This is a genomic window from Paenibacillus sp. Y301 (assembly GCF_059445505.1).
In genome coordinates, this window is the sequence record NZ_JCAIUL010000012.1 from 1 (window position 1) to 57,671 (window position 57,671).

At 40.8% G+C, this 57,671-nt stretch carries 52 protein-coding genes, 11 tRNA genes, 1 rRNA gene and 1 riboswitch (1 of these 65 running past the window's edge); of the genes, 56 read left to right on the forward strand and 8 right to left on the reverse strand.

The window, feature by feature from the left end:
- Positions 1-7: 7 nt before the first annotated feature.
- The 12 genes from rrf (at position 8) to AC1D69_RS18785 (ending at position 1,207) form a co-directional block, all read left to right on the forward strand.
- A 5S ribosomal RNA gene (gene rrf, locus AC1D69_RS18730) occupies positions 8-124 on the forward strand.
- 60 nt (positions 125-184) lie between these two features.
- Positions 185-260, forward strand: a tRNA-Asn gene (locus AC1D69_RS18735).
- 5 nt (positions 261-265) lie between these two features.
- A tRNA-Glu gene (locus tag AC1D69_RS18740) sits at positions 266-340 on the forward strand.
- A 24-nt stretch (positions 341-364) separates the two neighbouring features.
- Positions 365-440, forward strand: a tRNA-Val gene (locus AC1D69_RS18745).
- Between the two features lie 27 nt (positions 441-467).
- Positions 468-544, forward strand: a tRNA-Met gene (locus AC1D69_RS18750).
- Positions 545-574: 30 nt separating this feature from the next.
- Positions 575-652 (forward strand) — tRNA-Asp (locus tag AC1D69_RS18755).
- 17 nt (positions 653-669) lie between these two features.
- Positions 670-745 (forward strand) — tRNA-Lys (locus AC1D69_RS18760).
- Between the two features lie 16 nt (positions 746-761).
- Positions 762-846, forward strand: a tRNA-Leu gene (locus tag AC1D69_RS18765).
- 8 nt (positions 847-854) lie between these two features.
- Positions 855-929, forward strand: a tRNA-Gly gene (locus AC1D69_RS18770).
- 18 nt (positions 930-947) lie between these two features.
- Positions 948-1,024, forward strand: a tRNA-Arg gene (locus AC1D69_RS18775).
- 24 nt (positions 1,025-1,048) lie between these two features.
- Positions 1,049-1,128 (forward strand) — tRNA-Leu (locus AC1D69_RS18780).
- A gap of 5 nt (positions 1,129-1,133) precedes the next feature.
- Positions 1,134-1,207: transfer RNA gene (locus AC1D69_RS18785), tRNA-Pro, on the forward strand.
- A gap of 413 nt (positions 1,208-1,620) precedes the next feature.
- Here AC1D69_RS18785 and AC1D69_RS18790 read toward each other — a convergent pair.
- A complete protein-coding gene (locus tag AC1D69_RS18790; RefSeq protein ID WP_495457674.1) occupies positions 1,621-1,800 on the reverse strand; it encodes a hypothetical protein in 180 nt (59 codons plus the stop codon).
- Between the two features lie 111 nt (positions 1,801-1,911).
- Positions 1,912-2,085: riboswitch (cyclic di-AMP (ydaO/yuaA leader) on the reverse strand.
- Between the two features lie 295 nt (positions 2,086-2,380).
- Between AC1D69_RS18790 and AC1D69_RS18795 the strand changes: the two genes are divergently transcribed.
- A complete protein-coding gene (locus AC1D69_RS18795; protein WP_495457675.1) occupies positions 2,381-3,076 on the forward strand; it encodes a BofC C-terminal domain-containing protein in 696 nt (231 codons plus the stop codon).
- 84 nt (positions 3,077-3,160) lie between these two features.
- Here the strand turns inward: AC1D69_RS18795 and AC1D69_RS18800 are convergent, their stop codons facing one another.
- On the reverse strand, positions 3,161-4,222 hold the full coding sequence (locus tag AC1D69_RS18800; protein ID WP_495457676.1) for a branched-chain amino acid aminotransferase: 1,062 nt from the start codon (positions 4,220-4,222) through the stop codon (positions 3,161-3,163).
- A gap of 125 nt (positions 4,223-4,347) precedes the next feature.
- Here AC1D69_RS18800 and AC1D69_RS18805 point away from each other — a divergent pair, with 125 nt between their 5' ends.
- The 8 genes from AC1D69_RS18805 (at position 4,348) to yajC (ending at position 12,223) form a co-directional block, all read left to right on the forward strand.
- Entirely contained in the window at positions 4,348-5,229 is an 882-nt protein-coding gene (locus AC1D69_RS18805; protein ID WP_495457677.1) for a LysR family transcriptional regulator, read from the forward strand.
- 148 nt (positions 5,230-5,377) lie between these two features.
- Complete coding sequence (gene ruvC / locus AC1D69_RS18810) at positions 5,378-5,881, forward strand: crossover junction endodeoxyribonuclease RuvC (protein WP_495457678.1); 504 nt, start codon at positions 5,378-5,380, stop codon at positions 5,879-5,881.
- Positions 5,878-6,498, forward strand: a complete 621-nt coding sequence (gene ruvA / locus AC1D69_RS18815) for a Holliday junction branch migration protein RuvA (RefSeq protein ID WP_495457679.1) — start codon at positions 5,878-5,880, stop codon at positions 6,496-6,498. Before ruvC ends, ruvA begins: the two co-directional genes overlap by 4 nt.
- A 19-nt stretch (positions 6,499-6,517) precedes the next feature.
- Positions 6,518-7,525 carry a Holliday junction branch migration DNA helicase RuvB gene (gene ruvB, locus AC1D69_RS18820; protein WP_495457680.1) on the forward strand — a complete coding sequence of 336 codons (1,008 nt, stop codon included), beginning with the start codon at positions 6,518-6,520 and terminating at the stop codon, positions 7,523-7,525.
- A 27-nt stretch (positions 7,526-7,552) separates the two neighbouring features.
- Entirely contained in the window at positions 7,553-9,664 is a 2,112-nt protein-coding gene (locus AC1D69_RS18825; protein ID WP_495457681.1) for a SpoIID/LytB domain-containing protein, read from the forward strand.
- A gap of 6 nt (positions 9,665-9,670) precedes the next feature.
- Positions 9,671-10,699, forward strand: a complete 1,029-nt coding sequence (gene queA, locus AC1D69_RS18830; protein WP_495457682.1) for a tRNA preQ1(34) S-adenosylmethionine ribosyltransferase-isomerase QueA — start codon at positions 9,671-9,673, stop codon at positions 10,697-10,699.
- Positions 10,700-10,773: 74 nt separating this feature from the next.
- Positions 10,774-11,913, forward strand: a complete 1,140-nt coding sequence (gene tgt, locus AC1D69_RS18835) for a tRNA guanosine(34) transglycosylase Tgt (protein ID WP_495457683.1) — start codon at positions 10,774-10,776, stop codon at positions 11,911-11,913.
- Between the two features lie 31 nt (positions 11,914-11,944).
- The gene (yajC, locus tag AC1D69_RS18840) at positions 11,945-12,223 is read left to right on the forward strand and encodes a preprotein translocase subunit YajC (protein WP_495457684.1); all 279 of its coding nucleotides are present in this window, start codon (positions 11,945-11,947) and stop codon (positions 12,221-12,223) included.
- A 112-nt stretch (positions 12,224-12,335) separates the two neighbouring features.
- Here the strand turns inward: yajC and AC1D69_RS18845 are convergent, their stop codons facing one another.
- A complete protein-coding gene (locus tag AC1D69_RS18845; protein ID WP_495457685.1) occupies positions 12,336-13,190 on the reverse strand; it encodes a phosphatase PAP2 family protein in 855 nt (284 codons plus the stop codon).
- A 74-nt stretch (positions 13,191-13,264) separates the two neighbouring features.
- Positions 13,265-13,660, reverse strand: coding sequence for a TIGR04086 family membrane protein (locus AC1D69_RS18850; protein WP_495457686.1), 396 nt, complete (start codon positions 13,658-13,660; stop codon positions 13,265-13,267).
- Between the two features lie 202 nt (positions 13,661-13,862).
- Here AC1D69_RS18850 and AC1D69_RS18855 point away from each other — a divergent pair, with 202 nt between their 5' ends.
- A complete protein-coding gene (locus AC1D69_RS18855; protein WP_495457687.1) occupies positions 13,863-14,612 on the forward strand; it encodes a DUF421 domain-containing protein in 750 nt (249 codons plus the stop codon).
- Here the strand turns inward: AC1D69_RS18855 and spoVB are convergent.
- Positions 14,605-16,260 carry a stage V sporulation protein B gene (gene spoVB, locus AC1D69_RS18860; RefSeq protein WP_495457688.1) on the reverse strand — a complete coding sequence of 552 codons (1,656 nt, stop codon included), beginning with the start codon at positions 16,258-16,260 and terminating at the stop codon, positions 14,605-14,607. The two genes, AC1D69_RS18855 and spoVB, sit on opposite strands and share 8 nt — an antisense overlap.
- A 141-nt stretch (positions 16,261-16,401) precedes the next feature.
- Here spoVB and AC1D69_RS18865 point away from each other — a divergent pair, with 141 nt between their 5' ends.
- The 6 genes from AC1D69_RS18865 to AC1D69_RS18890 all read left to right on the forward strand — a co-directional run bounded on the left by AC1D69_RS18865 (position 16,402) and on the right by AC1D69_RS18890 (position 23,137).
- On the forward strand, positions 16,402-16,659 hold the full coding sequence (locus AC1D69_RS18865) for a post-transcriptional regulator (protein WP_495457689.1): 258 nt from the start codon (positions 16,402-16,404) through the stop codon (positions 16,657-16,659).
- 148 nt (positions 16,660-16,807) lie between these two features.
- Positions 16,808-18,061: a protein translocase subunit SecD gene (gene secD, locus AC1D69_RS18870; protein ID WP_495457690.1), complete on the forward strand. Its 1,254-nt coding sequence runs from the start codon at positions 16,808-16,810 to the stop codon at positions 18,059-18,061.
- Positions 18,051-18,947, forward strand: coding sequence for a protein translocase subunit SecF (gene secF, locus AC1D69_RS18875; protein ID WP_495457691.1), 897 nt, complete (start codon positions 18,051-18,053; stop codon positions 18,945-18,947). Before secD ends, secF begins: the two co-directional genes overlap by 11 nt.
- Before the next feature lie 173 nt (positions 18,948-19,120).
- Positions 19,121-20,068, forward strand: a complete 948-nt coding sequence (locus AC1D69_RS18880) for a cation diffusion facilitator family transporter (RefSeq protein ID WP_495457692.1) — start codon at positions 19,121-19,123, stop codon at positions 20,066-20,068.
- Positions 20,069-20,116: 48 nt separating this feature from the next.
- Positions 20,117-22,516, forward strand: a complete 2,400-nt coding sequence (recJ, locus tag AC1D69_RS18885; protein ID WP_495457693.1) for a single-stranded-DNA-specific exonuclease RecJ — start codon at positions 20,117-20,119, stop codon at positions 22,514-22,516.
- A gap of 102 nt (positions 22,517-22,618) precedes the next feature.
- Entirely contained in the window at positions 22,619-23,137 is a 519-nt protein-coding gene (locus AC1D69_RS18890; protein WP_495457694.1) for an adenine phosphoribosyltransferase, read from the forward strand.
- 101 nt (positions 23,138-23,238) lie between these two features.
- Here the strand turns inward: AC1D69_RS18890 and uraA are convergent, their stop codons facing one another.
- A complete protein-coding gene (gene uraA / locus AC1D69_RS18895; protein WP_495457780.1) occupies positions 23,239-24,549 on the reverse strand; it encodes a uracil permease in 1,311 nt (436 codons plus the stop codon).
- A 284-nt stretch (positions 24,550-24,833) separates the two neighbouring features.
- Here uraA and AC1D69_RS18900 point away from each other — a divergent pair, with 284 nt between their 5' ends.
- From AC1D69_RS18900 to AC1D69_RS18960, 13 genes are all read left to right on the forward strand, one after another.
- Positions 24,834-27,014: a RelA/SpoT family protein gene (locus AC1D69_RS18900; protein ID WP_495457695.1), complete on the forward strand. Its 2,181-nt coding sequence runs from the start codon at positions 24,834-24,836 to the stop codon at positions 27,012-27,014.
- A 36-nt stretch (positions 27,015-27,050) separates the two neighbouring features.
- Positions 27,051-27,500: a D-aminoacyl-tRNA deacylase gene (gene dtd / locus AC1D69_RS18905; protein ID WP_495457696.1), complete on the forward strand. Its 450-nt coding sequence runs from the start codon at positions 27,051-27,053 to the stop codon at positions 27,498-27,500.
- Between the two features lie 71 nt (positions 27,501-27,571).
- A complete protein-coding gene (locus AC1D69_RS18910) occupies positions 27,572-27,736 on the forward strand; it encodes a hypothetical protein (RefSeq protein ID WP_495457697.1) in 165 nt (54 codons plus the stop codon).
- Between the two features lie 173 nt (positions 27,737-27,909).
- Entirely contained in the window at positions 27,910-28,416 is a 507-nt protein-coding gene (locus AC1D69_RS18915) for a type 1 glutamine amidotransferase domain-containing protein (protein WP_495457698.1), read from the forward strand.
- 45 nt (positions 28,417-28,461) lie between these two features.
- Positions 28,462-28,887, forward strand: coding sequence for a hypothetical protein (locus tag AC1D69_RS18920; protein ID WP_495457699.1), 426 nt, complete (start codon positions 28,462-28,464; stop codon positions 28,885-28,887).
- Between the two features lie 563 nt (positions 28,888-29,450).
- Positions 29,451-30,695 carry a histidine--tRNA ligase gene (gene hisS / locus AC1D69_RS18925; RefSeq protein WP_495457700.1) on the forward strand — a complete coding sequence of 415 codons (1,245 nt, stop codon included), beginning with the start codon at positions 29,451-29,453 and terminating at the stop codon, positions 30,693-30,695.
- Between the two features lie 31 nt (positions 30,696-30,726).
- The gene (aspS, locus tag AC1D69_RS18930; RefSeq protein ID WP_495457701.1) at positions 30,727-32,508 is read left to right on the forward strand and encodes an aspartate--tRNA ligase; all 1,782 of its coding nucleotides are present in this window, start codon (positions 30,727-30,729) and stop codon (positions 32,506-32,508) included.
- 15 nt (positions 32,509-32,523) lie between these two features.
- Complete coding sequence (locus tag AC1D69_RS18935) at positions 32,524-33,279, forward strand: tRNA threonylcarbamoyladenosine dehydratase (protein WP_495457702.1); 756 nt, start codon at positions 32,524-32,526, stop codon at positions 33,277-33,279.
- 130 nt (positions 33,280-33,409) lie between these two features.
- Positions 33,410-34,708 carry an NCS2 family permease gene (locus AC1D69_RS18940; protein ID WP_495457703.1) on the forward strand — a complete coding sequence of 433 codons (1,299 nt, stop codon included), beginning with the start codon at positions 33,410-33,412 and terminating at the stop codon, positions 34,706-34,708.
- A 101-nt stretch (positions 34,709-34,809) separates the two neighbouring features.
- Positions 34,810-35,124 (forward strand): hypothetical protein, encoded by a 315-nt coding sequence (locus AC1D69_RS18945; protein WP_495457704.1) that lies wholly within the window; start codon positions 34,810-34,812, stop codon positions 35,122-35,124.
- Positions 35,125-35,126: 2 nt separating this feature from the next.
- Complete coding sequence (locus tag AC1D69_RS18950) at positions 35,127-37,307, forward strand: HelD family protein (protein WP_495457705.1); 2,181 nt, start codon at positions 35,127-35,129, stop codon at positions 37,305-37,307.
- A gap of 404 nt (positions 37,308-37,711) precedes the next feature.
- Positions 37,712-37,984 (forward strand): CD3324 family protein, encoded by a 273-nt coding sequence (locus tag AC1D69_RS18955; protein WP_495457706.1) that lies wholly within the window; start codon positions 37,712-37,714, stop codon positions 37,982-37,984.
- Between the two features lie 197 nt (positions 37,985-38,181).
- Positions 38,182-39,486 (forward strand): replication-associated recombination protein A, encoded by a 1,305-nt coding sequence (locus tag AC1D69_RS18960; RefSeq protein ID WP_495457707.1) that lies wholly within the window; start codon positions 38,182-38,184, stop codon positions 39,484-39,486.
- A gap of 80 nt (positions 39,487-39,566) precedes the next feature.
- Here AC1D69_RS18960 and mnmA read toward each other — a convergent pair whose 3' ends face one another.
- Positions 39,567-40,703, reverse strand: a complete 1,137-nt coding sequence (gene mnmA, locus AC1D69_RS18965) for a tRNA 2-thiouridine(34) synthase MnmA (protein WP_495457708.1) — start codon at positions 40,701-40,703, stop codon at positions 39,567-39,569.
- Between the two features lie 290 nt (positions 40,704-40,993).
- Here mnmA and cymR point away from each other — a divergent pair, with 290 nt between their 5' ends.
- From cymR to AC1D69_RS19040, 15 genes are all read left to right on the forward strand, one after another.
- Positions 40,994-41,413, forward strand: a complete 420-nt coding sequence (gene cymR / locus AC1D69_RS18970) for a cysteine metabolism transcriptional regulator CymR (protein ID WP_495457709.1) — start codon at positions 40,994-40,996, stop codon at positions 41,411-41,413.
- Positions 41,414-41,481: 68 nt separating this feature from the next.
- A complete protein-coding gene (locus AC1D69_RS18975; RefSeq protein WP_495457710.1) occupies positions 41,482-42,639 on the forward strand; it encodes a cysteine desulfurase family protein in 1,158 nt (385 codons plus the stop codon).
- A gap of 127 nt (positions 42,640-42,766) precedes the next feature.
- Positions 42,767-43,291 carry a PRC-barrel domain-containing protein gene (locus AC1D69_RS18980; RefSeq protein ID WP_495457711.1) on the forward strand — a complete coding sequence of 175 codons (525 nt, stop codon included), beginning with the start codon at positions 42,767-42,769 and terminating at the stop codon, positions 43,289-43,291.
- A gap of 4 nt (positions 43,292-43,295) precedes the next feature.
- Positions 43,296-43,505, forward strand: a complete 210-nt coding sequence (locus AC1D69_RS18985; protein WP_495457712.1) for a YrzR-like zinc ribbon domain — start codon at positions 43,296-43,298, stop codon at positions 43,503-43,505.
- 176 nt (positions 43,506-43,681) lie between these two features.
- Complete coding sequence (locus AC1D69_RS18990) at positions 43,682-44,740, forward strand: AI-2E family transporter (RefSeq protein ID WP_495457781.1); 1,059 nt, start codon at positions 43,682-43,684, stop codon at positions 44,738-44,740.
- 375 nt (positions 44,741-45,115) lie between these two features.
- The gene (gene alaS / locus AC1D69_RS18995; RefSeq protein ID WP_495457713.1) at positions 45,116-47,749 is read left to right on the forward strand and encodes an alanine--tRNA ligase; all 2,634 of its coding nucleotides are present in this window, start codon (positions 45,116-45,118) and stop codon (positions 47,747-47,749) included.
- Between the two features lie 142 nt (positions 47,750-47,891).
- A complete protein-coding gene (locus AC1D69_RS19000) occupies positions 47,892-48,152 on the forward strand; it encodes an IreB family regulatory phosphoprotein (protein ID WP_068659186.1) in 261 nt (86 codons plus the stop codon).
- A gap of 9 nt (positions 48,153-48,161) precedes the next feature.
- Positions 48,162-48,578, forward strand: a complete 417-nt coding sequence (ruvX, locus tag AC1D69_RS19005; protein ID WP_495457714.1) for a Holliday junction resolvase RuvX — start codon at positions 48,162-48,164, stop codon at positions 48,576-48,578.
- 11 nt (positions 48,579-48,589) lie between these two features.
- Positions 48,590-48,904, forward strand: coding sequence for a DUF1292 domain-containing protein (locus AC1D69_RS19010; RefSeq protein WP_495457715.1), 315 nt, complete (start codon positions 48,590-48,592; stop codon positions 48,902-48,904).
- Positions 48,897-49,208, forward strand: a complete 312-nt coding sequence (locus AC1D69_RS19015; protein ID WP_495457716.1) for a DUF1292 domain-containing protein — start codon at positions 48,897-48,899, stop codon at positions 49,206-49,208. Before AC1D69_RS19010 ends, AC1D69_RS19015 begins: the two co-directional genes overlap by 8 nt.
- Before the next feature lie 105 nt (positions 49,209-49,313).
- The gene (gene mltG / locus AC1D69_RS19020; protein WP_495457717.1) at positions 49,314-50,363 is read left to right on the forward strand and encodes an endolytic transglycosylase MltG; all 1,050 of its coding nucleotides are present in this window, start codon (positions 49,314-49,316) and stop codon (positions 50,361-50,363) included.
- Between the two features lie 12 nt (positions 50,364-50,375).
- Complete coding sequence (locus AC1D69_RS19025; RefSeq protein WP_495457718.1) at positions 50,376-51,308, forward strand: peptidase U32 family protein; 933 nt, start codon at positions 50,376-50,378, stop codon at positions 51,306-51,308.
- A 28-nt stretch (positions 51,309-51,336) separates the two neighbouring features.
- Complete coding sequence (locus tag AC1D69_RS19030; protein WP_495457719.1) at positions 51,337-52,668, forward strand: peptidase U32 family protein; 1,332 nt, start codon at positions 51,337-51,339, stop codon at positions 52,666-52,668.
- A gap of 194 nt (positions 52,669-52,862) precedes the next feature.
- Positions 52,863-55,034, forward strand: coding sequence for a methyl-accepting chemotaxis protein (locus AC1D69_RS19035; protein ID WP_495457720.1), 2,172 nt, complete (start codon positions 52,863-52,865; stop codon positions 55,032-55,034).
- Positions 55,035-55,194: 160 nt separating this feature from the next.
- Complete coding sequence (locus AC1D69_RS19040) at positions 55,195-57,000, forward strand: peptidoglycan D,D-transpeptidase FtsI family protein (protein ID WP_495457721.1); 1,806 nt, start codon at positions 55,195-55,197, stop codon at positions 56,998-57,000.
- On the opposite strand, the gene AC1D69_RS19045 is transcribed toward AC1D69_RS19040, so the two are convergent.
- Positions 56,940-57,671, reverse strand: the 3' portion of a protein-coding gene (locus AC1D69_RS19045) for an AI-2E family transporter (RefSeq protein ID WP_495457722.1). The gene runs 435 nt beyond the window's last position; the window shows 732 of its 1,167 coding nt (coding positions 436-1,167); its start codon lies off the right edge, out of view — the gene reads right to left on this strand; its stop codon occupies positions 56,940-56,942. The genes AC1D69_RS19040 and AC1D69_RS19045 overlap by 61 nt on opposite strands.

The following is a 57,671-nucleotide window of genomic DNA, read 5'->3' on the forward strand; positions in this document are numbered from 1 at the left end:
AATCCCGTTTGGTGGCGATAGCGGAGGGGTTCCACACGTACCCATCCCGAACACGACCGTTAAGTCCTCCAGCGCCGATGGTACTTGGACCGCAGGGTCCTGGGAGAGTAGGACGCCGCCAAGCAGATACTCTGCAAGATATGTTTACATACTTATGGTAATCATGTTTTATAGTCGTTTATATTCCCTGATAGCTCAGTTGGTAGAGCACTCGACTGTTAATCGAGTTGTCACAGGTTCGAGTCCTGTTCGGGGAGCCATATAAGGCCCGTTGGTCAAGCGGTTAAGACACCTCCCTTTCACGGAGGTAACAGGGGTTCGATTCCCCTACGGGTCACCAATTATATTGTATTCTATCCTTTATGGAGGCTTAGCTCAGCTGGGAGAGCATCTGCCTTACAAGCAGAGGGTCGGGGGTTCGATCCCCTCAGCCTCCACCATTTAACTCAATATGCTTGTTACAATGACGCGGGGTGGAGCAGCCCGGTAGCTCGTCGGGCTCATAACCCGAAGGCCGCAGGTTCAAATCCTGCCCCCGCAACCAATTTTATTCCTTAGAGGAATATATTTATGTGGAACCGTGGTGTAGTTGGCCTAACATGCCTGCCTGTCACGCAGGAGATCGCGGGTTCGAATCCCGTCGGTTCCGCCATTTATCTTTACAGTTGTGAGCCATTAGCTCAGTTGGTAGAGCACCTGACTTTTAATCAGGGTGTCGAAGGTTCGAATCCTTCATGGCTCACCATTTTTTTTACAAGCGTGCGCGTGTGGCGGAATTGGCAGACGCACTAGACTTAGGATCTAGCGTTTCACGACGTGGGGGTTCAAGTCCCTCCACGCGCACCATATGTTTTGCGGACGTGGCTCAGCGGTAGAGCATCGCCTTGCCAAGGCGAGGGTCGCGGGTTCGATTCCCGTCGTCCGCTCCATTTTTATCACAAATATTTGCGCCCTTAGCTCAGCTGGATAGAGCGTTTGACTACGAATCAAAAGGCCAGGAGTTCGAATCTCTTAGGGCGCACCATTTTTATTAAGAAATACATAACACGCCGGTGTGGCGGAACTGGCAGACGCGCACGACTCAAAATCGTGAGGGAAACCGTGGGGGTTCGAGTCCCTTCACCGGCATATAACGGGACGTAGCTCAGCTTGGTAGAGCACCTGGTTTGGGTCCAGGGGGTCGCATGTTCAAATCGTGTCGTCCCGATCAAATGAAAGACCATCGAATTACTTCGGTGGTCTTTTTGCTATGTAAGGTAATGACTGCAACTTACCTATGCATCAGCTTTCTAAGAGTCTAAGTTCGACATGATGGGTAAGTTTTGTCCTCTCGATAAAGGAGAGCAGCTCGGGCTTGTTTTCACATACAGCGGAATGTTCCAACCATAGTTGATATTTCATTTTGTGCAATACAGATAGATGGAAAGGGTAGGTCTCCCGAGATCTTAAGACATACCCACCTGTAGGAGTATTCTTCCAGGGATCTTTAAATACGGTGGCGATCGGAAATCTGAGCCGTGTCTACCAGTCTTGTTGCTGTTGTTTTTCACGAATACTCGTGTCTACCTCTCGTATGGTGCTTGAGTCTGTACAGTCCTTATATGAAGAGAGATTACTGAATTAGTGGGGCACGTCAACTTTATTATCGCCAAATGCATAACCCATAATATATCTGGATCCATTTTCTTCATACCAGAGTGCACCAAAGCATAATGACTGTAGACTAAGAGGTTCAAGCAATTTCTGATGTGTTCCAAAATAATAATACGTACTGTATACAGTGCTTCCACTGTGGCTCATCCCTTAAAATAGTTTTGCACAACACAAAAAGCCGCAGACAGAGGAGGACCTCTGCTGCGGTTTGCGATTACAGGCTTAAATAAACCTAACGCAAAGACGTTGCGGATCAAGGATCTCTCTCTGTGCGTTTACGAGGTTAGCTGTCGGATTCGGACGGTGAGAGTCGCCCTACCCTTACCCTATGAGACTGTGAACAGTCCCTTTGGATTCACACCCCAGGTAGGTCCTTTCAAACCTAGTGGTTTCCCCATTTCCTGCCAAGCGGAAATTCAACGTGTGTTCACCCAAATGATACTATTGATTGCTTCTTCTTGTGAAAAACAAAAGAGCCCTTTTAAGCTAAAGAGAATCCAAATGTGGTCGGTTAACGACAATAACTAGAGTAAATATGTATGACCGTTTATAAGGTATCTTTCTTCAAAAACCTCTATTTATTGTTTTTCGCATTGCATATCTTTAAAAATATCTCGTTTTCTAGAGAAATCAGGACGGGATAAAGACTTCGAAGGTCTGTTGGCTGTATAAACGAAGTCCTCTTCGGTCACAATAAAGAAAAGTAAGCAGATAGAAGGGGATTAGCGTGAATGCTTCAAAACTAAAAAAACAGTTGAAAAGGAATTGGAAAAAGTGGAAGCGACGGACTGGAACAACGGCATTGTGTATTATTGTTGTTGGGATGGTCTGGTGGGGATTTCATCTCTCCGATAAAGTTCAATCTTTACTGAACTCGAAACCTCAGATTGCTGTCCAAACTTTAAAATATTTACAGAATAATTCGCTCGAGGATGAGTCCGAAGAAGACCGTTATTTTTTACAAAGATTAGAAGAATCAGATGAAATGCATAAGGTTACTTTTCGAAAAAATTATGTTTGTGGTCAAGAAGAACAGGTTCTTGGACAAATGCGCTCTGAACGCATTAGTCATCTACTTCAACATAATCCAGCATGGATAGGTCACCTCGATCGTAACGGGGATGTGTGGCTTATAGAGACGATCTCAGACTTATCACCTGTGTGTAAACAGAAAGCTTATATGAGTATGGATGCAAACGGTAATCTTACATTATATGAAGGCCCTCCTCATAAAGAAAAAGTGTTAAAAACATTCTTTCAGCTTGATATTAATTCCATGGAATCAACACTTCCTAATGGGGTTCTAAAAGAACTATATGATGGTATCCGAATACAGGATATTGATGAGTATAACAGTGTCATTTCAACTTTTAGTGACTATGCACGCGAGCATAGCGAGAATGTGATGAAGAGGACAGATTAAGAATAGAAGAGATATAAAAAACAACTCCCTCAGTATGTTAGAGGGAGTTGTTTTGATATTCCAATTGTTGCTAATAAATTAAGATTAGACTTGAACCGTCCATTGAAGTGTATCTTCAATCAATCCTGTTTGGATGCCTGTAATTGTATCATAAAGCTTCTGAGATAGTTCTCCGATATGCCCTTGATTAATAACCATTTGATTATTATTCCAATACAATTCACCAACAGGAGATATAACGGCAGCTGTTCCAGTTCCAAATACCTCTTCTAAAGTATTGTTCTTGGATGCTTCGTACACTTCTTCCATGGAGAGCTGACGTTCCTCCATAGGCACACCCCAGTTGCGTAGCAATTCCATAATTGAATCACGCGTTACACCCGCTAGAATACTACCGTTCAATTTAGGTGTAATGACTTTCCCGTCAATTTTGAAGAAAATATTCATGCTTCCTACTTCTTCAATATACTTCTTCTCAATGGCATCTAGCCACAGAACTTGCGAATAACCTGCTTCTTTGGCTTCCGTCTGTGCTTTGATGCTAGCCGCGTAATTACCAGCAGCTTTAGCCATCCCCAGACCTCCACGAACTGCACGTGTGTAGGAGCTCTCTACGTTGATTTTAACAGGCTCTAGTCCTTCACTATAGTAAGCGCCAACAGGTGACAGAATGACCATGAGTTTATAGGTGTGGGATGCACGTACGCCTAGACAAGGTTCAGTCGCGATAATAAAGGGGCGAATATATAATGAGGTCCCTTTTCCAGTTGGAATCCAATCTTTATCTACATTAATTAAGGTTTGAATGGCATGGATCAGGAATTCACCATCGACCTCAGGAATTTCAAGACGTCTATTGGATTGGTTGAAACGTTCCATATTTTTCTCAGGTCTAAACAAGAGAATTTGCTTATTCTTTGTTAAGAATGCTTTCATACCCTCAAAAACAGCTTGACCGTAATGAAATACCATAGCGGCAGGGTCTAATTCAATAGGGGCATAAGGAACGATACGAGGTTCATGCCAACCTTGCTCTAAGTTGTAGTCTAGTATAAACATGTGATCTGTGAAATGCTGACCGAACTCCAGATGGCTTTCATCCGGTTTTACTTTGTGGGTGGTTCTTTGTTGAATTTGAATGTCCATATTCTAACTCCTCCTGAGTCTCATTGAAATATTCTTTCTTAATTATAATGATAAAAAAAACAATTGGTCAATCCAATTATATCTATTAAGATAATAGTTAGTATCTATAAGTGGGAGGCGATTCTGTGGAATTTAGACTTTTGGAGTATTTTCTTGCTGTTTGTGACGAGTTACATTTCACAAGAGCAGCAGTACGTTTAGGTATTAGTCAGCCTACGTTGAGTCAACAGATTCGTCTACTTGAAGAAAGGGTAGGTACACCGTTATTCAGAAGAATCGGGAAAAGGAATCATATGACAGAGGCAGGAAGTATTCTACGGAATCATGCGATACGAGTCTTCTATGAGCTAGAACAGGCACAAATAAAAATAAAAGAGATCAAAGGATTGCAACGAGGCAAGTTGAGAATTGGATGTTCAGGTAACCATTTACTCACTACGTCCATCGTTTCTTTCCATGAGAAATATCCGGGTATATCCTTATCTGTGATAGAGTTAGCGACGGAAGAAACAAAGCAGGGTTTGTTAAATAACGAGCTAGATATCGGTGTTGTATTTCTTCCATTGGAAGATATTCATCTAATAAGTCAGCCTTTATATACGGAAGAGCTTAGTTTAGTTATTTCTACTGAGCACTCATTAGCGCAGGAGTGTAGTGTATCATTCATGCGTTTGCAGAACCTATCCCTAGTATTATTTCCAGAGAAGTTCCTGGTAAGGCAGATGATAGATGCATATGGTAGAGAGGTAGGAATTACGTTTAGTCCTATTCTCGAACTGTCAACAATGGAGTCTATGTTACAGATGGTCCAACTTAATATAGGGGCAACTATTTTACCCAAATCTTATATAAATGTGAATCATATACCAGATCATCGCATTAAAATCATTCCAATTATTGAACCTACTCCCCAAAAAGTGGTGGGAATTGTGTATAGAAATGAAGCTATTAGGACGTTGGCGATGGATGCTTTTATCAGCGAATTATTATATCATTTCCGATCTTAAGGGAAAAAATACTCGCTCTAGAGGTTTATTAAGAATCTATGGTATGTCACGGTGGTATTTCTAGCAGTCATAGACTTAACTGATAGTTTTTCATATAATAAGAAGAACGAATACATATGTTCGCTTTATGATGAGGGAGAGATTGACTTTGCGGATTTTAGGAATTGACCCGGGTATTGCCATTGTCGGATTTGGTTTTGTAGACAAGGAGGGAAGTAAAATCACGCCGGTTCAATACGGATGTATTCAGACAGAAGCTCATACGCCAGAAGAAGACCGTTTGTTACATGTGTACGAAGGTATGATACAGTTGATAGATAAATATAAACCAGATACCGTTGCATTCGAAAAGCTATTTTTTAATCGAAATGTAACGACAGCAATGACCGTCAGTCAGGCACGTGGGGTCATGATTCTAGCAGCAGTACAAAGAGGATTACCCATCGGTGAGTATACACCATTACAGGTGAAGCAGGCTGTTGTCGGATATGGTAAGGCGGAAAAGAAGCAGGTTCAGGAGATGGTGCGTATTTATTTGCGCTTAAAAGAAGTTCCTAAACCCGATGACGTTGCGGATGCTTTAGCTGTAGCTATATGCCATGCACATTCGTATACATTAAATTCGAAGTTAAATGAGGTATTGCGAAAATGATAGATTTCTTAACTGGCCCTGTCGTCCATTTGGAGAATGATTATGTTGTGTTAGATGTTCGGGGTGTTGGTTACCGTGTATTTTGCCCTAATCCATATGCTTTTGCCAAACTTGAAGGTGAAGTTACAATTTATATCCATCACCATGTACGTGAAGATGCGATGTTATTATTTGGTTTCCCAACACGTGAGGAGCAGAAGTTGTTCCGTAAGTTAATTGAGGTATCTGGTATAGGCCCCAAGGTGGCGCTTGGTATATTAAGTGGTGGAAATCCGGATCTTGTTGTTTCAGCAATCTATCAGGAGAATATTGCGTTCTTAACCAAACTTCCTGGCATCGGAAAGAAGACTGCGCAGAGAATGATCCTAGACTTGAAGGACAAGTTAGATGGTCTAGGCCTTGGTGCAACGGTTATATCTGGAGGATTATTCACTGTTCCTGAACCACAAGCGGGAGATGGATCTTCGTGGTCTGAGGCTAGAGAAGGATTGAAGGCGCTAGGTTATACGGAAACAGAGCTAGACAGTGTATGGTTAAAAATTAAAAATGATGTCTCCTATGAAGACACGATAGACGTCTTAATGAAGCGGGCGCTCAAACTGCTCTATGCGGGCTAAGGAAGAGGAGCGATAAGTAATGGAAGACCGTATTATATCAGCAAACTTGATGATGGAAGATCAGGCGGTGGAGCTCAGTCTTCGCCCACGATATTTGGCAGAATATATTGGTCAGAATCAAGTGAAGGAAAATCTAAAGATTTATATTGAAGCGGCCAAAATGCGTAATGAAGCCCTTGATCATGTGCTTCTATATGGTCCGCCAGGACTTGGTAAAACGACATTGGCCAATATCATCGCTAATGAATTAGGTGTCAATCTACGTACTACGTCTGGACCTGCTATTGAACGTCCTGGAGACTTGGCTGCATTACTGACCAATCTTCAAGAAGGTGATGTGCTATTTATTGATGAAATTCACCGTCTACACCGAACCGTTGAGGAAGTTATGTATCCAGCGATGGAGGATTTCGCGCTCGATATTATGATCGGGAAGGGGCCAAGTGCCCGATCCGTCCGATTGGATTTGCCTCCTTTTACATTAATCGGAGCTACAACACGTGCAGGCCTGTTATCAGCACCTCTACGGGATCGATTCGGTGTAGTCAGTCGGCTGGAATTCTATAGTGTGGACGAACTTAGCTTTATCGTATCCAGAGGAGCGGACATATTCGGTATTGAGATTGTGGGCGACGCAGCTGAAGAGATAGCTCTAAGAGCTAGGGGGACCCCTCGTATTGCTAACCGCTTACTGAAGCGAGTACGTGACTATGCACAGGTACGTGGAGATGGCATCATCACACGTGATATTGCGGATCAAGCACTGCACATGTTACAAGTTGACCCGAGAGGGCTAGATCAGATTGATTACAAAATACTTCATACGATGATTACTAGCTTCCGTGGAGGTCCGGTAGGACTTGATACGATTGCTGCAACGATAGGAGAAGAAAGTCAGACGATCGAGGATGTGTACGAACCCTATTTAATGCAGATTGGCTTCTTGCAACGAACACCACGTGGAAGAATAGTGTCGCCTACAGCCTATCAACACTTGGGATTGCCACAACCACCTCAACAGAAGTAAATAACCTATCTTAGAGAGGAGAATTTGATGATTCTCAATTTGAAAAGTAAGGCATTGAAGTGGTTAGGTAAAGGAATGTTAGTTATTGTTCTTAGTTCAGCTTGTCTAACCTCCCCACAAGGGGTAAGTGCGGACGGGCTCACACCGGATAACATAAGAGTTGCATTGTTTCTAGATTTAGGTACGACTTACAAATCAACAACTCCTACTGTAACCTTGCAATCTACTTCCTCATGGAATGCAGGTTTTAAGGGGACAGATGGGTATCAATCGCTGGTTACTTTAGAAGGTAATCAACAAGTGCGATTTAGCATGGATACTTTCCGTGTCAAAGTATTGGAGACAAAGGATTGGATAACAGCTGCGGCAGCAGCGAAGAAGTTGTCTTCAACGAGCGATAAGCCGTTGCTATTCAGTACTTCACTAGGTGACAGTACGGTATATCAGCTGTATTCGGGAACGTATGCAACAGAACAAGCGGGACATGAGGCTGTAGTTCGCGTAACTAAGACGGTAGCTTCTCAATTGAACGGTCAGGTACCTTCACTAAAGGGAAGTAAACATTGGTCTGCTGGAGTCTACAATTCTCAGGATCAAGCAGCAACACAACAAAAGGCCATTCAATCTGCTGGATTGGATGCTATGACCGTTATTCAGGGAATGCCTTCCGGTGAAGTTCAATATGCCGTGTGGGTTGGAGAAGCCGTAAGTGATCTTGAAATGTCAAACATTCAAAATAAAATGAGTCAACTTGTACCGTCAGTAACGGTATCAGAGGTTGACTCTTCTATTCCTGCACTTATATTACGTCAAGACGTAGGTATTAATCTTACTTCAATACAAACGGTTGATCATTATCAAATAAGCGGTGAGTCTGCTAAGTTGTGGATTCCAGACAATACACATGGAATGAAAGTTACGGAGAGATCGGCACGTAGCTATCGAGGTCATTGGGAAGTTAGTCTATATAATGGGCAGCTAGCATTGGTGAACGAAGTGCCGTTAGAACAGTATCTTTATTCCGTTGTTGGGGGAGAAGTACCCTCTTCATGGCCAAGTGAGGCATTGAAATCACAGGCTGTAGCTGCTCGAAGTTATGCTATCTTTCAGAGCAACAAATATAAGATAGCAGACGTAGTCGATACGACATTAAGCCAAGTATATAATGGGATAGGTTCGGAAGCGACGAGTATAACCCAAGCTGTTGATGACACTCAGGGAGAAATCCTAACACAAGATGGTAAAGTGGTTGAGACCATATTCTCATCTAATAGTGGGGGTGTAACGGCTGATTCTAGTGAAGTGTGGAATAGTAATAATAAAACTTTTGAAAGTGTCACAAGTGAAGGGGATATAACCGCACAAAAGAGTCTCAAGATGTGGTATCATGTCTTGTTAACTAATGGTGTTACAGGTTATGTTCGAGAGGATAATGTAAAAGAATTGCCAAGTACAACAGCTTCGGGGCTGGCTCAGTTAACGGTAACATCAAAGGATACGGATGTTCGGGTCATCCCTTTAGTTCAATCCAATGTTACAGCAGTTAGTAAACTTAATCCGGGAGATACAGCTGTAATTCTAGCAAAAGTTGCAGAATCAAACACGTATTCGTGGGTTAGAGGTCCTTATACCTCTGCTGAATTACTTAAGACGATGAAGGGGATAACAACCTTACAGTTACCTTCAAGCATAGATGCACTAGAAATAACGAAACGTGGACCATCCGGTCGCGTTATTGAACTCCAAGTCAATGGACAAGTCATGGACGTGAAATATCCAGATATGTTCAGATCTGCCCTTAACGGACTACCAAGTACATTGTTTGATATTGTATCAACAGGAAGTTATACTGTATTAGGTTCAGACGGTGTAACGGTAAAGGCATCTGCTTCTTCTAGTACTTCCGTTATTTCAGCTTCAGGGACTAGTAGTCTTAACAATGCGGGAACTGTCATCATGAATAGTGAATCAAAGGCAGAAGTATTGGAAGCAGGTCAGAAGTTTATATTTATTGGACAAGGAAATGGTCATGGTCTAGGGCTTTCTCAGTGGGGAGCAAAAGGCATGGCGGATGCAGGGAATGATTATCAGGATATTTTGAAACACTATTATCAAAATGTCACTATTACTAAGGAATGACGACACATGGATGTAGAATTATATAATTTTGATCTACCAGAAGAATTGATTGCACAGACGCCACTTTTTGATCGAAGTTCATCACGATTGCTTACGCTGAATAAAGAAGATGGTAAGACAGAACATCATACCTTTAAAGATATAACGGAATATCTTAAGCCAGGCGATACGCTGGTATTGAATGACACTCGCGTTATCCCTGCAAGACTATTTGGTGTAAAGGAAGATACGGGTGCTAAGGCCGAGGTTCTATTACTTAAGAATTTAGGTGAGGATCGCTGGGAAGCATTAGTTAAGCCAGGAAAAAAACTGAAACAAGGAAATACGATCGTTTTTAGTGAAGAACTTAAAGCGGTGATTGAGTCTGAAGGTGATATGGGAGGCAGAGTACTCAAGTTTACTTATCATGGAGTATTTCAAGAAATCCTAGATCGGATTGGACAAATGCCACTTCCTCCATATATTAAGGATAAGCTTGATGATCGTGAACGTTACCAAACGGTGTATGCGCGTCATGAAGGTTCAGCAGCTGCACCTACAGCAGGCCTTCATTTCACAGAGGAATTACTTGATGATATCCGTGCAAAGGGTGTGTCAGTAGCGTTTATTACACTGCATGTGGGATTAGGAACCTTCAGACCCATGTCAGTGGAACGAGTAGAAGACCACGTGATGCATGAGGAGTACTATTCTTTGTCTCAAGAAACGGCAGATCTACTCAACGATACTCGTCGTGATGGAGGTAGAATTATTGCTGTCGGAACAACTTCATGTCGAACGTTAGAGACAGTAGGGAAGCAATGTTCAGGTGGACCACTCAAGGAAAGTAGTGGCTGGACCAGTATTTTCATGTTTCCGGGTTATGAGTTTACGGTTGTGGATGCATTGATCACGAATTTCCATTTACCGAAATCCACCTTGGTCATGTTGGTTAGTGCATTGGCAGGGAGAGAACATATTCTTGATGCGTATAAAGAAGCCGTGAAGGAAAAGTATCGGTTCTTCAGCTTCGGCGATGCAATGTTTATTTATTAAAATAGGTAAAAAGTGAAAGTGAGTTTTACTTGAGTCTAGAAGAACGTTATATAAGGAAGGAATTCAAATACACTATGGCAGCAGCAATTACTTATGAACACATTAAAACATGTAAGCAATCAGGAGCTCGATTAGGGCGTGTTCATACGCCTCATGGAATTATTGAGACACCTACATTTATGCCTGTTGGAACACTAGCAACCGTGAAGACGATGAGTCCGGAAGAACTTAAGCAAATGGATGCTCAGATTATTCTAAGTAATACGTATCATTTGTTCCTACGTCCTGGACACGATATTATCCGTGAAGCGGGTGGTCTACACAAATTTATGAATTGGGATCGCCCAATCCTAACGGATAGCGGTGGTTTTCAAGTATTTAGTCTTAGTGAAATGCGTAAAATCACAGAAGAAGGCGTTCATTTCCGCTCTCATCTAAATGGTGATAAATTGTTCCTTTCACCAGAGGTAGCCATGGAAATTCAGAATGCACTTGGATCAGATATAATGATGGCGTTTGATGAATGTCCTCCTTATCCTGCAGAATATGATTATGTGAAGAAATCACTTGAACGCACGACTCGTTGGGCTGAACGTTGTCTTGAAAGTCATGCCCGCACGAAAGATCAAGGCCTATTTGCTATTGTGCAAGGTGGGATGCATGAAGATCTTCGGAAGCAAAGTGCACGTGATTTGACTTCCATGGATTTCCCGGGGTATGCTATTGGTGGACTCAGCGTAGGAGAGTCTAAGCAGATCATGTATGATGTGCTGGATTATACAGTTCCATTACTTCCTAGTAATAAACCCCGTTATTTAATGGGTGTGGGGTCTCCGGATGCGCTAATTGAAGGATCTATTCGTGGAGTAGATATGTTTGACTGCGTTCTCCCAACACGGATTGCTCGTAATGGGACAACAATGACAAGCGAAGGACGAGTTGTGATCCGCAACGCTAAGTATGCTCGTGATTACGGTCCACTAGATCCAGCATGTGATTGTTATACATGTAGGAATTACTCGAGAGCTTACCTGCGGCATTTGATTAAGGCAGACGAGACCTTTGGACTGAGACTGACTACATACCATAATCTGCATTTCTTGCTAGAGTTAATGCGCAAGGTTCGTCAGAGTATTATGGACGACAGACTGCTAGATTTTCGCGATGAGTTTTTTGAACAGTATGGGCTTTACGAGAATCTTAAAGGTTTCTAGAATGAAGCAATCTATTTGAGGGGGAAGTTACATGTCTGAAATGATTCAATTATTATGGCCTTTTGTTCTTATGTTTGCGATCTTTTACTTTTTGTTAATTCGTCCGCAACAAAAGAAACAAAAAACACGTGCATCCATGTTAAGTGCTCTTAAAAAGGGAGATAAGGTAGTAACCATTGGTGGTCTTCACGGTACAATCGTAGAAATTACTGATGATATTATCGTACTTCTTGTGAATGATGTTACAAAACTTACTTTTGACCGTAGCGCGATTAGCCAAGGTGTTCGCACAGACGTTGAAAGTAAATAAAGTACATTCTTAATCTAGAACTATATTGTGAAATCAAAGAAGAGGTTGTCCATATCGTCGTTAGACGAAATGGATAACCTCTTTTGCATGATACGGTGTAATGGTTGATTCATTATTTACTATTGTGAGGCACACGAATTTTATGAGGAGCTTTCTTATAAAGGGGTTTTTCCTCTTTTCTAAGAATTGATTTTGCCCAATAAATACCTAAACTGGATGAAATAATGCCGAGGAGTGAACCCGCAAACATGTCACTAACCCAATGTATACCAAGATAGAAAATGCTGAATATAATAATGATTCCACTTATCCCTGTGATGATTCTCCAACGACGATTACCTGAACGTGCACCCAATAGTAATATCGTCATAGAGATGGAAGTATGAAGGCTTGGGAAGCAATTGTTCAGACCGGATAGAGGTCTATAGGATTCCTCGAATGTAGGAAATACATCTAGCATATGAAAACGGACTCCTGCGGGTGGATAGGACCATACCTCATTTACGGGAAAAAACAGGTAAAAGGGAATTGCGACAGAGTAATTAATAATGATAGCGAAGCAAATGGCATATACAAATAACTTGTTACGATCTAAAAGGTAAACCCCAATGGAGGAAATTAGTAAGGATTGAAAAACAATAACATAGAAGAAGACGCATATTTGGGTGATGATTGGATTGTAGAAAAAGTCTTGTATATTTCTTACGATATGTCCCTCTATACCGAAGATCCAGGGGGTGAAATCAGCATAATATTTCATGTTGTGTTCAAAGCGTAGTTCATTTTTATTAATGAACAAGATCGCTGCAACCGACAAGATTAATACTATAAATTTACGTGAAGATAGAATGGTTGCAGCGAGCTCTTTGATGACTAGAAAAGGATTACGCATTGATCCTATCCATATAAGCAGTATAATCGTTACTGTTGAGGCTAAAGCAATGGTTCCCATGGATTGATATAACACAAAAACGGCCTCCTCTTTATAACATGACTTCATCTAGTGTACCATATTTATAAGGAAGAGACTATTTATGGGAATTACTTATTTTGCTTTAAATTTACCCCGAACATTCCTCCAATAGCACCAATAACAAAGGCAAGGCCAATCCAAAGAATATTTCCAAAATGAAGTGAGTTATCTAAGGCTAGAAAACTGATGAGTAGAATGATTAATGTGTAAAAGGCACCCGTTAATCCCCCGTGATACCATCCTTTTTTACCAGCACGTTTACCCGATACCATCCCTCCAACGATCGCGGAGAATATATGAATAATATAAGTATACGTGCCAAGATCGTGTTCCTGCATTTCACTTAACCATAAGAATAACGATAGAACGAATGAACCCATCATCATCCAAAAGAACGCATACCAAAGTCCAGCAAGTAATGGGCTGGTAATTCGAAATGAGATGAATTGACGAATAAATTGCATCTGAGAGACCCCCCTTTATAGTTGATTAGTTACTGTCATTGTATGATGGGGCTTGCCCCAGTAGTACAAGAAAGCACAGAGTTGATGGTGAAAGTGACTTTCCATTAATTAAAACGCAGATGATTGCATGAGCTTGCTATAAACAGGTGACAATAGAAATAAATAATAGTCTAATCTTGACAAGATTAAGGGGTGGATTTAATTGACGGGAGATATTTCAACATACATTTTAAGGACATTATTGATGTATGTTGTTATCTATTTCACGATTCGTATTATGGGTAAGCGCGAAATAGGAAAGCTTTCTCTGTTCGATCTAGTTATCTCTATCATGATTGCTGAAATTGCTGTATTTGTAGTGGAAGATATGAAACGTCCCATTATGGATGGAATCATTCCTATGGCTGTACTTGTGGTTCTGCAGGTCATCATTGCAAAAATAAGTCTGAAAAGTAGAAAACTTCGGTTATTGTTTGATGGTAAACCTTCCGTATTGATATCTAACGGTAGACTCCATCGAGATGAGATGAAGAAACAACGTTACAATCTGGATGATCTTATGCTACAGATCCGTCAAAAGGATATTGATAATATTGCTGACGTGGAGTTTGCTATTTTAGAGACAACGGGTCAACTTACAGTACTTCCTAAAGAATCGAATTCGGGTATGAATTTTTCCAATGCCAATGCCAAGAAATCGAAGAGAAGAAAGAAAGTTCTGATTCCAGCCGGAAAGATCACACATCAAGGAATACCTGTACCCCTAATTATGGATGGTAAAGTCCAAGATGATAATTTGGCATTGATCAAAAAGTCACGCTTTTGGTTGAAAAACCAAATTCAGGCTAAAGGTGCAGAAAATTTTGAAGATGTTTTTATGTGCAGTATTGATCATCAAAATCAAATTTACATCGATTTTAAGGAAAAAATAGCGGGTAAGCCGGTTAAGTAACCGTGCGAAACCATTTACCAATGAGTGGTGTTTTTTCTAAATCACGAATAGATACGAGTTTAATACTAAATATAATAATGATATAAATTAGGATTCCTACTATACCTGCAACGATGAACTGAAACCAAGGGTGATCATGGAATGGAAGGTGATTATACGCATATTGTGTGCCACCAGCCATGATGATCATAGCTACACCCATTTTGAAGAAGTCGAAGAGCTTATATTTAAAAGACAACATTCTAGCTACACTGAATCCATGTAACATGGTTACGATGATACTATTTGCAATAATAGCTATCACGGCTCCTAGAATTCCGAATTCAGGTTGGGAAGCTAAGTACCAGATTAGGAACAGCTTGATGGCAGAACCTATTAATGTATTACGAAGTGCTTTACCCGGATGATCTAGCGCCTGCAAGGCAACCTGTAGCGGGGCCTGTACGTAAATAAATAAGGCGAAAGGCGCCATCAGGTGCAACATGCTTGAAATATTCTGGTCGTTATATAAAAGCAAGCATAGCGGAGCAGCGAGGATAAACATAAGGACAGAGAAGGGTGCTCCGGTGACCAGTGCAAGCCGTATGGTCTGGTTGAGCCTTTTGTGTATCGTGATCATATCCTTGCGAGCGGCTGCCTCTGATAAAGAAGGAACAAGGGAGACAGCTAATGAAGCGGTTAGTGCGCTGGGAAGGAGTAGCAATGGAATGATCATTCCTTGTAATGCTCCATATTGTGCTGTTGCAATAGAAGTAGCAAAACCGGCTATGGCTAGACTTTGTGCTGTTATGATAGATTCAAACAGATAGGAGAATGATCCTACAAGCTTACCTGCAGTGACAGGAATAGTAATTTTTAATAAGCGATGAAGTACTCCTCTTGTGGGTATGTTAGCAGGTTCATGGGGGTTAACAGGTTCGGCAATATTCTCGGGTTCGGTCATATCCTCCTTTCTATTCTCCGCATGGTATTGCCATAACAATATAAGTAAACCAATAAATTCACCGGCCATCACACCAAGCATTGCACCAGCTGCACCGAACTCAATTCCTTTGGGTAAAAGGAGAAATGAGAACCAAAGGACACAAACAATTCTGACCACGGTCTCAACAATGGAGGATAGGGCAGATGGAATCATATTTTGTTTTCCTTGGAAGTAACCCCGATAGACTGAGGATATAGCTACAATCACTAGCATAGGACTCATACTAACGAATGTATGATAGACTCGGGGGTCTGTTAGAATATTATTTGTAATCCAAGGGGCAAATAAGATCGATAGCAGCATAAAGACAATACCGAGTCCAATCGTTAACCCAAGACTAACTCGTAAAACGGCACGTGAGTTTCTTGGATTATCTGCTGCATCAGCTTCAGATACCAGTTTGGAGATAGCAAGAGGGATGCCTCCCGTAATGATCGTTATTAGAACGATAAAAAAAGGATATGCAAGTTGGTAAATTCCAACCCCCTCAGCTCCTATAATTCGTGGTAAGATTATTCGGGGAATGAACCCGAGAATCCTATTGATGATTCCTGCTGCCAATAATATCAAGGTACCTTGTATAAATGTTTGTTTTATATGTCTACGTTTATTCAACTTTTCACTCCCTCTTCCAAGAATCAAGCTTAGCCGGTTATCCAGCATGACCACTATTATATGGATATGCTCAACCTGTCCATTCTCATGCTAAAGCTTTGTAATAGAATAAATATAAAAAGGAAATAGACCTCCAAGGTCGAATTACTTGTTAAGAGATATAGACATCATGAGAGAGGAGGGATACACGTGGGAGTAAAAGATTTAAGTAGTGTCCAGCTCGATGATGATATTCACATGATGTGCATGAGTAAAGCGGCAGAATTTAGACTTATCGGATATGAGCACGTGACCGGTAAAGATGTATGGGACTGTGTAAGTTCGAAATACGAGAAGGAAGGGATTCCTCCTCTCTATAAGTTAGTGAATGATATTCTATCTTTGAAAGTAACGAATTTTATGAATTTTATGACGATGGCTGCCTATCGAGGATCTTCTTTCGATTAAGAAAGGGTCCTTTTTGTCATATAGAGTTAAGGTAGAATGTGGTTCTTTTTCACAAAATGACACAAATTTATAATTTTGATAAATTGACTGCATTTTAACGCATGGCTATAATAGGAATATTGAGAACGAAAGGGGAACTAAGAACGGAATGAAAAGAATTATCAGTTTTTTCGTTACAGTAATCGTGTTGACTGCCGTTATGGCTGTGTCTACCCCAGGATTACTGGATAAGGTCCGATTGGGCCTTGACCTTAAGGGAGGATTTGAAATTCTCTATGAGGCTAAGCCACTAGTCGAGGGACAAGCTGTTACCAAAGAATCTTTGAACAGTACAGCAAAAAGTTTAGAAAAACGTGCTAACTTAATGGGAACTAGTGAACCCGAAGTGACAACTGAAGGAGCTAATCGAATTCGTCTGAAGATCGCAGGAGTAACAGACGAGGCTGAGGTTAGAAAGAAAATGAAAGAACCTGCGAATCTAACGTTTCGTAGTTCGCCCACTGGAGGCATTGAACCGACAGATTTTACTAAAATCGAGCTCTTAGGAAGCGATTTTAAAGAGAATGGCGCAGAAGTTGGCTTTGATAATCTAAATAATCCGGAAATTAGTATTACGGTGAAAGATAAGGCTAAATTTGCGGAAGTTACAAAACGCCTTATTAACAAAGAACTAGCTATTTTCTTGGATGAAAATTTGCTATCAGCTCCAACTGTAAGAGCTGAATTAACGGATGGGAAAGCTTCAATCAGTGGTAATTACACGATTGATGAAGCTAAGAATATTCGTGATACGATTAACTTAGGATCGTTGCCACTTAGCCTTACAGAGAAATACTCTCAAAGTGTTGGGGCGACACTCGGTAAACAATCACTAGATCAAACGATTGTAGCGGGACTTATAGCATCCGTATTAATTCTTATTTTCATGATTGGAATGTATCGTTTGCCTGGGTTACTAGCAAGCTTTGCTCTGATCTTGCATACATGGTTGCTAATCTTAGTATTCGTTCTAGCTGACTTCACATTAACTTTGCCGGGTATAGCAGCGTTTATATTGGGGATTGGTATGGCAGTAGATGCTAATATTATAACTAATGAACGGATTAGAGAAGAAATGCGGAATGGAAAAAGTGTTCTATCTTCTGTTAAAGCAGGGAATAAATCCTCTTTCCGTACGGTAATAGATTCTAATATTACAACAATCATTGTTGCAGGTGTTATGTTTGCTTACGGAACAGGTGCTGTAAAAGGCTTTGCATTAGTACTCATTGTTGAAATTGTATTGAGTATTGCAACGAACCTTTACTTCTCCCACTGGTTGCTTAGCCTATTGGTTAAGTCAGGCCTACTTAAAAAGCCGAAGCAATTTGGTGTAAAGGAGAGTGAAATTCGTGAGCTTTAAGAAAGAGATTGATTTCGTTCATATTAGTAAGTATTTCTATACAGCTTCCATCATTCTAACGATCGTAGGGATTATTTGTCTTTCTGTATTCGGGCTGAACTTCGGAGTTGACTTTCGTGCAGGTTCCAATGTAGATATATCCCTTTCGAAATCTCTAACACAGAGTCAAGTACTACCTATTCTCGAGAAACTTGGAATAGAAGACGGAACGAGTATTACTCCTGGGGATAAACGAATGAATATCCGATTCATCGAAGAGTTGAATGAAGAGCATGATAACCAACTTAAAGCTGAGATTCTAAAGCTGGATGGTACTGCATCTTTTGAGATCAATACGGTAGACACAGAGATGGCGAAGGAACTTGGAAGAAATGCCATTTACGCTGTGCTTCTATCTTGTATTGGGATCATTATTTATGTAAGTATCCGCTTTGAATGGCGGTTTGCGCTGGCAGCTATATTGGCGCTGATCCATGATGCATTTTTGGTTGTTACCGTGTTCTCCATCTTCCGTTTGGAAGTGGATTTGATCTTTATTACCGCCGTGTTAACGATTATCGGTTATTCAATTAATGATACCATTGTTATCTTCGACCGAATCCGTGAGAACTTGCGCTTCGCTAAGCTCAAAACCGAAAAAGATCTTAATGCATTAGTGAACAAGAGTGTGAATCAAATGCTTATGCGTTCACTCTATACTGCTCTTACGGTCTTTATTGCAGCGCTCTTCCTATACCTATTTGGAGGAGAATCGATTAAAATGTTCTCCTTGGCTATGGTTGTAGGATTGATATTTGGTGCTTACTCTTCCATCTTTATTGCTAGTCCTTTCTGGCTATTGCTTAAAAGTAAACAAAAGAATAAGAAACTCGGCAAAGCATCTTAAGCCTAAAAAATGTTGTTGAAATCATATTATGAAAGCCGCGGTCTATAACGACGCGGCTTTCATAATGACTAGGTATTAATGTGCATCGTTTCGTTAGATTTAAGTACGAGAAGATCGGCAAGGTATACATGGATACTAGTTATCGGAATTGAAGTTGCTAGAGGGGGGCCCATGTGACTATACAACGTTCAGCATCAACGGAAACCGTAACTTGGACAGGAATTGTTTGTGAATTTGGACTTGCTATCTTTAAGGGGATTGTTGGTTATTTCTCCGATAGTAAAGCTTTATTGGGAGATGCATTGTATTCTGCTACGGAAGCTTCTACATCACTAGCAAATAAACTTCCTTGGAAGCGAAAGGCTACAGTTGGAGGTAATCGCCAATCAGTTAGAATAGAACCTGTGCTAGCGATTATCTTTTCAGTATTAGTTCTCATGGGAGGACTAAAAATTGCTTCGGGTGCGATTCACAATCTTTCGAAGGATGATTTGAAATCACCGGGACAATTCTCAGTGATTGCCGTCTTTGTTTCTCTTGCGGTTAGAGAAGCCATTTTCCAATTTCAATACCGTACATCCAAAAAGAGAAATGAAGGAAAACAGGTAACCTATACTTCAAATCATCGGCTAGGAATATATTCGTCTTTTATCGTATTGCTTGGTGTATTCCTTTCGGTCGCAGGTAATATGTATGGGTGGCCAGGTTTACTATATATGGACTCTATTGCAGCTTTAATTGTATCTGTTCTAGTGCTGAGAAAAGGTTATCTTCTTATAGTAAATTCTGTATATGGTAGGATTGCTCATCAGGAAATAGAGGAAGAGAATTCCGCGAATTTTATCGATACCGTTCAGCGTGTCCATGGAATCATAACTGTAGACGATCTGAAGTCACATGAGCAGGGACATTACATTGTTATTTATGTGAAAGTGAGTGTTAATCCAACTATTACGGTATTGGAAGCACAAGATATAGCTGACTGTGCCAAAAAGCTTCTAATGAATCGGTTTCTCCATGTGAGTGACGTGAACATTCAAGTTGTTCCTTATGATCCTGGATATCCTTATAAATCTAATCATGATCTAACTAGTCGAGATGTACCAACGTTACTACAGTAAATACAAGAAATGATACATGAAGAAGGTAGGAAAGAAAGGTGAATATACGTGCTCCATTCGAAATATAAGTGGCAGCCACAGACATTCGATGCTAAAGAAAGCCAAGCGTTTGCTGACGTATTGTCTATTTCTCCGTTGCTCGCTTCCCTTCTTATCACAAGAGGAATTTGTACTGTTGAAGAAGCCGAAATGTTTATAAAAGGAAACATGAATGATATTCATGATCCTTACCTATTACATGGTATGGCAGAAGCAGTACCCAGAATTCATCATGCTGTGGATAATGACGAACATATATTGATATATGGGGATTACGATGCTGACGGAGTATCCAGTACGTCACTGATGATTCATCTGATGCGTCACATGGGTGCATCATACGATATTTATATCCCTCATCGTTCCAACGAAGGGTATGGTCTTCATAATCATGCGATAGATTGGGCACATCAACAGGGTGTCTCTCTAATCATTACGGTTGATACGGGCATAAGTGCTGTGGACCAGGTAGCCTATGCTAATTCCCTTGGGATTGATGTTATTGTTACGGATCATCACGAGCCTCCTGAGATTCTACCTAACGCGTATGCTCTGATTAATCCTAAACTATCTAACTGTACTTATCCTTATAAGGGTTTAGCGGGTGTAGGCGTTGCATATAAGCTATGTCAGGCTTTAATTGGCAACCCACCATTAGAATGGACAGAACTTGTTGCTATTGGTACTGTAGCTGATTTAATGCCTCTGACAGGTGAGAATCGTATTCTTGTTCGAACAGGTTTGGAATCGATGCGTAAGTCTTCTTTTCAAGGGATTCAAGCATTGCTTGAGGTATGTGGAATTGTTAAGGAAACAGTGACATCCACCAATATTGCCTTTGGTATGGCTCCTAGAATTAATGCAAGTGGACGATTAGATCATGCAGGTAGAGCTGTTTCTTTACTAACGACAGAAGATCCGTCCGAAGCGCTAGGTCTTGCCCATGAATTAGATAACTTGAATAAGCAGAGACAAAAGGTAGTTGAGGATATTCTTCAAGAGGCTCTTGCACAACTCGAAGAGAAGATACAATCGGTAGGCCTTCCCTCTGTTATTGTGTTAGCAGGAAAGGACTGGAACGTGGGTGTAGTCGGCATAGTAGCATCCAAAATCTTAGAACGTTATTATCGCCCTGTCATTATATTAGGTATAGATGGTGATAATGGAGTGTGTAAAGGTTCCGCTCGTTCCATCCCTGGACTTGATATGTATGCTGCTTTAACATCTTGCAAACATTTGATGGACCATTATGGGGGACATTCGGCAGCAGCTGGAATGAGCTTGTCTGTCGAACAGTTAGGTGATTTTGAAAGTGCTCTGAATCATTTTGCCAAAAACATTCTAAAGCCCGATGATCTCATTCCTATCGTAGTGGCTGATGGCGAATGGAAGGTATCAGATTTACCTATCTCTGTCATTGAAGAAATAGAGTTACTGCAACCTTTTGGAATGGCTAATCCTATTCCGCGCTTCATCATTAGGGATATTGAGCTACAAGAAACTCGTAAAATGGGTCGTGATCAGAAACATCTTCGACTTACGATGAAGCAAGCAAATGGAATGATGGAAGCTGTTGCATTCGGTCAAGGTGATCTAGCAGATGTATTGACTACGGGGACATCAATGGACGTTATAGGGGAATTATCAATTAATGAGTGGAATGGATCTCGAAAACTGCAATTTATGCTCCATGACTTAGCTATTTCAGAACCTCAAGTGTTTGATTTACGTGGGGTCAAAGATCCACAGGTAGAGATGAATCACTTTTTACGGATCATGAGTCCTCGTCTTCGTGGCCATTCTGCTCAAGTTGGTGTTCTATTTGATGAAAAAATGCGACAAGATGTAAGAAATGAATTGAACGAACTATCCTTTTGGGTATATGATAAGAACGGTGGAATGGTTTCTGCGAACTCCATAGCTGAACAAGAGGGTAAAGAAGACATAACGACCTTGTTTGTTCTGGATGCACCCCAATCGACACGACAGTTAGATGAGATAATGACCACATTTAAGTCATTAAGCAATATTTTCTTGCTACACGCGACGGATGTTCGAGAGAAACTTCAAGTTCCTGATCGAGAACTGTTTAAAAAGTTGTATATATTGTTGTCTCGTATTGGAACTGATCCAGTATTAGAGCGGGATGTATTATCCCAAATTAGTCGTCAGTCATCCACCTCTGTAAGAATGCTCTCCAAGATGATGGATGTGTTCGAGGAGTTATCCTTTATTGAACGAAGTAACGGTTATATTACGTTGGTGTCTAAACCTTCCAAAAGGGACTTAGATCATTCTTTTCACTTTCGGGATTTAGGAAATCTTGCAGAAATGGAGCACCATTTGCTCTATGCCAATACAGCACAATTAATGGATTGGATGAAAAGCCTTTTGAAGGGTGCCTCATAATATCCAAAGAAGTAACGCTCAAAACATGGTATATGCTTTCGAAGTGTGTTTTTACGAAGTATATCCAAGAAGTAACGCTCAAAACATTTAGGAGGAAATAACTTGAATTTGAAAGATTATATTCGTGTCATCCCTGATTTTCCAGAACCGGGAATTAGTTTTAAAGATATAACAACCCTACTTAAAGATGGTGCTATGTACAAAAAAGCTATTGATGAATTGAAAGAGCTTGTTGCACATCTTGAAATCGATCTAATTGCTGGGCCAGAGGCTCGTGGCTTCGTCGTAGGTGCTCCACTTGCCTATGCGTTAGGTGTTGGTTTTATTCCAATCCGTAAAAGTGGTAAGCTTCCTTATGAGACCATAGAGTTGGGCTATAATCTTGAATATGGTAAAGATAGTCTAGCTATGCATACAGATGCGATTGAAAAAGGTCAAAAAGTGTTAATCGCAGATGATTTATTAGCTACAGGTGGAACCATCTCTACTTCCGTAAACTTGGTTCGTCAGTTGGGTGGAGATGTCGTGGGTGCTGCTTTCCTAATCGAACTAGATCCACTTAAGGGACGCGACAAATTAACAGACGTAGAAGTGTTCTCACTTCTATCCTATGAAGACTAAGGGATAGGTTTCCCGGGAAATAGTCGAATAAACACATAAAACCCCCTCATCCTTTTCAGAAGGATGAGGGGGTTTTATGTGTGATATACAGGGTTAATACATTAGATGGTAGGCGGCTCTTCAACGGGAGAGTCCTCTTTCTCGTTAGATAATCCCAGTACTTCAATTAATTTGACAAGCAGGCTTAGGACGATCCCTACAATGGTTGCTAATGCCATTCCTTTGAGCTCAACGCCGAATATGTTTAGCGTCGCGCCACTTAGACCAGTAACCAATACAAGTGTAGCTAGAATCATATTGGATGCTTTTGAGAAATCAACCTTCTGTTCTACAAAAATACGGAGACCTGAAGCAGCAATAACACCGAATAAAAGAAGAGATACGCCGCCCATTACAGCATCTGGGATATTAGAAATAACAGAAGAGAAGGTTCCAGAGAAGGATAGAAGAATGGCGATAATAGCCGCTCCACCGATGACAAATACAGAGTAAACCTTCGTGAGCGCCATAACACCTATATTTTCGCCATAGGTAGTATTTGGAGTTGAACCGACAAATCCGGAGAAAATAGTGGAGATCCCATTACCTAGGAGTGAACGGTGTAGACCCGGTTCTTTATTTAGATCTTTGCCGACAATGCTACTTGTTACAAGTAGATGACCTATGTGTTCAACGATGACCACAAGAGACACGGGAATGATGGTCAGGATGACTGTTATGTCCCAACTAGGTGTTGTGAAATGTGGGGCAGAGAAGAAACTAGCATTCGCGATCGCAGTTGTGTTTAATTCACCCATAAAGTATGCCAAGAGATATCCGGTTACAATACCAATCAAGATGTGAATGATTTTAGAGAAACCACGGAACATCAGCGCCCCAATGACAGTAACACCCAGTGTAGACATGGATATAATGATTGTAGATGAATCGGGGGTCCATGCTGTTGCGGCATCAGCAGGGGCTATCAATCCTGCCATGCGTGCGGCTACAGGTACTAGCTCAAGTCCTATAGTTGCTACAATGGCTCCCATAACAGCTGGAGGGAAGACGACATCAATCCAGCCTGTCCCAGCAAGTTTAACAATTAAGGCTACAATACAGAATATAACGCCGGTAACAATGAATGCACCTAATGCTAATGAATAGCCTTGGCCAGGATTGTTAATGATGACCATACTGACAGGAGATATAAAAGCAAAACTGGAGCCTAAGTATGCGGGGATTTTCCCCTTACAAATCAGAATATAGAACAAAGTACCGATTCCATTCATTAATAGAATCATCCCTGGATCGACACCGAAAAGATTAGGAACTAAGACGGTGCTGCCAAACATAGCGAATAAGTGCTGTAGACTAAGTAGAAAACCAGGGACTAGAGGTAATCGCTCGTTAACTTGAATTTCTCGTTGCAACATTGTTCACTCCAATTGGTTTTATATTGTCTTTTTGAAAATTGATCTTATATAGATTAAATATATTTGTGGAATATTACAACAACATTTTTGAAATAATCAATATTACGTTAACTTATTGGCGAAAATTGCTCTTCTTTGTAAAGCTTTTCCATGGATTAGATGAAGTGTTGACGTATTACGTCACAAGCGTCATAATTAATAAAAAATCACACGGAGGGAACCTGCAAAGATAATTAGATATGCGGGTTCATTTTATATAGAAGGGAAACGGAATGAACTAGATGGGCATAGAGCGATTACTTGAAAAGGCTGAAGCCTATATAAAAGAAAATGATCTTATCCGCATCCGGGAAGCCTATGACTTTGCTGAACAGGCTCATCACGGTCAAGTGCGGAAATCAGGCGAACCTTATATTCTGCATCCGTTAGCGGTTGCAGATATTGTCGTGAGTATGCAGATGGATACGATATCTGTTATTGCAGCTCTCTTACATGATGTTGTTGAAGATACTACGGTCTCATTAGTTGACATTCGTAATAAGTTCGGTGATACCTGTGCCATGCTGGTGGATGGGCTTACTAAGCTTGAACGTATAAAGTTTAGATCCAAAGAAGAACAACAGAACGAGAATTATCGAAAAATGTTTATTGCCATGGCACAGGACATTCGTGTCATTGTTATTAAATTAGCAGATCGCCTTCATAATATGCGAACATTGAAGTTTCAATCGGAAGAAAGTCAACGCCGAATTGCTTATGAGACATTGGAGATATTCTGTCCTGTAGCAGATCGTTTAGGTATTTCTGCTATCAAGGGTGAGATGGAAGACCTGTCTCTACGCTACTTAAATCCACAGCAATATTATCGTATTGCAAACCTCATTCATAAAAAGCGCGCAGAACGCGAGGGATTCGTGGATAGCGTTATCGTAAGAATAAAAGAAAAACTGGATGAGATGGGGATCGAAGGTGATCTTTCAGGTCGTCCTAAACATATTTATAGCGTGTTCAATAAAATGACTACGAAAAACAAACAATTCAATGAAATATATGACCTACTTGCCATTCGTATCATTGTCGATAATATCAAAGATTGTTATGCGACATTAGGGATTATTCATACCTTATGGAAACCGATGCCAGGTCGATTTAAGGATTATATAGCAATGCCCAAAGCGAATATGTATCAGTCACTGCATACGACTGTAGTGGGCCCTAATGGAGAACCGACAGAAGTACAAATTCGTACGATGGAGATGCATCGTACTGCTGAATTTGGTATTGCTGCGCACTGGGCTTACAAAGAGGGTGCTGCCGCTGTAGGTAACTTCGACAATAAAATGACATTCTTTAGAGAAATTCTAGAACTTCAGCATGAAGCCAAGGATGCGTCAGAATTCGTCGAATCTTTGAAAATGGACTTTTTCTCTGATCTTGTGTTTGTATTTACACCTAAAGGTGAGGTTGTAGAGCTTCCTTCGGGTTCCGTTCCATTAGATTATGCTTATAGAATTCATACGGAAGTTGGTAATCGAACGATTGGTTCGAAAGTGAATGGACGTATCGTACCGTTGGATCATAAGCTGAAGACCGGCGATATTGTTGAAATTATGACTTCCAAGCACTCTTATGGACCTAGTCAGGATTGGCTTAAGATCGCTCAGTCTTCGCATGCTCGAAGCAAGATTAAACAATGGTTTAAGAAGGAAAGACGGGAAGAGAATATTGAAAAGGGACGTGATTCGGTTGAACGTGAACTGAAACGTCTAGGGTTGGATGCTTCCGATTGGATGACTGATGATAAGCTAATGGAAGTCGCGAAGAAGTTTGCTTTTAATGATCCGGAAGATATGCTCTCTGCTGTTGGATTCAGTGGTATAACAGCATCCCAAATCTGTACACGTCTGACAGAGAAGTTACGCAAAGAGCAAGAAGAAGCAAATCTGATTGAATTGACCTCGGAGATCAAGGAAATCAAGGCTCCAACGGTAGAAAAGAAGAATCGTCCTACGAATGGTGTACGTGTGAAAGGAATAGACAACTTGTTAGTACGATTCGCACGTTGTTGTAACCCAGTACCGGGTGACGAAATTATCGGCTACGTGACACGAGGTAGAGGAGTATCGATTCATCGTACGGACTGTCCTAACATCATGTTAGAAGGTGATGGAGAGGAAGCAGCACGAGTTATCGAAGTGGAGTGGGAAGGTCAACTAGAAGCGAATTATAGTGTTGACATCGAGATTACAGGTCATGATCGTAACGGACTCCTAAATGAGGTGCTACAGGCTGTTTCCGAGACGAAGACGAATATTTCTGCGGTGACAGGACGTTCTGATAAGAACAAAATGGCACAGATGCACATGACAATTCTTATTCGGAATACAGATCATCTTCATTCAGTCGTTGAACGTATTAAAAGAGTGAAGGATGTATATACGGTACACCGAATTATCCAGTAATCAGGGATGTATGATAAAAGGAGCGAGTAAGTTCATATGAAAGTGGTAGTACAACGCTGTAAAGAGGCTTCTGTTACTGTTGATGAAGAAGTCGTGGGTAAGATCGATCAAGGATTGATGGTACTTGTAGGAGTCACTCATGAGGATACGGAGAAAGATGCGAAATACTTGGCAGAAAAAGTAACGGGCTTACGTATCTTCGAAGATGATTTTGGGAAAATGAACTTTAGTGTTGTGGATACAAAGGGTGCGATATTATCCGTTTCTCAGTTCACCCTGTATGGTGATTGTCGCAAAGGCAGACGACCGAACTTTATGGCTGCAGCGAAGCCTGATATGGCATTAGAGCTTTATGAAACCTTTAATCGTGAATTAGTCAATAAAGGATTACAAGTTGAAACGGGTATTTTCGGTGAAATGATGGATGTTTCTTTTACCAACTGGGGACCTGTGACCTTGATTATAGATAGCCAAGTAGACGCATAGAAGGTGAATCCCGAGGGAATGATGAGAATAGAGTTCAAGATATTCTTAAGCATCCAAAGGAGCGCTGTATCATGCGACAGTCATCCAAACAAGGGGCATCTCAAGTATTACCCATGTTGCCTATAGGTAGTTTTTATGAAATCATTCAAAGTGATCGTGCTTTAAAAGACGTGTCATATCCAATGTGGTCGGTCTGCCCCAAGGGTAACCATCGTGAAGATATACCAAGGATGTAGCACGTTAAATAGGAGTAAACAGGGACAACCTATCAAGGTTGTCTTTTTTAATATATAGAATTTGCTTATTGAGATGGAGTTGAAACTTGATCTCTTACATAACAGTTAGGTGTTATAAAATACGCGGATTAGGGTAATAACAATTAGATCTTAAAAAAAAGGAGCCCGATATCATGAGTAAAGTTGCATTTCTATTAGCTAATCAATTTGAAGATTCCGAAATGAAAGAACCCTATGATGCTGTGACAAATGCAGGACACGAAGCTGTTATCATTGGGTTGAAAAAAGGCGAAACACTTAAAGGAAAACAAGGTTCATCCACATATACAACAGACTTAGCCGTAGCAGATGCCCTAAAGGAAGAATATGATGCTGTTGTTATTCCAGGAGGTTCTTCTCCAGAAGCGTTACGTCTGGATTCCAATATATTAGAATTTGTAAAAAAAGCGAATGAAAAGAAGAAACCGATCGCCGCGATCTGCCATGGACCACAAATACTTATAAGCGCAGAATTGCTTAAAGGCCGAGTGGTTACTTCTTACCAAGCGCTACAAGATGATATGATCAATGCAGGTGCTGAGTTCAAAAATGAAGAGGTTGTGGTTGATGGTAACTTTATTACTTCACGTACACCTGATGATGAACCCGCTTTTATTCGTGAATTATTAAAGGTACTTTAATCTCATATATTTTGTATGATTCCAGTATGAAAAGGGAGGATTCACATGTCTAAACATATTCAAGCCTATTTCCAAACCGAGGATCAAGCAGAAAGTGCTAGAATTATCCTTCTAACGTATAAAACAGAAAATCTAGAAGTTAGTAAGTTAGCGGAGACTATTGGGCGCAATAATAATCTTCTATTGCCTCTTGTGGCAATAAGTCCATCAGGAAATATGAACAATTCAGGAGCAGTAGGTGTTATGGGTGGTGGAGTCGCTGGAAATAACATTGTTCCAATCATAGAAAGTGATGGTAATTCAGATTCGAACGTTAACAAGAATGGAACGTTAATTGACACTGCGGATGTAACAACTGATAATGTTGAAAACTTGAATTATGTTCTTGTTGCGAAGGTTAAAGATGAGCAATATGATGAAATCGTCCAAAAGCTTCGTGAAGTCCACGCATATGTGGAAAAGATGGATTAGATCCAACCATAATAAAGCGCTTACTTAATTGTAATATAACTGTAATGTAGAATACATGATCCTTTAACATAGCCTGACTATAATAGACCTATGACCCCCTTTTTTTAATATAATTTTGGACCTACAATGTCGATTGTAGGTTTTTTTCTGTCGTAAAAGAGATGTGAACTATTGACTTTAGTGCGCTAGTTCATTACAATCTAAAAATAGTTATAAATTGATTCAATGACAGGATTAAGTAATCCAGGCCCCACAAGATCAGAGAAGAGTCCCTTGGCTGTAAGGATTCTCTTGATGACCGGATGAATGACTTCCTCGAGAACAGTTGGCGAAACAAGTGAAGTCTCATAACATTCACATGATTGTAGTAGCCACCTGCGCTGAACGGGCGTTAATCGTGTAAGCAAATGGTCATGCTCGTCTAAGGACAGTTGGTCATTTGAAATGTGGGTGGTACCACGGGTGATTCGTTAATAACAATCTCTCGTCCCGGTTCTTTTTGAACAGGGCGGGGGATTTTTTGATTTTAAATTGGTTAAATATGTAAACGGAGGTATGGATAGATGGCCTTTCAAAAACCGACAGGAACGCAAGATTTATTGCCAGGAACGGTAGAAAAATGGCAATACGTTGAGCAAAAAGCGAGAGATTTATGTAGACGTTTTAATTATCGTGAAATTCGGACACCGCTTTTTGAACAGACGGATTTGTTTGTACGTGGGGTTGGAGATACAACCGATATTGTTGAGAAGGAAATGTATACATTCAATGATAAGGGTGACCGCAGCATGACATTACGTCCTGAAGGGACGGCTGGTGTAGTTAGAGCCTATGTAGAGAATAAGCTCTACGGTGAACCCGATGTCAGCAAATTGTACTATATCGGATCGATGTTTCGGTATGAACGCCCACAGGCAGGACGATATCGCCAATTTCATCAATTTGGTGTAGAAGCCTTTGGAGCGGTTGATCCTGCGATTGATGCGGAAGTGATATCGCTAGGTTATCAATTTTGTAAGGAGTTAGGACTGCAGGGTGTGAAAGTAGAAATTAACTCTGTAGGTACACCTGAGACTCGTACAGCATATCGTGAGCAATTAATTGCCTATCTAACACCTATGAAAGATAGCCTTTGTAAAGATTGTAAATCTCGGATGGAGCGTAATCCAATGCGAGTGTTGGATTGTAAAGTGGACCATGATAAATTTCATGATGCACCCTCTATTTTAGAAAGTCTAGATGAAGAATGCAGCACTCTTTTTGAAAAGGTAAAGCAGCATTTGGATGTGATGGAAGTGGACTATGTTGTGAATCCAAGATTGGTTAGAGGACTAGATTATTACACGCATACCGCGTTTGAATTTAAAGCAGAAGGTATTGGCGCTATCGACACAATTGGTGGAGGAGGTCGTTATAATGGCCTTGTCAGCGGCATTGGTGGTCCTGACCAACCGGGTATTGGTGTAGGGATTGGGTTAGAGCGTATTATACTTATTCTTGAGAAACAACAGATCGAATTAAATGCACAGAAACCTCTAGATGTATACTTCGTCGCTTTAGGGGAAGCAGCAGATAAAGAAATTACCAAACAATTATTTAAGCTTCGCCAACTTGGTTTCTCAGGAGAACGCGATTATTTGGGACGGAAGATGAAAGCACAAATGAAATCATCTGACCGTTTCAAGGCACGGTATACTGCCATCCTAGGGGATGACGAGTTAGAGCGTGGAGAAATTGCGCTGAAATCGATGGAAACAGGTGAACAACATACTGTGAAATTGGATGAGCTACATCTTAAGCTTGTATAAAATTAGGATTAAAAAAGGAGAACGATTAAGAATGAGTAGAACCCATCAATGTGGAACACTTACGCCAGGCCATATCGGAGAGACAGTTACTTTGAATGGTTGGGTACAGACTCGTCGTGACTTGGGAGGCGTTATGTTTATTGATTTCCGTGACCGTAGCGGGATCGTACAGATCGTATTTAACCCAGCATACTCCGGCGAAGCACTTGCTATCGCTGATAAAGTTCGTAGCGAATATGTACTGAAAGTAACAGGAACAGTTGTAGAACGTGATGCAGAGACTGTTAATGCTAATCTTCCTACGGGACAAATTGAAGTCCATATTACTGAGATCGAAGTATTAAATTCAGCTAAGACACCTCCATTCTTTATCGAAGATGGTGTTGAAGTAGATGAATCACTTCGTCTGAAATATCGATATTTAGATCTACGTAGACCTGAGATGCAGAAGACCCTTATCTTACGTTCAAAGGCTTCCAAAATATTCCGAGACTTCTTGGATGAAGAAGGATTCATTGATGTTGAGACACCTATCTTAACGAAGAGTTCACCAGAAGGCGCGCGTGATTATTTGGTACCAAGTCGGGTCCATGCTGGAGAGTTCTTTGCTCTTCCACAATCACCACAAATATACAAACAATTATTGATGGTCGGTGGACTGGAACGTTATTATCAAATCGCTCGTTGTTTCCGTGATGAAGATCTTCGTTCAGATCGTCAACCTGAATTTACGCAAGTCGATATTGAGACTTCCTTCTTAGATCGAGATACGCTTCTAAACATGATGGAGAAACTGATGGCGCGTCTCTTTAAAGAAACGGTAGGCGTAGAATTACCATTGCCATTCCAACGTATTAGTCATGCAGAAGCGATGAGTAAGTATGGTTCTGATAAACCGGATCTACGTTTTGGCTTGGAACTTGAAGATTTGAGTGACATCGTAGCTAATAGTGGTGCTAAGGTATTCGCTTCTGTGATCGAAAAAGGTGGACAAGTGAAGTGTCTTAACGCTAAAGGATGCGGAACATGGAGTCGTAAGGACATCGATGAGCTTGGAACATATGCAAGCCGTTATGGAGCGAAGGGTCTGGCTTGGGTTCAAGTGAAAGATGGCGAATTCAAGGGTCCAATCGTTAAATTCCTTACAGAACAAGAAATTGAAGCGATTAAAGAACGTACGGGCGCTGAAGAAGGCGATCTTCTATTATTCTCCGCGGATAACAGTAAGGTTGTTGCAGATGTGTTAGGTGCATTACGTCTTAAAATTGGTCGTCAACTAGGATTAATTAACGATAAAGAATTCAAATTTGTCTGGGTATTGGACTTCCCATTACTTAGTTATGATGATGACCAAAAACGTTATATTGCAGAACATCACCCATTCACACGTCCTAAGGATGAGGACTTAGCATTATTCGATACAGATCCTCTAAAAATGCGTGCGGAAGCTTATGATATTGTATTAAACGGCTACGAAGTGGGTGGCGGTTCAATGCGTATATTTAAACGTGAGATTCAGGAGAAAATGTTCAATGCACTTGGTCTTTCACCTGAGGAAGCTTACGATAAATTCGGATACTTACTTGATGCATTTGAGTATGGAACTCCACCTCATGGCGGGATTGCCTTTGGTTTAGACAGACTTGTTATGTTATTAGCTGGTCGTACGAACCTTCGTGAAACGATTGCTTTCCCAAAAACAGCCAGTGCTACGGATCTGTTGATGGATGCTCCTTCACCGGTAGAAAATGTGCAGCTTGAACAGCTTCATATTAAATTGTCCAAAAAACCAGGTGATGACAAGAAATCATAAAGGAGGTCTAGTTAGATGCTGAATCAATTCTCGCGTACAGAACTCGCGATTGGATCAGAAGGCCTTGAAATCATGAAGAATAGCACGGTAGCCGTCTTGGGTATCGGGGGAGTGGGCTCCATTGCAGTGGAGGCCCTCGCTCGTACAGGAGTTGGACGAATCATTCTGATTGACAAAGACGTTGTGGATATCACGAACGTTAATCGACAAATTCATGCCTTAACTACGACAGTAGGTCAGAAAAAGACAGAATTAATGGTTGATCGGGTTAAACTCATTAATCCAGAGTGTGAGGCTATCGCGCTCAATATGTTTTATACGGATGAAACGTATGAGGAATTATTTAAATATGACTTGGATTATGTACTAGATGCGTCTGATACCATTGTGTATAAAATTCATATTATTAAAGAATGCCTCAAGAGAAAGATTCCGATGATTTCTAGTATGGGTGCTGCGAACAAGATGGATCCAACACGTTTTCAAGTAGCAGATATATCGAAGACAACAATGGATCCTATTGCCAGGGTCATTCGTACTACACTTCGCAAGGATGGTATTAAGAAAGGCGTGAAAGTCGTGTTCTCTACGGAGACACCGATGAAACCACGCGAAGATATCACACAGAAGATTGTGCCGGAGAATGCACCAGATAGACGGAAAGCGAAGCAACCGCCTGCGAGCAATGCTTTTGTACCGCCAGTTGTAGGATTAATTATGGCTAGTGTTGCGGTTCGAGAGTTACTTGCTAACAATGGGATTGTGACATAAACGTGAATTTTTAATTTCAAAATAGGGTTGGCGTGGTTGCCGAATTTCGGTCTCCACGTCCTTTTTTTGTGATTATGAGATATGCTAGAGACTGAATTTAAATGTAAATAGAGAATAGGGGAGCAAGTAGATGAAAACAGGATTTTGGCACCGAAGTTTAGGTCTTACCCCAGAAGATGATTGGAAGAAAGAATGGATTGCAGGATTGGTATCCTATTTTGCAGTTGTTTATATTGTGATGGTCAATGCTACGATTCTTCACGATGCAGGAATGCCACTAAAAGCAGCCATGGTGGGTACACTACTAACGTCAATTATGGGGTGTCTGCTAATGGCTTTTGGAGGGAAGTCACCTATTATTGTTGTCCCGGGTATGGGAATTAACGCCTTTTTCACCTATACGCTAGTCCATTCTATGAAGCTTAGCTGGCAGGAAGCGCTTGCTGTTGTTAGTGTTACGGGCGTGATTTTTTCAATCGTAGCTTTTACTTCGTTATACAAAATCATCAGTGAAGCCATTCCTAAGAATCTTCAACATGGTATAACCGTAGGAATTGGATTATTTCTAACGTTCATTGGATTACAGAAATCTGGCATTGTAGTTGCACATCCGACGACATTTGTCGCTATTGGACATTTCTCAGATCCATCCGTTATCGTATCTTGTGTGACGTTACTCTTAGGATTAGTTCTTTTTGTACGAGGAGTACAGGGAGGCATGCTCATTACGATGCTTGTAGGAACTGGACTTGCGTATCTCCTAGGCGCCGGACCAACTTCAACTAAAGCGGAGTCAGGTCATACCTTCCAAGCATACGGTGAGGTATTTGCAGGACTATCATGGACCAGTATCGGAAGTATCGTATTTTGGATTGCTGTTTTTCTCATGTTGTTGATTGTTGTCTTTGAAAATATTGGGTTAGTTGCTTCTCAGACAACTCTTATAGGACGTCCAGAGAACTTTAAGGGAAGCCTCAGAGCCTTGTCAGTAACGAATATATTTGCCGGTATATTTGGTACAAGCCCTGTTGTAGCTGCTGCAGAGTCTACTGCCGGTATCGCGGCAGGAGGGCGTACTGGGTTGACCTCATTAGTATCAGCTATTTTGTTTGGGGCAACATTTTTCTTTATCCCCCTACTGACTTGGATTCCGGATAGTGCTCTCGCACCTATTCTAATTATTATTGGTGGGTTGATGGTTCAAAGTGTACAGGAAATGGATTTCAAAGATCTTACCGAAGCTTTTCCAGCTTTCTTGTTGATGGTGATGATTCCATTTACTTACAGTATTGTGGATGGTATGGCCTTTGGCTTCATTGCGTATCCTGTTGTGAAGTTAGCTCAGAATAGAGGGAAAGAAGTTTCTCCCGTTCTATACGGAATTGCTATTTTGTTTATAGCTAACTTTGTTCTTAATTCCATGTTATAAAAGGTTTACCAAGCATTCTAGTTGGATGCAGCTACGATGACGGATTGTCCTTCAGATCGCTGATGCCCTCTGATTTCTTGATTGTATATTGCTTGAAGCGGATGAAATCAGAGGGCAAACCTATGCTTTCGAAGAAGCTTTCCTATGGAAAGCTTGTAGGCAAACGCTGCTGCTTCTTCAGGACAATTCCTTCACCTTCGCTGATGTTGGTTAAATTCAAAATGGCTCGTGGTTTCTCAAATAGCGTTATGATATACTTGATTTTCTTTGCTGTAAGACAATATTTTAAGCAAAGCTTATATCAAACAGGAAGCGAAAGCTCCAAAAAAACTTTGGATTATGCTTACGAAGCAAGTTTTTTTTGCGAAGTAGAGCAGGAAGCGAAAGCTCCAAAAAAACTTTTAGGAGGTAACTGAAATTGGAAAATGACTTTCAAAGTGCCTATCAAGAGGAAGAGAAAAGGCTGAATGATGCGATCTCAGAAATTGATCGCCAACTGGAATGGCTGCAAGGTGTTGATGTCTATACGGGACATGATTTCACAGAGCAAATCCTCGAAGCGGGGCGTGAAGAGAAGCGTATAGCACTGGCCAAAAGCCTGCAGGAGCCTTATTTTGGACGCTTGGATTTCCAAGGTACGAAGGATCAAGACAAAAAACCACTTTATATCGGAAAGATTGGTGTCGATCGTGAAGTGGTGACAGATCAGCCACTTGTTATCGATTGGCGTGCACCTGTGGCGAGTCTTTTTTACTCATTCACGGGTGGTGAGGAGTCTGCGTCTTATGAAGCGCCTGAAGGACTGATTGAAGGGCTTGTGTATTTGAAACGTAACGTCGTTATACGAAAACAAATATTAGAGCGAGTTTCTGATACCTATAACAGAGAGAATGAGCAACCTGCGGTATCCGATGAATTTCTAGTCTTTCGTCTTGGAGAGAACAAGGATAATAAGTTGCGTGATATCGTATCAACGATTCAGGCAGAACAGGATCAGATTATTCGTGCTGCCAAGAATACAGCACTCATTATTCAAGGCGTAGCAGGTAGTGGAAAAACAACCGTCGCACTACACCGTCTGGCCTTTTTACTGTATCAGTACAAAGAACAGGTCACAGCGGAAAAAATGATTATTTTTGCTCCCAACCATATGTTCTTGGATTATATTTCTGATGTACTTCCTGAACTGGGCGTAGGTGATATTCAACAGAGTACCTTTGCTGATTGGGCAATGGACGTGCTTGAGTTAAATATGCCACTTGCAGATGCAGGGGAGACACTATATTATTGGTTCGAACATGTAGGTGGAACTCGGGAATTGAATGATGAGGTACCAGGGCGATTCAAAGGGTCTTTGACGCTCATGAAGATGATCTCAAGTGTAATTGAATCGTTGGAGAATTCCTCTGTACCAGAAGGTGATTTCACCCCATGGGATGGTAAGGTATTATCACGGGACAAGATTCTATATTGGTATAACGAAGAATACAAGCCGTATCCACTTGCCAAACGTAAAGAGCGTGTCATGGCGAGGATCCATCGTTGGGTAGAAATGGAGCTTAAGAAGTCTCCATCAGAAGCCGTCCTTAAAGATCGTAAGAAAAAGGCAACACAACGTGAGAAGAGTTATTCTTCCAAATGGCCTAAATATGAGCCTTTGACATTATATAAACAAATGTTTCGTGCTTTGAAAGCACCTATCGGATGGTCAGATGAAGCATTAGAAGGAATTCCAGCTAGCTTGCTGAAATCAACCCAGTCTGATCTTAAGAAGGATATCATTCGTGAAGAGGATCTGTCCCCCCTTCTTTATATTCATTATTTATTGAATGATATAACAGGCGATCAGCGATTTGATCATATCGTTATTGATGAAGCACAAGATTTCTCACCTTTCCAGGTGGCTGTTCTTGATTTATTTGTAAAGGGACATTCGTTCACCATTCTAGGAGACCTTTCACAGGGAATTCATGCATATCGGGGAGTACATCACTGGGAAGAGATGAGTTCATTATTTAAGCCAGAACATACGGCTTATTTCGCATTAACTCGAAGTTATCGTTCAACCATGGAGATTATCGAATTTGCGAATGGCATTTTGGAAAAAGGTGTCCAAAGTGATCTTATGGCAGTCCCCGTATTTCGTAGTGGAGATCCAGTTCGATTAATTCCTTATGGTCAAGGTGAGGATGCAAGGGTAAGTAATCTACAAGAAGCATTAAGTCGATTGTCTATTAAAGAGTATCGGACGGTAGCTATCCTGACGAGAACACTTCATGAGGCTAGAGAATTACATCAGCAATTAGCAGGAAGTGTAGCTGATTTACACCTGATTGATGGAAGTAAACAAGCCTATCAAGGTGGGTTATCTGTACTTCCCGTGTATCTGTCCAAAGGGTTGGAATTTGATGCTGTTATTGTAGCGGATGCAGATTTAGAACATTATGGTCCCAAGCCATGGGACGCTAAGTTGATGTATGTAGGTTGTACGCGTGCGTTGCATGAGCTATGGATTCTGCATGGCGAAGATATCCCTAATTATTTGGGTAGCACTGAAGAAGAGATAGCCGTTGAAGGTTGGCCTGAAGAATCTGAATAGAATAAATGATGAGGATTACCCCTTGGGGTAGTCCTTTTTTGGTAAAAAATAGTTTTACTCATTCTTTCACTTGTTGGTATACCTGATTATATGAGTTAATAAGGATGTCGGAACCGACCATTACGCCATGAAAGGAGGCTGATTGAATTGATCAACGCATACGAGGTGGTTTCCGCGTAAGCGGAAGCCTACAGAAGGGGACCGCCGTAAGCGGTCCCCTTTATTATTTTTTTATAACCATGAGGGTATTTAATGATGTATAATAAGATCGGTTGGAAAAAAAATACATAGTCGAAAGGAGGCGGAATCAATGGGCGTTATTAAAAATATCTTAAATGCAGCAGTAGAAGGACAATGCTTTAAGGAGGACGTTGATTATCGCGAATTACAAAAATGGCAGGGATGTGCTTCCACCTAGCTTGTTGAAAGAGCTTCAACAATATATTCATGGGGAATTGATATATATCCCGAAGAAGAACAATCAGCGTGTGGGCTGGGGAGAACTCAGTGGAACACGGAAGCTGATCACCCGTAGGAATGAAGAAATTTATGGATTATATTCAGAAGGTCGCTCTGTTGAAGATTTGCAACAAACCTATCATTTATCTGAAGACAGTATCCGGAAGGTCATTGTCAAAATGCGGATGGAGCTAGGTAAATCTTCAGTAAAGAGTTAGCATAGAAGTTCATAGTTCCTTTATAGTTCGTAGAAACGAATGCCGTCTTTGATAATGGATGGGATTGTCGTTTCTACTTGTAGAAAACGTATACCGTGTGGCGGATGAGCCAGACGGTTTTCTTATGTTCATCCCGAGTATGATATGATAGATAAAGACATTTCTAATCTCGATGGAGTTAAGGACGTGAATTATATATGGATTTATTCTCTTTTCAGCAGGAATCAGACCCAGTCTCTCGGCTATTAGCCGATCGAATGCGTCCGGTAAATCTGGATGAATATATTGGGCAAGAACATATTATTGGACAAGGAAAATTGTTACGACGTGCGATTGAAGCGGATCAAGTCTCGTCGATTCTTTTATATGGACCTCCAGGATCAGGTAAAACAACGTTAGCACATATTATTTCTCATCATACGAAGGCAACCTTTGTTCGCTTAAATGCGGTCGAAGCTTCTGTCAAAGATGTGCGAGAGGTTATTGATCAAGCGCAAAGCAGTAAGTCTTTATACGGAACTAAGACGATTCTATTCTTAGATGAGGTACACCGCTTTAACAGTTCGCGTCAAGATGCATTGTTACCAGCTGTTGAGAAGGGTACCATTGTGTTTATTGGTGCGACAACAGAGAATCCCTTTCATTACGTCAATGGCGCTTTAATGAGTCGATCAACGTTATTTCAATTGAACGCACTCACGAAAGATCATTCCTTAATCGCTATGAAACGTGCTCTTGTAGATTCGGAAAAGGGTCTCAATTATATGAAGCTCAATGTCGATGTAGATGCACTTGAGCATATCGCTACAATGGCTAATGGAGATATTCGTAGAGCATTAAATGCATTGGAGCTTGCCGTGCTGACAACGGCTCCAGAAGATGATGGTACCATTCATGTGACGATTGAAGTCGCGGAAGAATCGATTCGTAAACCTATTGTAAAAGCAGATGAATCAACGCAATATGATATCATTTCGGCTTTTCATAAGAGTATTCGGGGTTCAAGTGATGCGGCACTATTCTGGTTTCTGTATGGAGTAGAGAAGCTTGGAATGGATCCGATGGTGTTTATTCGACGATTGATTGCAGCGAGTAGTGAAGATATTGGACTTGCCAATCCACAGGCACTGGTACAGGCGGTGAGTGCCCTTGACGCGTATCGGAACAATGGTTGGGCTGAGGGGAAATTAAATATCTCACAAGCGATTTTATTTGCGGTTGAAAGTCCTAAATCCAATGCTGTATATCTTGCTATTTCGAAAGCGATGACGGCTATAGACGATGTGCGATCCGCGGAGGTACCGCTACACTTGAGGGACACCCACTACAAAGGGGCAGTAAAGCTTGGACATGCAGGATATAAATATCCTCATGATTTCCCTAATCATTATGTGAAGCAAGATTATTTACCTAAGGACATCTCACGTCGGGTATTCTATCAAGCGACGGAACAAGGAAATGAATCTAAGATTAAGCTGAATCAAGAGCGACGGCGTGAATAAGCTCTCGATACCTTCCATAAAAAAAATGGGGTGATCTAGTCATGTTCATGACTTATAGAGCAACCCCATTTTTAATATGTTTATTTTATTTTTACAGGTGGGATAGTGTAAGGTACTTTTTCTACTTTATCAATGGTACCGCCACCTAAGCATTCTTCACCTTGGAAGAACACAACGGCTTGTCCTGGCGTAATGGCTTTTTGTTGTTTATCAAAAACAACATGAACCGTTCCATCGGGTAGCCAGTTCAATGTCACCCCTTGATCGGGTTGACGATAACGGAATTTGGCTGTGCAAGTAAAAGGTCCTTTGGGCAAAGAATCTTCTCCTTCAATCCAATTCACTCCTGTTGCCATAAGACTGTTTGAATACAGACTAGGATGACTATCCCCTTGAACCACATAAAGGACGTTCTTCTCTAGATCCTTATCAGCTACAAACCAGGGTTCACCGTTACCAGATCCACCAATACCGAGACCTTGGCGTTGGCCTAAGGTATAATACATCAGCCCATCGTGGTCTCCTTTAACTTCCCCTGTTGCAATATCCACCATTTTACCAGGTTGAGCGGGTAAGTATTGGCTTAGGAATTCTTTGAAGTTACGTTCGCCGATGAAGCAGACACCTGTACTATCCTTTTTCTTAGCCGTATATAAACCAGCTTCTTCCGCAATACGACGTACTTCTGGCTTGGGAAGATGACCGATTGGGAACATAGCTTTAGAGAATTGTTCTTGATTTAAGGCATTGAGGAAGTATGTCTGATCTTTATTACTATCAATACCACGTAATAGTTTATAGACGCCGTTCTCTTCCACTACTCTGGCATAGTGTCCGGTAGCCACATAATCTGCCCCTAAATCGAGGGCTTTATTTAGGAATTCGCCGAACTTGATCTCACGGTTACACATGACATCAGGATTGGGTGTCCGTCCGGACTTATATTCATCAAGGAAATAGGTAAATACTTTATCAAAGTATTCCTTCTCGAAGTTGACTGTGTAATAGGGAATATCGATCTGTTCACAGACACGACGTACGTCTTCAGCATCATCTTCGGCGGTACAATTCCCGAATTGATCCGTATCATCCCAATTTTTCATGAAGATTCCGATTACGTCATAACCTTGCTGTTTCAGAAGCAGCGCAGTGACAGAGGAATCGACACCTCCAGACATGCCGACAACGACACGTGTGTTGCTATTATCTTTTGACATTAGAATCACCATCTCTAACTTTAAATTATGCCCATATCGTATTTTAACATAACCACGATAACTTCACACACCATGATAATGTCCACTCCGGACGAACATTTCATCAATTTGTAACGGTTTGTTTTCCATATATGAAGCGAATATGATACCATAAGCAAAGGGTAATGATCGGAATACGATGGAATAGGTTGAAATACCCCCAAATATACCGATATTTGTTTATAATATGGATGAAATGAACAATAGACAATCATACACGAGTTTTATACGAATAGAAAGAGGTGCTATGGATGAAAATATCAACCAAAGGACGTTACGGATTAACCATTATGATGGAGCTTGCTTCTAGATTTGGAGAAGGACCTACTTCATTAAAGAGTATTGCTGAGAAGAATCAATTATCAGAGCATTATCTTGAGCAACTGATTGCACCACTACGTAATGCAGGTTTAGTAAAAAGTGTTCGCGGAGCCTATGGTGGTTATATTTTATTTCGTGAACCTTCATCTATTACTGCAGGTGATGTTATTCGCGTTCTAGAAGGACCGATCTCCCCTGTGGACTTTACTGAAGAGGATGATCCAGCAAAGAGAGACTTATGGCTTAGAATTCGAGATGGAATCGCTAGTGCTTTAGATTCTACGACGCTTGCAGATCTTATCTCTTTTGAAGAGAAGAGTGAAGCAGATAATTACATGTTTTATATTTAGCAGATTATTTGTCTGTCATTAATGGTTAATAATCTGTCTTTTAAAAATCAATAGGTGGTGGCTTTACAATGAATTCAATTTATTTGGACCATGCGGCTTCCACGCCGATTCATCCAGAAGTAGCTAACGCCATGATGAAGATCATGACTGAACAATATGGTAATGCTTCAAGTGTACATAGGTATGGAAGAGATGCCAAACGTCTATTAAACGGAGCGCGTGATCGCGCATGTGTATTATTAGGTTGTTATCCTGATGAACTTGTTTTTACAGGCGGGGGAACAGAAAGTGATAATTTAGCCTTATTTGGGGTATCTTCATTATTAAGCCACAAAGGAAAGCATATTATTACATCCTCTATTGAACATCATGCTATTCTGCATACTTGTGATGAACTTGAACGTCAGGGGTTTCGTGTGACGTATCTTCCTGTAGATTCAACAGGGCAAGTTAGTCTTAGTGATGTAGAGGACGCCATTACGGATGATACCATTCTGATTAGTGTAATGTATGGTAACAACGAAGTAGGCACAATTCAGCCGATCGAAGAGATAGGCAAGCTAGCACGTAGTCGGGATATTCTATTCCATGTGGATGGAGTTCAGGCTTTGGGGGCGGTTCCTATTTCTTGTAGAGAGCTACCTGTGGATCTGATGAGCTTCTCAGCACACAAAATTAATGGGCCACAAGGGGTAGGCGCTCTATATGTACGTCGTGGTCTACAGTTGAATGCTCGGTTATATGGGGGACTTCAAGAGAAGAAACGACGTGCAGGTACAGAGAATATTGCCGGAATCGTTGGATTCGCCAAAGCAATCGAACTTGTGTATGACAACTTACAAGCAAGAAGAGAGTCCTATTTACTTCTAAGAAGTACCTTACTTCATGCATTAGAACGGGAAATTGGACGTGAATCCTTTATTGTAAATGGTCATCCTACGGATTTCCTACCTCATATTCTCAATGTTAGTTTTCCTGAAGTTGATTCTGAGACACTACTTATGAGTTTGGATATGGAGAGAATTGCGGCAGCAAGTGGATCCGCTTGTACTTCTGGATCGTTAGAATTATCACATGTTCTTAAAGCTATGGGTCTTCCTGAGAATGTTTTGCGCTCTGCGATTCGTTTTAGCTTTGGTATGGGTAATACTGTTGAAGATATGGATAACACCGCGCAAATTATTGGAACCATTCTTCAGCGCATACGTAAAAGAGATCAAAGGTAATTCTCAACAATGGATAGGGAGGTAAGATGGTTTTCCATGTCATCCCAGAAATCATGGCTCAGGTCAGTTCGTGTATAGTTCTAATGCACTGTGGTTTCAAATTGATGATGGTGAGGAGGGTCTTGCCTTGAAGCTTCAAGAAATGATTGGATTAACCGTATTTGATGTTGAAGAGGGCAAAGAAATTGGCAAAGTGTGCGATTTCATCTTAGATGCTCAATTAACAATTACCGGGTTTGAACTTGAACGAAAAGCATTATTCTCTAGCATGGTTAAAATCATTGACTGGAGTGATATTGTTGCTTACGGCGAGGATGCCGTAATGATTCGTAATCAACAGGCTGTTCGTAAGACGAAAGCCGACAACATACAATTTACTTACTCTCTTGGAAAGAACAAACTGAAGGATTTACCTGTCATAACAGAGGATGGTCTTATGCTTGGTAGAATAACGGATGTTTATATAGACAAGGAAGTGGGCAATACAATAGTAGGTCTGGAAATTAGTGATGGATTTGTCACGGATATAATTGAAGGACGAAAGTGGCTACCCTGCACACCCGATATGGTCGTTGGGGAGAATGCTATTGTGGTTCCTCCTATGAGCGAGGAACGTCTAGTACAGCCACTCATTCTGGAAGCGGATAGGTGAAAATATGAAATGTCCTAATTGTAATTCGAAAGATATCGGAAAGATTGGATCTCATCAGTTCTATTGCTGGGGTTGTTTCATCGAACTAACGGTTAACGGCGAGAAAATGTCTGTTTATCAAGTAGAAGAAGATGGAACACTAAGCTCTTTGGATGATTTGTTTTTTGGTGAAGAAATGGCCCAAGACTTCCCACATATACATGTTTCTTCTTAATTGTATGTGGCTAGTAAACGTATAGGTGGTTTTCTTACATACCCATAAACACCTCTTGTTTGTTGTTGAACGTTGACAATAGATGGAGGTGTTTTTGTTTTTTAATATTCTTTAAGATCTGTACATATACTACCGTGTAGAAGCTAGTCCGGAAGGGGGATGATCCATTGGAATCCATGACACATAACAAATGGTTTCGATTTATGATCTGGGTATTATTTGGTCTTATTATTGTTTACTTCATATGGTTATTACGCCCTTTGTTCATGAATATCTATCAATTTCTCAAAATAATTCTTGCACCATTCATCGTTGCCATGATCATCTCTTATGTCCTTAATCCCGTCGTTAGTATGCTTCAGAATCGAAAAGTACCCCGTATTATAGCCGTACTTCTTATTTATGCGGTGTTTATATCGTGTCTTGTGGTTATTCTAATGAATATGATTCCTGTGGTCATTGAGCAATTGGATGAATTAAATGAACATCTACCAGAGATGACGATGCATGCTCAAAGTTTCGTGACCAATTTAAATACAAATCTTGTTCCGTCTGGTGTTAGGGCAGGTGTTATGGATTGGTTCTTTCAGTGGGAAGACCGATTAGCCCAGGGAATATCCAGTTTTATGGATAACATAGGAAATACCATTAACATCGTGCTTAATATATTTATCGTTCCTTTCCTGATATTTTATATTTTAAAAGACTTTGATGTGTTCGAACGAACAGTGGTGTCATACTTACCTCGTTCAGGGCGAAAGGCCGTTGTAGTTGTATTAAAAGAGATCGATAGCGCACTAGGTAGTTATGTTCGAGGACAGTTCATGGTGTGCATAATTATTGGCGTTCTTGCTTATGTTGGGTATATGATCATAGGGATGCCTTATGCATTATTACTTGCCATTGTCGTTGCGATCTTTAATGTAGTCCCCTACCTAGGCCCCTTTCTAGGCGCTGCTCCAGCTGTTGTTATGGCATCTACGGTATCGATCAAAATGGTATTGATGGTTATTGTTGTGAATACAATATGCCAAATGCTGGAGAGTAATGTGATCTCACCCCAAGTTGTGGGTAGAAAGCTACATTTACACCCTGTACTGATCATATTCGCCTTATTAGTAGGAGGAGAAATTGCGGGAATTGTAGGACTAATTATTGCAGTACCTTTGTTGGCTGTTATGAAAGTCATCATTCAGCATCTATTCGCTTATTTTATCAAGCGAAAAACGGTGTGACACTGGATTGACAGAAGCATGGTAGCTCTATATACTTGTACTGATAATGAGTGAAATGGATAAATCGAGGATGAAATAAAGTACGTCGGTGTTTCTTGCCCAGAGAACAGACTCCTTTATGTGTGAAATCATAAAGGCTGAGAGAGTCTGAAAGTATAGCCGTCGGAAAGCTAATTTCGGAGTGTGAGTTAAACTCACCGGGTGGACCCCGTTAGCAGCCGTAACAAAGGCGATCGCTAGGATGGATATTAATAATTTTCCGATTCAAGCGATAACCAGGGTGGTACCGCGATCTAATCGTCCCTGAATATTCAGGGGCGTTTTTTGTGTTTTTAGGCATGAATATGCTAGATCTATATGATGGAGGCGTTTGATATGAAAGCAAGTGAGATTCGTTCCAAATGGCTAGACTTTTTCGAGGAAAAGGGACATAAGATTGAGCCTAGTGCTCCGCTAGTTCCACATAATGACCCATCCCTTTTGTGGATTAATGCAGGTATGGCTCCGTTGAAGTCATATTTCGATGGACGTGAGAAACCAGATAATCCACGGATTGCCAATTCTCAGAAATGCATAAGAACAAATGATATTGAGAATGTTGGGAAGACACGTCGTCACCATACCTTTTTTGAAATGTTAGGGAACTTCTCCATTGGGGATTACTTTAAAGAAGAAGTAATTACATGGGCTTGGGAATTTCTAACGGATAAGAAATGGATTGGTTTCGATCCAGAGCGTTTATCCGTAACCGTATATCCTGAGGATGAAGAAGCATATAAACTTTGGCATGAGAAAATAGGTCTTTCTGAGGATCATATCGTGAAACTTGAAGAAAACTTCTGGGATATTGGTGAAGGTCCATGTGGTCCTTGTACAGAAATTTTCTATGATCGAGGAGAAGCTTATGGGAATGATATGTCGGATCCTGAGATGTACCCAGGTGGAGAGAATGAACGTTACCTAGAAGTATGGAATCTTGTGTTCTCCCAATTTAATCACAATAAAGATGGTAGCTATACACCACTTCCTAATAAAAATATTGATACCGGTGCAGGTTTAGAACGTCTGGCATCTATTCTTCAAGATGTGGATTCTAACTTCGATACCGATTTGTTCCAACCGGTTATTCAACAGACGGCAACGTTAGCTAAAGTGAAATATAACGATAGTGTAGAGCAAGATATTGCGCTAAAAGTGATTGCTGACCATGTTCGTACCGTATCATTTGCTGTTGCAGATGGTGTGCTACCATCTAATGAGGGCCGTGGATATGTTATTCGTCGTTTGCTTCGCCGCGCGGTTCGTTACGGTAAAGTGTTGGGTCTAGATCGTCCTTTCCTCTATACATTAACGGAAACGGTTGGCAACGTCATGGGTGTCTATTACCCTGAAGTTGTTGAGAAACGTGAATTTATTGAAAAAGTGATAAAGACAGAAGAAGAACGTTTCCATGAAACATTATCTGATGGATTATCTATTCTTGAAGATATTAGTAATCAAGCTAAGCAACAAGGGCAGACTTCTATTAGTGGTAGTGATGCGTTCAAACTTTACGATACGTATGGATTTCCTTTCGACTTGACGGAAGATTATGCAACGGAACATGGACTTACAGTAGATAGAGAAGGTTTCGATGCCGCTATGCAAGAGCAACGTACACGTGCTCGGGCAGCAAGACATGATGGTGGTAGTATGCAAGTACAAGGCGGAATTCTTGGAGATTTAACGATTAAAAGTGAATTTGTTGGATATAATGACTGCGTAACCGAATCTAAAGTCATGGCGATCATTGTAAATGATGCTCTAGTAGATAGCGTTTCAGCTGGTGAAGCATGTCAGGTCATACTTGATATCACACCGTTCTATGCAGAAAGTGGCGGACAGGTCAGTGATCAGGGTCTGTTACGAGGCGGACAAGTTACGGCTAAGGTAGAAGGATTATTTAAAGCTCCATTAGGTCAACATGTGCATCGCGTGGTTGTTGAAGCGGGTGAACTAAAAGTTGGTGAGACTCTTAAAGCTGAAGTTAGCCGTGAGAAACGTTCTGATATTGTGAAGAACCATACAGCTACCCATTTGCTGCATAAAGCCCTTAAGGACGTATTAGGGGAACATGTTAACCAAGCTGGATCTTTGGTAGATACACAACGTTTACGATTTGACTTCTCACATTTCGGTAGTATTTCGCAAGAAGAACTTACAGAGATTGAGCGTCGTGTGAATGAACAGATCTGGAATGGCATTGATGTCAATATTGAATACAAATCAATCGATGAAGCGAAGTCTTCAGGCGCTATGGCGTTATTCGGTGAGAAGTATGGAGATATTGTAAGAGTTGTACAAGTTGGAGATTATAGTCTTGAATTATGCGGCGGATGTCATGTGAGCAACACTTCACAGATCGGTATTTTCAAACTTGTAAGTGAGAGTGGTATTGGTTCAGGTGTAAGACGTATTGAAGCAGTAACAGGACGTCTAGCGTATCTGTACTTGGAAGGACAACTTGATATTCTTAAACAATCAGCAGAATTGCTGAAGTCTAATTTACATGATGTACCTAAACGTATTGATGCATTGCATCTACAACTTAAAGAAGCAAATCGTGAGAATGAATCGCTTCAGAGTAAGCTAAGCATTATTGAAGCAGGTAAGCTAAGTGACCAGGTCACTTCTGTTAATGGTGTAGAATTACTAGCAGTTCGTGTAAATGCTGGTAGTATGGATGGCCTACGTTCTCTTGCAGATGAGCTGAAGGAGAAACTTCCGAATGCAGTACTAGTTCTTGGTGCGGCAATGGACGATAAAGTGAACTTTGTCGTAGCTGTACCTCAAGATTTAGTGAAGTCTGGTCTGCATGCTGGTAAGCTAGTGAAAGAGATTGCTTCTATCTGTGGTGGTGGCGGCGGTGGCCGTCCTGATATGGCTCAAGCTGGTGGTAAGGATGCAAGTAAGTTAGATGAAGCTCTGAAATCAGTGAATGAGCTTGTTACTAAGAGTATAAAGGCTTAAGTAAAAGGAAATTTCTTTTATTCTTCACAACAGGATTTCCTTCCAACGCGATGAATATGTTATGATAGTGACAGAAACAAATATTTAAGATTGTATTCGCTAAAACGTGCTAAACATGTTTTAAAGAAGCGAGGTGTCGTGAATGGATTCTATGGATAAGACAGTCAAATTTAATGTTAATGGCGATGAGTTAGAGGCTTCTTCGAAGGAGATACTTCTGACGGTATACGATGCTTTGGTGGAGAAGGAATATCATCCGATCAACCAGATCGTCGGTTATCTTTTATCCGGAGACCCTGCTTATATACCACGTCATAACAATGCTAGAAGTCTCGTGAGGAAGAAAGAACGAGATGAATTGATTGAAGAGTTGGTAAGGTTTTATTTAGCCAATCACCGTTAGGAGAACTTGATGAGAATCATGGGGTTGGATTATGGGGATCGTAGAATTGGAGTGGCAGTTAGCGATATGTTTGGCTGGACTGGTCAAGGGCTAGAGGTTATTGAACGTCGTCGCGAAGGAATTGAGTTCGAACGAATTACGGCTCTGGTCCGGGAGTATGAGATTGCTGAGATAGTTGTTGGCTTACCCAAGAACATGGACGGTTCAGTAGGTTTCCGAGGAGATATTTGCATCGAATTTGCGGATAAGCTGAAGGAGCTACTAGAAATACCTGTTCATTTGTGGGATGAGAGATTAACAACCGTATCTGCTGAACGAACATTAATTGAAGGCAACGTCAGCCGAAAGAAACGTAAACAGGTCATAGATCAGATGGCAGCCAGTTTAATTTTGCAAAACTATTTAGATTCTAAGAGTATAAGGTGAGGGTGATATACATGGCTAATGACAATATGAGTATTGAAGAAGAACCGGAAATTATTTATATACCGGATGAAGAAGGCAATGAAGAAGAGTTCGAAGTGATTATGAAGTTTGAAGTGGATGGTTCTGATGCTAAGTATATGATGGTAGTTCCTATGGATTCAGAGGATGAAGAGACAGACGAAGTCTACGCATTCCGTTATGAAGAAGATGAAGATGGGGACGATATCAAACTATACATGATCGAAAGTGATGAGGAATGGGCAATCGTTGAAGAAACATTCAATACGCTTGTTGCTGAACTCGATGGAGGGCAATTAGATGACTGAGTTCTCTAGTAACCAGGTCGAATGGAGTAATCGTTTAAAGGAAGCCTTCGGTCCTACAGTGGAATTGGAAGATGAAGAAGGAATAACATCAGTATATGATCTAAGTGCTGAATTTGTTGTTGGGGATCAGAGCTATGCCGTTCTACTAAAAGTAGATGAAGATAGTGATGAATACGATATTCTCAAAATTGTTACTTCTGCAGAAGGCAATTTAGAGCTTGTCACCATTGATGATGATGAGGAATGGGAGAACGTCGCTGAGTTGTATGATGAATTGACGTTCCCTCAAGATACCGATATTTAACACGTGTAACATCTGCTAGTATCTTAGCGACAACTCATTCCAATAGGAAATGCCGAAAGGGCGGATTAGTCCGCTCTTTTTGGCTGTGAAGGGACGGGAATTTCCTTGAAAGCTAGAACCAAAATAGTTGGTATTATACTTTTGCTCCTAGTATTGGCTGTAGGCGGTATCGTGTTGTATATATGGAACGGTTTGCAACCCGTTAAAGATTCTGATGACAAGGTACAGTTTACGATCGAGCAAGGCATGGGTACGACTCAAATCGCCAAACTATTACATGAGAAAGCATTGATTAGGAACGAACTAATATTCATTGGATATCTGAAGTGGAAAGATCAGGGTAGTCGATTTCAAGCAGGTACCTATGCTACTACACCTGGACATTCGAACGATGATTTAATAGCGATGTTGAATAATGGAGACGTCGTCAAAGAAGAAATGATCCGTTTCACGATTCCTGAGGGATATACAGTTGAGCAAATAGCAGAGAAGCTAGATCAAGAGGGATTTGTAGACGGTACAAATTTTCTGAAGTTAGCTAACCAATCTACCAATGTCGATGAAACATTACCAGGAGCTATTCCTAACGATTCAGAAATGAAGCATGCATTAGAGGGATATCTCTTCCCAGAAACATACGAATTGAAAAAGGGAAGTACAGAGATCGATATCATAAAGAAGATGACATCTGAGTTAGAACAGAAACTAAATAGTATTGAAAATTGGGAGCAACTGATGAAGCAACGAGGGCTAACGTTACATGAATTGCTCACGATATCGTCATTGGTTGAACGTGAGGTTGTTGTGGATTCGGAGCGAGCATTAGTAGCTGGCGTTATTGATAACCGGTTGAAAAAGGGACAAAAGTTAGAAATCGATGCTACAGTACAATATGCACTTGATAAGCCTAAAGAACGCCTTTTCTATAAAGATTTAGAGATAGAGAGTCCTTATAACACCTATTTAAAAAAAGGGCTCCCTCCCGGTCCGATCTGTAACCCAAGTCTTGCTTCAATTAAAGCAGCCCTTCAACCGAAAGCATCTGAATATTTCTTCTATGTGACGAAAAAAGATGGGTCTCAAACACATTTGTTTGCAAAGACGTATAAAGAACACTTAGTAAATATTGAAAAAAGCAATAGTATGTCAAAATAAAAGAGGTGCAACATGGTTAATAAACCAGAGCTTCTGGTAACAGCTGGGTCTTTAAATGAGATTCCAGCTTTAATAAACGCTGGGGCAGATGCTTTACTGATTGGAAATGATCGTTATGGGATGAGACTAGCAGGTAGTTTCTCCATGGAGGATATTCAAGAAGCTGTACAACAAGCCCATGCTCGCCAAGTAAAGGTATATGTAAGTCTTAACAATTTGATGACCAATGATCTATTAGATTCACTTCCTGATTATGTTAGAGCACTGGGAGAAGCGGGTGTTGATGCTGTTGAATTTAATGATCCATCTGTCCTCATGGCAGTTAAAAGTTATGCGCCACAGATGAATCTTCATTGGAACGCAGAAATGACAACAACGAATTATGCCACAGCCAACTATTGGGGACGCAGAGGGGCTACTCGTGTAGTATTTGCTCGAGAACTTAATATGGATGAAATTACGGAAATGAATGGTAATCTGAAGGTGGAATCTCAGGTTCAAGTTCATGGAATGACGAATATCTATCATTCTAAGCGAAGTTTAGTGGGAAGTTATATGTTACACCAAGGTAGACCTATAGAGGATGGGAATCTTGGTAAAGAACGTGGATTATTTCTTCTTGAAGCAGAAAGACCTGGTGAGAAATTCCCGATCTATGAGGATATCAATGGCACACATATTATGAGCTCCGACGATATCTGTATATTAGAGGATTTACATTTGCTGTTAGGAGCAGGTGTGAATAGTCTCAAGGTGGAAGGAATCTTGAAGCCATTAACTTATAATGAGGCCGTTGTAAGAACTTACAGACAAGTGATTGATAATTATATGGCTGATCCCGTGAATTATAGCTACCAAGAAGAGTATATGGATCAGATTCGGAAGGTTCAAGATTCTGATAGAGAATTGACTTTTGGGTTCTTTTATAAAGAACAGGTGTATTAATTACAGAACTATGTGAGGTGGAACAGTAATGGAAGTCAAGTCTCAACCGAAGTATACAGGCAAGCGATATCGTCTAGACAAGCCAGAACTTTTGGCACCAGCAGGTAACTTAGAGAAATTAAAATTTGCGGTACATTATGGTGCCGATGCAGTCTATATTGGTGGACAGAAATATGGCTTACGTTCTAATGCGGACAATTTCAGCTTTGAAGAAATGCGTGAAGGTGTTGAGTTTGCGCAAAAGTATGGAGCAAAGGTATTTGTGGCGACAAACATATATGCACATAATGAAGATCTAGAGGGTATTGAAGAATATTTGCGAAAACTTCATGAAGTAGGTATCGCAGCTATTATTACAGCAGACCCAGCGATTATTGAAATTGCACAGCGTGCTGTTCCTGATTTAGAGGTGCATTTAAGTACACAGCAATCAACGATCAATTGGCAAGCCGTGAAGTTCTGGAAAGAGGAGGGACTACCTCGTGTCGTATTAGGACGTGAAGCGAGTCTTCAGGAAATCGCTGAAATCAAACAACATGTAGATGTTGAGATTGAAGCATTTATTCACGGGGCAATGTGTTCTTCTTTTTCCGGTCGATGTGTTCTTTCTAATCATTTTACAGACCGGGATTCTAATCGAGGCGGTTGTTGCCAATCTTGTCGATGGAGTTATGATCTATTTGAAGAGGGATCTTCGAATGAAGTATGGGTCTCCGAAGAGGATGCTCAGGAACAAGAAGTTGTTGCAGATTCGAATAACGCTGTAACACATCGTCCATTATTTCAATCAGATGATAATGCCTTCTCCATGGGCTCCAAAGACTTATGTATGTTAGGGAGTATCCCAGAGCTTATTGAAGTCGGAATCGACAGCTTTAAAATTGAAGGTAGAATGAAGTCCCTCCATTATGTGGCTACAGTCGTTAATGCTTATCGTCAAGCGATCGATTCCTATATGGAAGATCCTGAACATTATGTATTGAAGCCTGAATGGGTAGAGGAAATCAACAAGGCGGCTAACCGTCCATTGAATACAGGATTTTTCTTCGATACTCCTGATCATGAAGATCATATCTATGAACCTGAAGAAAAGGCGACGCCATATGATTTCGCAGGATTAGTATTAGAATATAATGAAGAAGACGGTAAGGCGCTTATACAACAACGTAATCATTTTAAACCGGGGCAAGAGATCGAGTTCTTTGGACCTGGGGGAACATTTTTCAAACAACGTGTAGATACGATCTGGGATGAGAAGGGGAACGTACTAGATGCTGCTCGCCATGCCATGCAACATGTAATTATAAAGGTGGATCAACCAGTCCGATATTATGATATGATGCGTTGTAAGAAGAATTAATTAATTTGATATGAATGTACTAATTAGGTCCTCAGTCCATATAGATGAGGACCTGTTTTTTGATCTATTTACCATAAATCAAAAATCTTTCGGACTTGTGAAGGATTATAAGGGAAATTGTCGAATATTAACATTTAGCAAACGTAATCGCCTTCATGATGCGTTCTGCACTACATACTGGTAGGTGAATATGCATGGGTTCAAATAGAGGTAAGAGGAGAAATCAAGAAACAGAAAAGTTAAGGGGATCTAAAAAGACGGAAGGGATCTTTAAGCATGGAGGAAATCCTTCGACGGATTCAAACCCTGAAGGTGAGATCTCCGGGTTAACCTGGCGACAAATAAAGAAATTAAACCCATCTAAATCCGTGGGACTCAAACTATTTTTTATCTTTTTTACAGCTATTGTAGCATTTGTGTTACTAGTAGGAATCATATCATATATGAAGGCGAAGAGTACTATTGAGGAAACGGCGGCCAACGCTAATCGGCAGACGATTATTCAAACATCCGAGAAAATGGATATTATGTTAAAACAATATGAAGATATTGCGTTGCAATTATTCTTTGATAAAGGGATGCAGACTTTAGTAGAGGAATTATCTGTACCCGGACAATCAGATTATGAAATATTTACAATTACGAGTGAAATTAATGAGAAATTGTCTAGTCAGATTATTTCAAATAGTACGATTAAAGGTCTTTTTCTAGTGCCGCATGATCCTGAGATGCGTCCGATTACAAGCGGAAGTGTTTCAACAAATGTTGATACTGTTCGTTCTGAGCCCTGGTTCGGACTGTTAAAGGATAAGAACGCAACGAGCTGGATTCCAACGGAAAAGAGTAAGGATGGATCAACTTATTTTAAATTAGCACGCTCACTTAAGAGCACCACAGGAGCAGCTAAACAATATGTTATCGTCTTTGAGTTGAAACCTGATTTAATGGAAGAACAACTCGGGGGCGTCGATTTAGGTACTGGCGGTAAGTTACAACTGAATACAGATGAAGGTCAGATCGTTGCATCTAGTAAGAAAGACGAGGCAGGTACAAAGAGTAATCTCACACTTACGTTCGATAAGAATGTATCTTCTGGGGATACGACAATCGATCAGGCAGATACGGAAGTACTCGCTGTCTATAATACATTGAAAACTACGGGTTGGAAGCTGATCGGTACGATTCCAACTTCTGAATTGGTGAAGAATGCTAAAGGTATTCTAACGTTCACCATAGGGTCAGCCATTGGTGTGGCTATTATTGCTATTCTAATCGGTATATTGATGGTTCGTATGATTGCTCATCCACTGGTTAATCTGAGAAATCTGATGATAGCAGGTTCGAAGGGAAACCTTTATGTTCGTTCCAAACATATCTCTAAAGATGAAATTGGACAACTTTCCGAAAGCTTCAATATCATGATGGAACAAATCACGGTCTTAGTGAACCAGACAAATAATACGGCCCAAGAGGTTCTTAATACCGCTAGTGAATTGTCAGACGCTTCGAATAAAACGGCACTTTCGGCTCGTGAGATTGCTATTGCAACGGAGGAAATTGCTAATGGTGCTAGTAGTCTGGCAACCGAAGCCGAGCGTGGTAATGAACTTACGGATCATATTGCACAACAAATGCAAACGGTCATTAGCTCAAATATTGAGATGGGACAAGCAGCCAGACATGTTGATAATTCTAGTGAGTTAGGTACGAAGCAATTGAGTGATCTACTAGTTAAGACACATCAGACCGAAGATATGACACGTTCTCTAATGACCAAGGTAGATGGACTTAAGGAGACAACCTTGTCAGTTAACAAAGTTCTTGAAGTGTTACAGAATATTACGAAGCAGACCAATATTCTATCTCTAAATGCGACCATTGAAGCTGCCCGTGCGGGTGTGGCTGGTAGAGGATTTATGGTCGTAGCAGATGAAATTAGACAATTGGCCGACCAATCCAGACAATCCATTGATATGGTTGGTCAGATCACGGATCGGATTATGGGTGAAATGAATGAAACCGTAAGTGCGCTCTCAGATGCATACCCACTCTTCCAGCAGCAAATGAGCGCTGTGAAGGAAACGAATGATATATTCGTCTCCGTACAAGGTCAAATGGGTGAGTTCATCCAGCGCCTTGATTCAGTAACCTCCTCCATTGAAGGTTTGAATCAGACCCAATCGATCTTGTCGGATGCTATGTCTAACGTAAGTTCTGTCGCTGAAGAGTCCTCTGCAACGTCAGAAGAGGTTGCTTCACTCAGTAATGAACAACAGAGCATTGGTAATCAATTAGTACAATTATCTGGTAAACTAGAGAATGTATCCAATGAATTAAAAGATGCTTTATCTAAATTCACAGTCTAATTTATAAATAAAGTAAAGAGTAGGTAAGAGAAGAAGGGAATACTTAGACTCTACACGAGGCTAAGTGTTCCCTTCTTTTTTTATGCTTAACCTGTTCTGCATGGCTGTATAAGTCGTAAAGGGGACATACTAGGGAGAAAAGATCAAAAGAGGAAACCCTATGATTCTAAAACAAAAGAAACGTATTTTTTATAGTTTAATGATATTAACAGGATTAATAGTGATCTTATTCCTTCGTTTAGCGTACATTCAATTGTTTATGAGAGTAACGTTACTTCCGAAAAGTAAATATACACTTCAGGAGATGTCTATGATTCAACGGGAACGAGCTATTATGCTTGATTCAGGACGTGGAAGATTCTATGATCGCCATGGGCTGTCACTAACAGATGAAACGATTCCTGCGGTTGTATTATTTCCTGTAGATAGAAGTTCACTTCATAGTGATACGGTGAATTCGAAGATAGAGAAGATCGCTGCAATATTAGGGACAAGTGCGTTCTCTTTTCAAAAAGTATGGCATAATCTACGTGAACCTACGGTATGGCTTAGTGATAAAGGAGTAGAGCCACTGGCATTAAGTGAAATGCAGGCAAATACGATTACAAATATGAATGTGAGTGGCATAAAAGTATTACCTTTTAATAAAAGATATCATAACAACCTTTCAGGAAATCAATGGCTAGGTTATTTGACACAGTCCTCGGAGAAATCGAATCCTACGAAAGGAATGATTATGAAGCAAGGAGGAGCGGGACTAGAAAAAACATTGGAACCCCTACTAAAAGGGATTGGACCCACCACAGCTTATTATACAGTAGACGGGAGAAATCAACCGATTCAGGGCACAGGGATTCGAGTGAAGGGTCCAGACAATCCATATTATCCTTTGCGATTAATTACAACAATAGACAATCATCTTCAGCAACAAATTGAAAAGTTAACGATGCAATCGGGTATGAAACAGGGATCTGTTGTCGTATTGGATACGCATAATGCCGATGTTGTAGCCATGGTATCAGCGCCTTTCTACAATCCGCAAGCGATTCATCCAGAACAAGGAGAATGGAATAATAAAGCACTACAGGCGGTGACACCGGGGTCTATTTTTAAAACCGTTATTGCAGCTGCAGCTTTAGAGGCTGGGGTAACTTCCATACATGAGAAATTCCACTGTACAGGGCATTACGGAAAGTATGGTCTATCCTGTTGGAAAGAAGAAGGGCATGGTACGTTAACGCTTGAGCATGCTTATGCGCAATCTTGTAATGTTGTATTCGCAACGTTGGCAGAGCGGCTTACAGCAGAACAGATTCAAAGTACAGCACAAGCATTGGGATTAGGAAAAAGGGTTGGTTGGGAGGATCACGATATTCTCGGATTGTCTCAAATGAAGCCTTTTGATCATGAGGATACAGGGGTTATTATGGCCCCTTCATCTACATCCAACGATGGAGGGGTTAGAGCTCAGACGGGAATCGGACAGAGGGATGTAACGATGTCACCCTTACAAGCGGCAAACTTGGTGGTAACTCTTCTTAACAAGGGACAAGTCCAAGCACCTCGTATATTAGAACATATTTCTTATCATAATGGACAAGTGATGAAGCAACTAACTTCGCATACATATCCAAAGACAGAGAACAGTATAAAACCTGAGACTGCGAGTTTCATCATCTCTATGATGAGAAGAGTGGTTACAGAGGGAACTGGCCAATCGTTGTCTCATGTTGCATGGGAAGTAGCGGGTAAGTCTGGAACAGCTCAAGTGAAATTAAAGGGAAAACCCAAGAATAATGAATGGTTTATAGGGTATGGTCCTGTGGAACAACCTAAGTATGCTGTCGCGGTTGTTTTTGAGCAAGTTGCTCCAGATACTCAAAACAAGGCGACAGCACTTTTTGGTCAGATTATGGGTGTGTTATCATCATCGACAGGTATAACAGCTTCTGGGTCGGACGGCTGACTCATGTCAAAAGGAGAGACCTCAAATTCTTCACGAGGAAGCCTAATCCAGCGCATAAGATAACCTTGCATGAGTAACTCTTTAATGAGGATCAGTAAGATCGGAGAAAGAACTAAACCAGCAACTCCGAATAAAGATAATGAAACAATCATAAATGACAACATTAAGAATGCTGAGGTTACTCCAATGGAATTACCTGCTATTTTGGGCTCCAGTAATTGTCGTGTGACTAAGATAATAATAAGTAGGACACCTAGACCGATGGCTAGACCTACATTACCTACAATCAATAAATAGATGATCCATGGAATAAAGATGACAGGCACCCCGACGAGAGGAATGATATCGAGTAAAGCACCAATGAGTGCTAAGGATAATGCATTTCCGGTACCTAATATCAATAGACCGATATATAAAATGACGAAACAAATGAAAACCATAATCATCTGTGCCTTAAGGTAGGAACCGATGGATTTGAATACATTATTTTTTAGAAATGCATATGCATTCTTAAATGTCTTAGGTGATTTGTTGCTAGCAATACGGCGCCAAGTTTGAATCTCAACACTTAAGAAGAACGCTAAAATGATCGCGATCGCAAAGTTGCCAAGGAAAGATGAGAATGTTGTAATGGCACCCACTAAATATTTAAAGAAATTTACCATTAAGTC

What these genes read in the sequence shown, in the direction of transcription:
- AC1D69_RS18790 (WP_495457674.1), bottom strand. Translation starts at nt 1,800, where the DNA reads ATGAGCCACAGTGGAAGCACTGTATACAGTACGTATTATTATTTTGGA.
- AC1D69_RS18800 (WP_495457676.1), bottom strand. Translation starts at nt 4,222, where the DNA reads ATGGACATTCAAATTCAACAAAGAACCACCCACAAAGTAAAACCGGAT.
- ruvA (WP_495457679.1), top strand. Translation starts at nt 5,878, where the DNA reads ATGATAGATTTCTTAACTGGCCCTGTCGTCCATTTGGAGAATGATTAT.
- ruvB (WP_495457680.1), top strand. Translation starts at nt 6,518, where the DNA reads ATGGAAGACCGTATTATATCAGCAAACTTGATGATGGAAGATCAGGCG.
- AC1D69_RS18825 (WP_495457681.1), top strand. Translation starts at nt 7,553, where the DNA reads ATGATTCTCAATTTGAAAAGTAAGGCATTGAAGTGGTTAGGTAAAGGA.
- queA (WP_495457682.1), top strand. Translation starts at nt 9,671, where the DNA reads ATGGATGTAGAATTATATAATTTTGATCTACCAGAAGAATTGATTGCA.
- tgt (WP_495457683.1), top strand. Translation starts at nt 10,774, where the DNA reads ATGGCAGCAGCAATTACTTATGAACACATTAAAACATGTAAGCAATCA.
- yajC (WP_495457684.1), top strand. Translation starts at nt 11,945, where the DNA reads ATGTCTGAAATGATTCAATTATTATGGCCTTTTGTTCTTATGTTTGCG.
- AC1D69_RS18850 (WP_495457686.1), bottom strand. Translation starts at nt 13,660, where the DNA reads ATGCAATTTATTCGTCAATTCATCTCATTTCGAATTACCAGCCCATTA.
- spoVB (WP_495457688.1), bottom strand. Translation starts at nt 16,260, where the DNA reads ATGCTGGATAACCGGCTAAGCTTGATTCTTGGAAGAGGGAGTGAAAAG.
- secD (WP_495457690.1), top strand. Translation starts at nt 16,808, where the DNA reads ATGAAAAGAATTATCAGTTTTTTCGTTACAGTAATCGTGTTGACTGCC.
- AC1D69_RS18900 (WP_495457695.1), top strand. Translation starts at nt 24,834, where the DNA reads ATGGGCATAGAGCGATTACTTGAAAAGGCTGAAGCCTATATAAAAGAA.
- dtd (WP_495457696.1), top strand. Translation starts at nt 27,051, where the DNA reads ATGAAAGTGGTAGTACAACGCTGTAAAGAGGCTTCTGTTACTGTTGAT.
- AC1D69_RS18910 (WP_495457697.1), top strand. Translation starts at nt 27,572, where the DNA reads ATGCGACAGTCATCCAAACAAGGGGCATCTCAAGTATTACCCATGTTG.
- AC1D69_RS18915 (WP_495457698.1), top strand. Translation starts at nt 27,910, where the DNA reads ATGAGTAAAGTTGCATTTCTATTAGCTAATCAATTTGAAGATTCCGAA.
- AC1D69_RS18920 (WP_495457699.1), top strand. Translation starts at nt 28,462, where the DNA reads ATGTCTAAACATATTCAAGCCTATTTCCAAACCGAGGATCAAGCAGAA.
- hisS (WP_495457700.1), top strand. Translation starts at nt 29,451, where the DNA reads ATGGCCTTTCAAAAACCGACAGGAACGCAAGATTTATTGCCAGGAACG.
- aspS (WP_495457701.1), top strand. Translation starts at nt 30,727, where the DNA reads ATGAGTAGAACCCATCAATGTGGAACACTTACGCCAGGCCATATCGGA.
- AC1D69_RS18935 (WP_495457702.1), top strand. Translation starts at nt 32,524, where the DNA reads ATGCTGAATCAATTCTCGCGTACAGAACTCGCGATTGGATCAGAAGGC.
- AC1D69_RS18940 (WP_495457703.1), top strand. Translation starts at nt 33,410, where the DNA reads ATGAAAACAGGATTTTGGCACCGAAGTTTAGGTCTTACCCCAGAAGAT.
- AC1D69_RS18945 (WP_495457704.1), top strand. Translation starts at nt 34,810, where the DNA reads ATGAAATCAGAGGGCAAACCTATGCTTTCGAAGAAGCTTTCCTATGGA.
- AC1D69_RS18960 (WP_495457707.1), top strand. Translation starts at nt 38,182, where the DNA reads ATGGATTTATTCTCTTTTCAGCAGGAATCAGACCCAGTCTCTCGGCTA.
- mnmA (WP_495457708.1), bottom strand. Translation starts at nt 40,703, where the DNA reads ATGTCAAAAGATAATAGCAACACACGTGTCGTTGTCGGCATGTCTGGA.
- cymR (WP_495457709.1), top strand. Translation starts at nt 40,994, where the DNA reads ATGAAAATATCAACCAAAGGACGTTACGGATTAACCATTATGATGGAG.
- AC1D69_RS18975 (WP_495457710.1), top strand. Translation starts at nt 41,482, where the DNA reads ATGAATTCAATTTATTTGGACCATGCGGCTTCCACGCCGATTCATCCA.
- AC1D69_RS18985 (WP_495457712.1), top strand. Translation starts at nt 43,296, where the DNA reads ATGAAATGTCCTAATTGTAATTCGAAAGATATCGGAAAGATTGGATCT.
- AC1D69_RS18990 (WP_495457781.1), top strand. Translation starts at nt 43,682, where the DNA reads ATGACACATAACAAATGGTTTCGATTTATGATCTGGGTATTATTTGGT.
- alaS (WP_495457713.1), top strand. Translation starts at nt 45,116, where the DNA reads ATGAAAGCAAGTGAGATTCGTTCCAAATGGCTAGACTTTTTCGAGGAA.
- AC1D69_RS19000 (WP_068659186.1), top strand. Translation starts at nt 47,892, where the DNA reads ATGGATTCTATGGATAAGACAGTCAAATTTAATGTTAATGGCGATGAG.
- ruvX (WP_495457714.1), top strand. Translation starts at nt 48,162, where the DNA reads ATGAGAATCATGGGGTTGGATTATGGGGATCGTAGAATTGGAGTGGCA.
- AC1D69_RS19010 (WP_495457715.1), top strand. Translation starts at nt 48,590, where the DNA reads ATGGCTAATGACAATATGAGTATTGAAGAAGAACCGGAAATTATTTAT.
- AC1D69_RS19015 (WP_495457716.1), top strand. Translation starts at nt 48,897, where the DNA reads ATGACTGAGTTCTCTAGTAACCAGGTCGAATGGAGTAATCGTTTAAAG.
- AC1D69_RS19025 (WP_495457718.1), top strand. Translation starts at nt 50,376, where the DNA reads ATGGTTAATAAACCAGAGCTTCTGGTAACAGCTGGGTCTTTAAATGAG.
- AC1D69_RS19030 (WP_495457719.1), top strand. Translation starts at nt 51,337, where the DNA reads ATGGAAGTCAAGTCTCAACCGAAGTATACAGGCAAGCGATATCGTCTA.
- AC1D69_RS19035 (WP_495457720.1), top strand. Translation starts at nt 52,863, where the DNA reads ATGGGTTCAAATAGAGGTAAGAGGAGAAATCAAGAAACAGAAAAGTTA.
- AC1D69_RS19040 (WP_495457721.1), top strand. Translation starts at nt 55,195, where the DNA reads ATGATTCTAAAACAAAAGAAACGTATTTTTTATAGTTTAATGATATTA.